The organism is Streptomyces chlorus, assembly GCF_042655885.1.
Taxonomy (GTDB): Bacteria; Actinomycetota; Actinomycetes; order Streptomycetales; family Streptomycetaceae; genus Streptomyces; species Streptomyces chlorus.
Window position 1 is genome coordinate 108970 of record NZ_JBHSOA010000053.1, and the last position, 55337, is coordinate 164306.

The following is a 55337-nucleotide window of genomic DNA, read 5'->3' on the forward strand; positions in this document are numbered from 1 at the left end:
TCCTCATTCCGGGTGGTTCCACCCGTCGCGCCGGCGCCTTTCGTTGCCCGTTTCGCGAAGGAGCCCGCCATGTCGATGATCCGCGACCTGCGCGCCGTGGTCCGTCCCTCCCGTGTCGCGCTGCGCAAGGAGAGCAGCGCCCCGTACGACACCACCCGTGACTCGGCGACGACCACCGCGGTCGTCGACTGCGCCGTCTACCGCGACGGCCGCCGTGTGGAGACCGAGAGCCCGCTGACCCCTCAGGAGGCGATGCGCCTGGTGCGCCGGGACTCGGGCTTCGTGTGGATCGGCCTGCACGAGCCGACCGAGGACGAGTTCGCCGGTATCGCCCTCGAGTTCGGGCTGCACCCGCTGGCCGTGGAGGACGCCGTCCAGGCCCATCAGCGGCCCAAGCTGGAGCGCTACGACGACTCGCTCTTCACGGTCTTCAAGACCATCCACTATCTCGACCACGACCGGCTCAACTCCAGCAGCGAGGTCGTCGAGACCGGTGAGGTGATGTGCTTCACCGGCCGGGACTTCTTCATCACCGTCCGGCACGGCGGCCAGGGCTCCCTGCGGGGCCTGCGGCACCGCCTCGAGGAGGACCCCGAGCTGCTGTCCAAGGGGCCCTCGGCGGTCCTGCACGCCATCGCCGACCACGTCGTCGACGGTTACATCGCGGTCGCCGACGCGGTGCAGGACGACATCGACGAGGTGGAGACGGAGGTGTTCTCGCCGGACCGGGGGGGCACCCCGCGCGGCACCGACGCCGGGCGGATCTACCAGCTCAAGCGGGAGGTGCTGGAGTTCAAGCGGGCGGTGTCGCCGCTGCTGCGTCCCATGCAGTTGCTGAGCGAACGGCCGATGCGGCTGATCGACCCGGAGATCCAGAAGTACTTCCGTGACGTCGCCGACCACGTGGCCCGGGTGCACGAGCAGGTGATCGGCTTCGACGAGCTGCTCAACTCCATCCTCCAGGCCAATCTCGCGCAGGCGTCCGTGGCGCAGAACGAGGACATGCGCAAGATCACCTCGTGGGCCGCGATCATCGCCGTACCGACGATGGTCTGCGGGGTGTACGGCATGAACTTCGACTACATGCCGGAGACGGAATGGAAGTACGGCTACCCGGTGATCCTCAGCGTGATCGTGGCCCTCTGCCTGGGCATCCACCGCATGCTGAAGCGCAACGGCTGGCTCTGACACCGGCTCCGACACCGGCTCCGACATCGGCTCCGGGATCAGCGCCGGAATGGGCACCGGGATCCGGAATCCTGCTCGGAGGCCCTGGATAGGCTGGGCCCATGACAAGTGCGACCAGTGCGGCGCTGTTCGACCGGGCCCTCGTCGAGGAGGCCACCAAGAAGTCCGGCCTCGTCTGGGTCCGGGGGCCCGGTGGCCCGGCCCGGCCGCTGTGGCATGTGTGGCACGAGGGTGCGATGTGCCTGGTCGGCGACGGGCCCGGGGAGCAGCCGCTGCCGGGGCTGGCGGACGGCGGGCCGGCCGAGGTGACGGTGCGCAGCAAGGACAAGGGCGGCCGGCTGGTCTCCTGGGCCGCGACGGTCGTAGAGCTGCCGTCCGGGTCCGAACAGTGGGACGCGGCGGTCGCCGTACTCAAGGGCAAGCGGCTCAACGCGCCCGACGGCGAGGCGATGACGGAGCGCTGGGCGCGTGAGTGCCGGGTGCTGCGCCTGGAGCCGACCGGGGCGACGGCACCGCTGCCCGAGGGTTCCCTGGCCGAGCCCCCGCTGCCGACCCCGGTGACGACCCGGCACCCGGCCCCCGCGGGCCTGCCACGGCTGCTGGCGGGACGCAGGAAGCGCCGCTGACCGGTCGCTCCGCCCGCTCCTCCTACGACGTCGGGAGCTGACCCCCGTAGTCCAGCGTCTCGTCCTTGGCCGGTTTCTCCAGGGCGAAGTCGGCGCCCCAGGCCGAGAAGGAGAGGGTGCCCGCCTTGCCGGCGCGCACCAGGCGCAGCGGATACGGCTTGCCCGCGAGGGAGACGTCCAGGGTGCCGCCGGAGCCCTTGTCGCCGGTGATGCGGATGCTGCGGACGCCGCCCTGCTCGTGGTGGCCGTCCGTGGCGAGGGTGCCGTGCAGGGTCAGCAGACTGTTGAGGAGGACGTCCTTGTCCGCGAACCCGATGAACTTTTTGTACGACGGGTCGCCCTCCGGCACCTTCACGTACTTCTCGGCGAGCTTGCCGGCCGCCGCCGCGTCCGACGCACCGCCACCGTCATCCTCCCCCTCGCCTTCGCCCTTCGCGCCGTCCTTGCCGGCCCCGCCGTTCGCCTGGCCCCAGAACTTGGCGTCGGCCTTCAGAAAGAGCTCGTCGTCGACCTTCAGCAGCCGGAACGTCTGCCCCCCGGCGGTGACCGATCCGATGCCGCCCTCGGGCTTGAGCCGCATGTCGAGCGTGTACGTACGCCCGCTGGTGACGACGTTTCCGTGCAGCCGCACAGTGTCGACCGACTTGGCGGCCGTCCGCGTTCTGTTCTGGATCTCGGCGGCGGACAGCTTGCCGACGCCGTTGGTGCCTTCGTTCGGGTCTACTTCCTCGGAGCATCCCGTGAGCGTCATTCCGGTCACGAGCAGCACGCACACGGCACCCGCCAGCGTGGCTGCGCGGGAACGGCCCGGGGAGATCGGAGTCACAGGTTGCGCTGCCTCTCTGACGGGGACCTGAACGGCGTACCGCAGATTACCGGGGCTGTACCGGCCGGTCGGAGGCAGTCCGTCCGGACCGGCCGCGGGAGCACCGCTGATCGGGACGGGCTAGCCTGAAGCCGCCCGAACGGGCCATCCGGACAACCGACGCGGCAGCGGACAGGACAGCAGGACCTGCGCAAGCAGCAGCACACACGCACGGCAGCACCGCCCCGTACGAAAAGGAGCCGCCGCCATGGCAGCGGGCGCCCCCCGGTTCTTCGTCTCGCACATCTCCGGCGTCGCCGCCTTCGATCCGGCCGGTGACCAGGTGGGGCGTGTGCGCGATCTGGTCGTCATGCTGCGGGTGGGCGGGCGTCCGCCGAGGCTGCTCGGTCTGGTGATCGAACTCCCCAACCGGCGCCGCATCTTCCTGCCCATGAACCGGGTGACCGCCGTGCAGTCCGGCCAGGTCATCACCACCGGGGTGCTCAACGTCCGCCGCTTCGAGCAGCGGCCCACCGAGCGGCTCGTCTTCGGCGAGCTCCTGGACCGCAGGGTGACGCTCGTGGAGACCGGTGAGGAGGTCACCGTCCTCGACCTGTCGGTGCATCAGCTGCCGGCCCGCCGGGGATGGGTGATCGACCGGGTGTTCGTCCGCAAGGGCAAGAAGGGTGGAACGTTTCGGCGGGGCAAGGGGGAAGCGCTGACCGTGGAGTGGTCGGCGGTCACCGGGTTCTCGCTGGAGGAGCAGGGGCAGGGGGCCGAGAGTCTGCTCGCCACGTTCGAGCAGCTGCGTCCCGCCGACCTGGCCAACGTCCTGCACCACCTCTCCCCCAAGCGTCGCGCCGAGGTGGCCGCCGCGCTGGACGACGACCGCCTCGCGGACGTGCTGGAGGAGCTGCCCGAGGACGACCAGGTGGAGATCCTCGGCAAGCTGAAGGAGGAGCGCGCCGCCGACGTCCTGGAGGCGATGGACCCGGACGACGCCGCCGACCTGCTCTCCGAGCTGCCCGAGGAGGACAAGGAACGGCTGCTGAGCCTGATGCAGCCCGCTGACGCGGCCGACATGCGGCGCCTGATGGCGTACGAGGAGCACACCGCGGGCGGTCTGATGACGACCGAGCCGATCGTGCTCAGGCCCGACGCGACCGTCGCCGACGCCCTGGCCCGCATCCGCAACCCGGACCTGTCCCCGGCGCACGCGGCCCAGATCTACGTGTGCCGTCCGCCGGAGGAGACCCCGACCGGCAAGTACCTGGGTACGGTCCACTTCCAGCGGCTGCTGCGCGACCCTCCGTACACGCTGGTCGGCTCGATCCTCGACGACGATCTGCAGCCGCTGGAGCCGCAGGCGGCGCTGCCCGTGGTCGCCGGGTTCTTCGCCACGTACGACATGGTGGCGGCGCCCGTGGTCGACGAGGTGGGCGCGCTGCTGGGCGCGGTGACGGTGGACGACGTACTGGACCACATGCTGCCCGACGACTGGCGGGAGACCGAGTTCCATCTGAACGACGGCGCCCCGGACGACGCCGGGGGCACGACGGGCGCGGACGGTACCGGTGACGCGGACGGCGGGGACGGCCGGGACGTCGAGGACGACGACGAGGGGGTGGTGACCGATGGCACCTGAGCGCGACGGTGTGCGCGAGCAGCGGCATCCGGCGGGCGCCACGGCCGCCGGCCGCGTGCGTACGCCCCGGCTGGACCAGCCGCGCCCGCCCAGGCGCCGGCTGCTGCCCGAGTGGGACCCGGAGGCCTTCGGGCGCTTGTCGGAGCGGATCGCCCGTTTCCTGGGGACCGGCCGGTTCATCGTCTGGATGACGGTCGTCATCATCGTGTGGCTGGTGTGGAACGTCTCCGCGCCGCAGGAACTGCGGTTCGACGAGTATCCGTTCATCTTCCTGACCCTGATGCTGTCCCTCCAGGCCTCGTACGCCGCGCCGCTGATCCTGCTCGCGCAGAACAGGCAGGACGACCGCGACCGGGTCAACCTGGAGCAGGACCGCAAGCAGGACGAGCGGGTGATCGCGGACACCGAGTATCTGACCCGGGAGATCGCCGCCCTGCGGATCGGACTCGGGGAGGTCGCGACGCGCGACTGGATCCGTTCGGAGCTCCAGGACATGATGAAGGACCTCGAGGAACGGCAGAACGGACACCGGGACCACCACGGCCCCATCGCGGCAATGCGGACACAGCGGCCTGCGGAACGTGACGCAGACGACCGGTAGCGGGCTTACCGGGGGACGCACGGGGCGCCGTACCATCGACACCATGGCTACGGAAGACGCGGTGCGCGAGGCATTGGCGACAGTGAACGACCCCGAGATCAACCGGCCCATCACCGAGCTCGGGATGGTCAAATCGGTGGAGATCGGTGCGGACGGGGCGGTCGCGGTCACCGTGTACCTGACGGTCTCCGGCTGCCCGATGCGGGAGACGATCACGCAACGGGTGACGGACGCGGTCTCCCGGCTCGAGGGCGTCACCCGGGTCGACGTCACGCTGGACGTGATGAGCGACGAGCAGCGCAAGGAGCTGGCGAACGCCCTGCGCGGCGGCCAGGCCGAGCGCGAGGTGCCCTTCGCGAAGCCGGGCAGCCTGACCCGGGTGTACGCGGTCGCCTCCGGCAAGGGCGGTGTCGGCAAGTCGTCGGTGACGGTGAACCTGGCGGCGGCCATGGCGGCCGACGGCCTGAAGGTGGGCGTCGTGGACGCCGACATCTACGGTCACTCGGTGCCACGCATGCTGGGCGCCGACGGGCGTCCGACCCAGGTCGAGAACATGATCATGCCGCCGTCCGCGCACGGCGTGAAGGTCATCTCCATCGGCATGTTCACCCCGGGCAACGCGCCGGTGGTGTGGCGCGGCCCGATGCTGCACCGCGCGCTGCAGCAGTTCCTTGCGGACGTGTACTGGGGCGACCTGGACGTGCTGCTGCTCGACCTGCCGCCGGGCACCGGCGACATCGCGATCTCGGTCGCACAGCTCGTGCCGAACGCCGAGATCCTGGTCGTCACCACGCCTCAGCAGGCGGCGGCCGAGGTGGCCGAGCGGGCGGGCTCCATCGCCGTGCAGACCCACCAGAAGATCGTCGGTGTGGTCGAGAACATGTCCGGTCTGCCCTGCCCGCACTGCGACGAGATGGTCGATGTCTTCGGGACCGGTGGCGGCCAGTCGGTGGCCGACGGGCTGACCCGGACCACGGGCGCCAACGTCCCGGTGCTCGGCTCCATCCCCATCGACATGCGCCTGCGCGAGGGCGGCGACGAGGGCAAGCCGGTCGTGCTGTCCGACCCGGACTCCCCTGCGGGCTCGGCGCTCCGCTCGATCGCCGGCAAACTCGGCGGGCGCCAGCGGGGCCTGGCGGGCCTGGCACTGGGCATCACGCCCCGGAACAAGTTCTGAGCGCTCCCGGCACCCGTACGGGGCCCTGAGAGCCGTTGTGCCGTGTCCGGCCGGGGCGCCGTCCTTCGGGGCGGCGCCCTTCTCCGTACGGGGACGGCGGTGCGCTCCGCGGCTCGGGTCGAGCCTCATGCTCCCCCCGCGCCGTACGCTCCCCGTTCAGGACGCGTAGGCGGTGATGTCCTCGACCACGGCGAAGCCCAGGCCGTACGCGCTCATGCCCCGGCCGTACGCGCCGACGTGCACGCCCGCCCGCGTCGATCCCGCGAGCACCCAGCCGAACTCGGACTCCCGGTAGTGGAACGGCGTCGGTACCCCGTCCACAGGGAGGGACAGCGTCGACCAGTCCGGTCCGTCGAGGTCGTCCGCCAGCACCCAGGCCGTCTCCGTCTGCTGCTCCAGCCAGTCGTCGCGCAGCGAGTGGTCCATCTGGCCCGGCCAGGTGAACGACAGCAGCCCCACTCCGGCGAGCCAGGCCGCGGAGGACACGGAGGTGGCCTCCAGCAGGCCGGTGCCGTCCGCGCTGCGGCGCACCGGGTTGGCGGCCACCGTCACGGCGACCGCGAACTTCTCCTTGGCCTCCTGGCCGTTGCCGGCCGTGTACTCGCTGCGTACCGAGGGCTCGTCACCGTGCCCGATCGATCCGTGCTCGACGGCTCCGTCCGCCGCGGTGCCGACCTGCATCAGCCAGCGCCGCCCCGTGAACGCCTCGTCGAGGCCGTACCACGGGAAGGGCGCGCTCAGGTAGCCGTCGACCGTACGCCGGGCGGAGGGGACTGGTCGTCCGTCCTCCGCGGCCGGCGCCTGCGCGACTGCCCGACTCGTCGTCTCCATGCCCGGATGCCTCCTCGCTCTCGTCGGACCGGGGGCGGCCCGCCCCCCTTCGGGCGTACTCGTCCGGACCGCACAACAACTGGGGCAGCATAGCCACCTCGTGGGCGCGCGCCCGGGAAACCGCCCGGCGCGTGGTCGCGTGGGCGTCCGGTTCGGGCCATGCGGGGCTCTGACGGAGTATGAAACGCGTCACGTGCACGGGGGCGTACACCCCCGTGCACCTGACTGCGGCTGCGCCGGGCGAGGCTCAGGTGGCGTCCGCGTCGAAGGGCGGACGGTCGTCGGCGGCCGCCTTCTCGGGCTTCTTCGTCATGTCGAGGCGACCGCCCGAGGGGGCCGCGGAGGAAGCCGAGGAGGAGGGGGAGGACGTGGAGGACTCAGGGTCGCGGCCCTGGACGGCGTCCGTGACCTCGGCCATCTCCTTCTTCAGGTCGAAGCCGCTGCGGATCTCCTTGAGCCCCAGGTCGTCGCTGTCCAGCCGCTTGCGGATGAACGTCTTGGGGTTGAGGTCCTCGAACTCGAAGTCCTTGAACTCCGGGCCCAGTTCCTCGCGGATGTCCTGCTTGGCACTGTCCGAGAAGTCACGGATCTTCCGGATCGTCCTGGTCACGTCCTGGATGACCTTGGGGAGCTTCTCCGGACCGAAGACGAGCACGGCGAGGATGACGAGCGTCACCAGCTCGAGCGGTCCTATGTCATTGAACACCTGAAGCTCCTTGCGATGTCCTCGGCCCTCGGCCCTCGGTGGTCAGTGCGTCGACGTGTCCGTGCGTGCGTCTGTGCGTCCGTGCGGTCCTCCGTGGTCCGGGCCGGGTCCACGGTACCCGGCCTCCCCGCACGACCGGTACTGTGCCGGGGCCTTTGACTGCGTGACGGGTGCGGTCTTCGCCGGCTGTTCGCCTTCCCCTGCCTGCCGCGCCTCCCGTGTCCCCCTCGCCTCCGTGCCTCCATGCCGTCCTGTGTCTAGTCGCCGCCGGAGGAGCCGAGGACCAACGAGACCTCCCGCTCCTTGCCATCCCGCTCCAGGGTGAGCTCCAGTCGGTCCCCGGGGCGGTGTGCGCGGGTCTTGACGATGAGTTCCTCACCTGAGTGGACGCGCTGCCCGTCGACCTTCGTGATGACATCGCCGGCCTTGATCCCGGCCTTGTCCCCGGGCCCGCCGGTGCTGACCGGGGGCCCGCCGTCGCTGCCCCCAGTGCCGACGCGGGCGCCGTCGCCGGCGTAGTCCATGTCCAGGGTGATGCCGATCACCGGGTGGGTCGCGCTGCCGGTGTTGATCAGTTCCTCGGCGACGCGCTTGCCCTGGTTGACCGGGATGGCGAAGCCGAGGCCTATGGAGCCGGCCTGGCCGCCCTCGGCCTCGCCGCCGCCGCCGCTGCCGGCGGAGCGGATGGCGGAGTTGATGCCGATCACGCGGCCCTTGGCGTCGAGCAGGGGGCCGCCGGAGTTGCCGGGGTTGATCGGCGCGTCGGTCTGCAGGGCGTCGACGTACGACACGTCGCTGCCGTCGCCCTGTCCACCGCCCGCCGTGATGGGGCGTTCGCGCGCGCTGATGATGCCGGCGGTGACCGTGCCGGCCAGGTCGAAGGGGGCGCCGATGGCGACGACGGGGTCGCCCACCTGCACGTTGTCCGAGTTGCCGAGGGGCAGGGGAACCAGCCCGCTGACGCCCTTGACCTTCACCACGGCGAGGTCGTAGCCGCTGTCCCGGCCGACGACCGTGGCCTCGGCGGTGTCGCCGCTGTGGAAGGTCACGGTGATCTCGCCGTCACGTCCGGCGGGCTGCACGACGTGGTCGTTGGTGAGGATGTGTCCGCGGCCGTCGAGCACGAATCCGGTACCGGTGCCCGCCGACGCCGCCCCGCTGACGTGCAGGGTGACGACGCTGGGCAGGGCCTGCGCGGCGATCCCGGCGATGCTTCCGGGTTCCCGCCCGGCGGGCTCCTCCTCGGCCTGCGGGAGTTCCACCACGGCACCCACACCGCCGTCGCGCTCCAGCTGGGTGCCGACGATTCCGCCGACGCTGCCCGAGAGGAGCGCGACCAGCAGCATGAGGCCGACGAGCTTCCTCCTGGCCCGCTTGCGCCGCCGGTCCTCCGTGGTGACCGCGCCCCCGGTCTGCTGCAACGGGGCACTCGCCGCGGCGACGGCCCAGGGGTCGTAACGCTGCCAGGGGTCGGCCGGCGCCTGGGCATCCACTGCCGGAGCCCCCGGGGCCTGGAGGACGGGTGCGGATGCGGGCGCGGGGTGGCTCGCGCCCGGGGCGCCGGGTCCGGGGACGCCGGGCGTGGGCACGGCCGGGACGGGGGCCGCGGCAGCGGGTTCCGGTGCGCCGTGAACAGGCGCGCCGGGCACGGGCATGCCGTGCGGCAGTGTGTCCGGCGCCGGGGGCGGTACCGGGGCGCCCTGCGCGGGAGTTGCCGCCGGATGCTGAACGGGGGGCGCGGGCGCCCAGGGTCCCGGCTCACCGTACGGCGGGGTGCTGTAGGGATCGGGGTCGTGCAGCGGCCGGGGCTGCTCGGACCGGTCTTTGAAGGAACCGGGGACTCTGCTGCGCAATTCGCCGGCCCCGTAGGAACAGCCGCTCGGAGCGCCGGGCATGGCCGCGTCGCCGCAGGTCGCGGAGTGCGGTCCCGCGGCCCCGCGGAATCGTGCAGCAGAGTCACCGGGTACGACGGACTCGGAGAACCCGGCAGGCTCGGCGGGCCTTGCGGGCTCCGTGGTCACGCCGGAATCGCGAGGCTCGGCGGCTCCCGCGGGTTCGACGCCGTCCGCGGGCACGCCGGTCCCCGTCCCCTCGGCGTTCGGGGGCCGGTGCAGTGCGTAGTCGCCCCCCGCCTCGGCCGGGGCCGCGGCGGGCCGGGCGAGTTCGAAGTCGGCGTCCTCGGGCACGTCCACCGGAGCGGGAGCCGGACCGGCACCGTCGGTGAGGTCCGCGCCGCCGGGGCCGTCGGAGCCGGCCGTGCCACCCGACGGCGCCGGGCGCTCCAGCTCGAAGTCCCCGTTCCCGTCCCGGCCCGGCTCGGCCGGCTGTTCCTGCTGCCCCGACGGGCTCGCCTTCGGGGGTTTCCCCTCGTTCATGCTCTCCCCACAGCTGGCCGCAGATCGTCGACTCCGTGGCTCCGTACGCCTCTGCGCCTCGGAGCTCCTGGTCCGGCACCCGGCTCCATGGGCCTGGACGCGCCACCTGGATTCAATCAGGTTCGCACGCCCGTGCGCAGCGGACGGGGTCGGTGCACAGGCCGGTGCACCGGTCAGCGGATCATGCGGGAGGAAGCGGCGGGAGCGGGAGCCGCGGTCGCGCCGGCGGAGGGCGCGGAGGAGGCGGGGGAGGACGAGACGGTGGCGGTGGGGAAGCCACCGGGGGTCCTGAGCCCCAGGGTCGTCTCCCACGCCGTCAAGGACAACGGCGATATCAGCGGGGCCATCGGGGCCGCGCCGGCCATGACAGGGGTGACCGCCAGAGGGCTGTGGCGCCGGGGGTCGGGCGGTGGAACCCCGGGGAACAGCGGCGCGGACGCCTGGGTCGGGGCCGCCATGGTGTCGCCCCGCGCGCTCTGGCCCTGCAACTGGTCCAGCAGGGGTGCGGAGCCCCGGCGGCGCTGGGAATCAGGCGTCGTCGCCGTGCTGCCCTGGGTGCGCAGCGGGGTCACATTGCTGCCGCTGCCCGAGCCGCGGACCTCCGTGTCGGTGGGTGTGACGGTGGCGACACCACCGAGGGCGATCGCCGCGAGGGACACCGCCCCCGCCGCCGCGGCGGCGAACCGCATCCCGCGCGAGGAGGACCGGTCCTGCTCGTGCCGCCTGACGTCATGGGTACGGAAGCCCCGGTCCGTCGTGGCCGCGCCCGACGGGGACGGGAACAGGGGGGAGGGTCGCCGGACGGGCGTATAGGCGAACGAGAACCACTCGCCGCGCCTGCCGGTCCCGAAGGCACCGGGCATCCCGCCGAGCTGCACGGGCGGGTCGCCCGGCAGCCCTCCGCCGTCCAGTGGCGAGCCGCCGCCGAGGTCACCGCCCGCCGGAAGACCCTGGAGGCGGGCCAGGAAGCTCTCGGACGGGGGCGGGGGCGCGGCTTTTGCGAAGACGTTCTTCAGGCGGCGCTGCGCGTCCAGCTCCGACTTGCACTTCGCGCAGGTGGCGATGTGCGCCAGTACGCGCTCGCGCGCGTCATGACCGAGCTCTCCGTCCACCAGGGCGGAAAGCCGGTCTCCCAGGTGCTGCTCCGCGAGGTGTCCCTCGGCAGGTTTCGGACGTGACCCACTCACGTGCTCGCGCCCCCTCCTCCCAGTGCGGGAACACGCGGCGCGAAGGAGCGGCGCTCCGTGCGCGCCTGGGGCGAGCGGTGAGCGAGGGCCTTGCGCAGCTGGGAGCGCCCGCGGTGGATCCGGGACCGGACCGTGCCGAGCTTGACGCCGAGGGTCGCGGCGATCTCCTCGTACGACAGTCCCTCGATGTCACAGAGGACGACCGCGGCACGGAATTCGGGCGCGAGCGTGTCGAGGGCCTGCTGGACGTCCGCGTCGAAGTGGGTGTCGTTGAAGACCTGCTGGGGGGTGGGCTCCTTGCTGGGGAGCCGCTCGGCCGCGTCGTCGCCCAGCGAGTCGAAACGGATGCGCTGCTTGCGGCGCACCATGTCCAGGAAGAGGTTGGTCGTAATGCGGTGCAGCCAGCCCTCGAAGGTGCCCGGCGTGTACGTCGACAGCGAGCGGAAGACGCGGACGAAGACCTCCTGGGTGAGGTCCTCCGCGTCGTGCTGGTTACCGGTGAGACGGTAGGCGAGCCGGTAGACCCGGCCGCTGTGCATGCTGACGATCTCCTCCCACGTGGGCGGAGTCCACGCCTGCCCGTCCGCGTCGGTGGAGAAGCTCGCGGTCTGGGCCGGCTCAGCGGCGTGGCGGTGGTCAGCAGCGGTGTCGTTCACAAATTTCGGCCTGCCCGCCGATCCGAGGAAGCGCCTCAGCACTCCTCCCCGATCCACAGGCGCAGCCGCACCTCCCCTATCGGCTCTGGTGGTGTCCAGTAGAGCCCCTACCATAGCCACCTCGCCCGTTAGCTCCGGATAAGCGGTTTTGCGAGAAAATGATGCGGACTGCCACGGCTCGTGGGCCTGCGTCAGCACTTGCTCGGTGTCCTCGCCCATACGCCCACCCCCTCCACGGCACACGCCGTTCGTTCTTCCCTGTAAACGACCGGTCCCATCAGTGGGTTCCCGGTGTCAACGGATAAAGTCACGCCGAGGCAACCACGGGGACAGGAGAGGGTCATTACCGCCAACCGGCAGACGAGCTGGGCGTTCGCGGACGCCTATGTCGCCGAGGACGAGGCGCTGCACTGGGCCCGGGACCGGGCCCAGGAGACAGGGCTGCGCTCGGTGTCGCCCGGTACGGGTGCGGCCCTGCGGTTGCTCGCGGCCACCGTGGACGCCAAGGCGGTCGCGGAGATCGGCACCGGCTGCGGCGTCTCCGGGATCCACCTGCTGCACGGCATGCGGCCGGACGGGGTGCTGACCACGGTCGACCAGGAGCCGGAGCACCAGCAGTCCGCCCGCCAGGCCTTCCGTACGGCGGGCTTCGCCGCCAACAGGGCCCGCTTCATCCCCGGGCGGGCGCTGGACGTCCTGCCCCGCCTCGCGGACTCCGGCTACGACCTCGTCTTCTGCGACGGGGACCGGCTCGAGTACCAGGACTATCTCGCGGAATCGTTGCGTCTGCTGCGCCCGGGAGGCCTGGTCGCCTTCGAAGGGGTCTTCGCGAACGGCCGGACGGTGGACTCCGGCCCGCAGCCCACCGAGGTGCTGCGGCTGCGGGAACTGGTGCGGGCCCTGCGCGAGAGCCAGGAGCTGGTGTCATCCCTGCTGCCCGTGGGTGACGGACTGCTCTGCGCGGTGAAGCGGTAGCGGACGCCCCCGGACGTGAAGCAGTGACGAACATCTCCCACGCCGCCCTGACCTGGACAAACAGTCGCCCCGGTGCCGCATGCGGCACCGGGGCGACTGAAAGGGTATGGTCGCTTGCGCGTCAGCCGACGACCTTCTTGAGGGCGTCGCCGAGCGCGTCGGCCTCATCCGGGGTCAGCTCGACGACGAGCCGACCGCCGCCTTCGAGCGGAACGCGCATGACGATGCCCCGCCCCTCCTTGGTCACCTCGAGCGGGCCATCACCCGTCCGCGGCTTCATGGCCGCCATGCTCGTTCCCCTTCCTGAAACCCAGCTCAACCGTCTAGCCGACGGCCCACTGAAGGGCACCTGCGGTCCTTGAAGCAGGACACACGCCACCGGCATCGAACACATTGCTTCCCAGCCATTATCCCGCATCCCAGGACCCGATGACCAACATCAGTCGGCATCGCTTGGGCAACGCGCGCGAGCAAAACCACTCAATTCGGCGATGTGGCTGCGATACTGCGCCCCCTTGCACCACTCCATCGGTGAAAAACGGACCGGAATTCTTTGACGCAGGTCACACGCAGGCTCCGCTCCAGCGCCGCCGATCTCCGTCATGCTGTCCTGCACAGGGACGTACTGACGGGTAGGTCCACGAGCCGCGACGCGGAGGGATACACCATGGCCGACACCGTGCTCTACGAGGTGAGCGACGGACTCGCGACGATCACGCTGAACCGCCCTGAGGCGATGAACGCGCTGAACGTGGCGGCGAAGGTCGCTCTCCGGGACGCGGTCCGGGACGCCGCGGACGACGAGGGCGTGCGGGCCGTACTGCTGACCGCCGCCGGTGACCGGGCGTTCTGCGTCGGGCAGGACCTCAAGGAGCACATCGGGCTGCTGGTCGCCGACCGGGAGGACGGTGGCGAGCGCACGATGAGCACGGTGCGCGAGCACTACAACCCGATCGTGAAGGCGCTCGCCGGGGCTGCGAAGCCGGTGGTCGCCGCGGTGAACGGGGTGGCGGCCGGGGCGGGCTTCGGCTTCGCGCTGGCGGCGGACTACCGGATCGTGGCCGACACGGCGGCGTTCAACACGTCCTTCGCCGGGGTCGCGCTGACCGCGGACTCCGGGATCTCCTGGACGCTGCCGCGGGTCGTCGGCCCGGGCCGCGCCACCGACCTGCTGCTCTTCCCCCGCAGCATCACGGCCCAGGAGGCATACGACCTCGGGATCGCAAACCGGCTGGTCCCGGCCGCCGAACTGCGCGCGGAGGCGGAGAAGACGGCGCGGGCGCTGGCCGCGGGGCCGACGGTGGCGTACGCGGCGCTGAAGGAGTCGGTGGCGTACGGGCTCACCCACTCCCTGGAGGAGGCCCTGGAGAAGGAGGACGAGCTCCAGACCCGGGCGGGTGCCTCCGAGGACCACACGATCGCCGTGCAGGCCTTCGTCAACAAGGAGAAGCCGAAGTACCAGGGCCGCTGACTCCAGGGCGGCAGGTCCGGGGCGGCCCGCGGCGCGGCCCGCTCGCCTTCGAGGGTTCAGGCCTGCCGGGCCGCGCAGTCCTTCAGGTGGTCGTCGACCAGGCCGCAGGCCTGCATCAGTGCGTAGGCCGTGGTCGGGCCGACGAAGCGCAGGCCCTGCTTCTTCAGGGCCTTGGACAGCGCCGTCGACTCGGGGGTGACCGCGGGGACGTCGGCGAGGGTCACCGGCGCCGGGCGGCCGGCCGGGTCGGGTGCGTGCGACCAGATCAGGGCGTCCAGGTCGCCGGGCGCCCACCCTGCCAGCACGCGCGCGTTGCCCAGGGTCGCGTCGATCTTGGCGCGATTGCGGATGATGCCGGCGTCGGCCAGCAGGCGCTCCCGGTCGGCGTCGGTGAACTCCGCGACGGCCGCGATCCGGAAGCCGGCGAAGGCGGTACGGAAGCCCGGACGGCGGCGCAGGATCGTGATCCACGACAGGCCGGACTGGAAGGCCTCCAGGCTGAGGCGCTCGAACAGGGCGTCGTCCCCGTGGACCGGGCGGCCCCACTCCTCGTCGTGGTACGCGATGTAGTCCTCGGTGGACAGGGCCCAGGGACAGCGCGGGGCGCCGTCCGGACCTGCGAGGGCGGCCGTGTCGGTCACAGCTGGTCGCCCTCCTGACGCGCGGCGGGCTTGTCCAGGGCGATGTGGGCCGCGACGGCACGGGCCCCGGCCAGCGCGGACTCCAGGTCGGCGATCCGGGCGTCGCGCTCGGCGAGCTCGGCGCCGAGGCGGCTCAGCGCGTCGTCCACATCGGCCATGCGGTAGCCGCGGGCGGCGAGGGGGAAGCGAAGGCTGTCCAGGTCCGCGCGGTGGACCGGGCGGTCCAGCGGCAGGGTGTCCCTCAGCCGGTCGGGGGCCGCGTCGGGCAGCGGGCCGCTCTCACCGCCGCCCACCACCGCGAGGGTCACCGCGGCGACCACGACGGCGAGCGCGACGACCAGGAACAAGAACATAACCATCGCTGAGGTCCCCAGGGTTGGATCGAGCCGGAGTCGGATGTGTGGCTCCGATCGTGCCATGCGAGTCTGACAGTCAGGGTCACAGGCGGCCGGGGACGGCCGGTGGACCGCACCGACGAGAAGAGGTCTTTGGGGATGCTCAGGCTGGGCAGGCGGGAATTCGCACCGCACGAGCCGGTGATCATGGCGATCGTGAACCGGACCCCGGACTCCTTCTACGACCAGGGCGCGACCTTCCGCGACGAACCGGCGCTCACGCGCGTGGAGCAGGCGGTGGCCGAGGGCGCCGCGATCATCGACATCGGCGGGGTGAAGGCCGGGCCGGGTGAGGAGGTGTCCGCCGAGGAGGAGGCGCGGCGCACGGTCGGTTTCGTCGCCGAGGTGCGGCGGCGCTTCCCGGACGTCGTGATCAGCGTGGACACCTGGCGGCACGAGGTCGGCGAGGCCGTGTGCGAGGCGGGGGCGGATGTACTGAACGATGCCTGGGGCGGGGTCGATCCGCGGCTCGCGGAGGTCGCCGCGCGGTACGGCGCCGGGCTGGTGTGCACCCACGCGGGAGGCACACTGCCACGGACCCGGCCGCACCGGGTGGAGTACGAGGACGTGATGGCCGACATCCTCGACCGGACGCTGGGGCTGGCGGAGCGTGCGGTGTCCCTGGGCGTGCCGCGGGAGTCGGTGATGATCGATCCCGGGCACGACTTCGGCAAGAACACCCGGCACAGTCTCGAGGCGACGCGGCGGCTGGACGAGATGGTCGCCACCGGGTGGCCGGTGCTGGTGTCGCTGTCCAACAAGGACTTCGTCGGGGAGACGTTGGACCGGCCGGTCAAGGAGCGGGTGCTGGGGACGCTCGCGACGACCGCGGTGTCGGCGTGGCTGGGGGCACGGGTGTACCGGGTGCACGAGGTGGCGGAGACGCGGCAGGTCCTGGACATGGTGGCGTCGATCGCGGGCCACCGTGCCCCTGCGGTGGCCCGGCGGGGGCTGGCGTAGGGCTCCGCCCCGGGGTGACGGTTCTGCCCCTACGCCGATGCATGGGCGCCGCCCCTGAGCCCCGGGCATGGGGCTCCGCCCCAGACCCCGCCAGGGGCTCCGCCCCTGGACCCCGGCCTTATGCCCACCCACCACCCGACTCGGTGCGTCAGATAGTGCCCCAGGGCCCGGACGGCCACTCGGTGCGACGGGAAGGCTCCCCAGCCCGCGCACCACTCGGTACGTCAAAAAGTGACCCCACAACCCAAATGGCCACTCGGTGCGACGGAAGGCCCCCCAACCCGCGCACCACTCGGTGGATCAGAGCTGCCCCCACGCCCCGGACCGCTCCTCGGTGGGCCAAGAAGCCCCCCGGCCCACACGCCCCTCGGTGGGCCAAGAAGGCCCCGGCCCACACGCCCCTCGTGGGGCCAGGAAGGGGCCGCCGATGAGGATCCCGGTCTGTGCGCCGCTCGGTGGGGTGCAGGAGTGGGGGCAGGGGGGCTCGTCGGGTCAGCGGCCCGCTTCCTTTGACACCAGGGCCACCGCTTCGTCCACGTCGTCCGTGACATGGATGAGGAGGAGGTCCTTCTCGGCTGCCTTGCCCTGGGCGATGACCGTGCTGCGCAGCCAGTCGACCAGGCCGCCCCAGTACTCGGTGCCGAACAGGACGATGGGGAACTGGGTGATCTTCTGCGTCTGGACCAGAGTCAGCGCCTCGAAGAGTTCGTCGAGGGTGCCGAGGCCGCCGGGCAGGACGACGAAGCCCTGCGAGTACTTGACGAACATCAGCTTGCGGACGAAGAAGTACCGGAAGTTCAGGCCGATGTCGACGTAGCTGTTGAGCCCCTGTTCGAAGGGCAGCTCGATGCCGAGGCCGACCGAGACGCCGTCGGCCTCGCAGGCGCCCTTGTTGGCCGCCTCCATGGCGCCGGGGCCGCCGCCGGTGATGACGGCGAAGTTCGCCTCGACCAGGCCCCGGCCCAGCCGGACTCCGACGTCGTACTCCGGTGAGTCCACCGGAGTGCGTGCCGAGCCGAAGACGCTGATGGCGGGCGGCAGCTCGGCGAGTGTGCCGAAGCCCTCGATGAATTCCGACTGGATGCGCAGCACCCGCCAGGGGTCGGTGTGCACCCAGTCCGAGGGGGCACGCCCGTCCAGCAGCCGCTGGTCCGTGGTGCTCGTCTGGACCTGGCCCCGCCTGCGGAGCACCGGGCCCAGCCGCTGCTCCTCCGGTGGGACCTGCTTGCCCTCGGGGTTGCCAGTAGCCATATGTGCGCCCTCCGTTCGCGGTCTCCCCTCCTCGGAAGATCGCCGAGACTCCGGGGAGAGGTCGTTCCACCTCAGCGTAGATCCACGCGGGTTACGTCTGGGGGACGTCAGCATGTCCGCGGGGAAGCGTTCCAAACCCCCATCACGGTGGCGCGCTCACGCGGTCAGCCAGGACCGCAGCCGCTCCTCCCCCGCGAGGATCTTCGCCGTCTCGACGCGTTCGTCCCGCTTGTGCGCCAGGTGCGGGTTGCCGGGGCCGTAGTTGACCGCCGGGATGCCGAGCGCGGAGAAGCGGGAGACGTCCGTCCAGCCGTACTTGGGCTGGGGGGTGCCGCCGACCGCCTCGATGAAGGCGGCCGCGGCCGGGTGGGACAGGCCGGGCAGGGCCGCGCCGCTGTGGTCGTCGACGACGAACTCGCTCACGCCGCAGTCCGCGAAGATCTCGCGGACATGGGCGAGGGCCTCGGCCTCGGAGCGGTCAGGGGCGTAGCGGAAGTTGACGGTGACGACGCACTCGTCGGGGATGACGTTGCCGGCGACGCCCCCGGAGATGCCCACCGCGTTCAGGCCCTCGCGGTACTCCAGGCCGTCGATCACCGGGTAGCGCGGCTCGTAGGAGGCGAGGCGGGCGAGGATGGGGGTTGCCGCGTGGATGGCGTTGGAGCCCATCCAGCTCCGCGCGGAGTGGGCGCGCTCGCCGGTGGTCTTCAGCAGCACCCGGAGCGTGCCCTGGCAGCCGCCCTCGACCTGGCCGTCGGAGGGCTCGAGAAGCACCGCGAAGTCGCCCTCCAGCCAGTCGGGGTGCTGCTCGGCGACGTGCTTGAGGCCGTTGAGGTCCGCGTCGACCTCCTCGTTGTCGTAGAAGACGAAGGTGAGGTCCCGGTTGGGGGCGGGGACGGTGGCCGCGAGGCGCAGCTGGACGGCCACGCCCGCCTTCATGTCGCAGGTGCCGCAGCCCCACAGCACGCCGTCCGCGTCGAGCCGGGAGGGGACGTTGTCCGCGATCGGGACCGTGTCGATGTGACCGGCGAGGATCACGCGCTCCTCGCGCCCCAGGTTCGTACGGGCCACGACGTTGTTGCCGTACCGGTCGACCGTGAGGTGCGGCAGGGTGCGCAGGACGGATTCGATCGCGTCCGCGAGCGGCTTCTCGGTGCCGCTGACGGAGGGGAAGTCGACGAGCCGCGCGGTCAGGCGTGCCGCGTCCGGAGTGAGGTCAAGCGGGGTGTCGGCCATGCCGACGACCCTAACGCGCTGGTCCGGGCCCACTGTCCACACCCGGCACACACGCCTCTTACTCTCCAGTACCTTGTTACGCGTGTCAGAGCCACCACTTCCTTCCAAACGTCGGGGCCGCTTCTTCCGTTTCGGAGCGGCCTCCGTGGTACTTCTCGGGGTCGCCGGCTACCTGGTGGTCCGATACGACACGGGCGGCGGGACGAGCGGGCCGGGCTGCCGGGTCGTGTCCGGCAAGAACGACGGGGCCACGTACGAGTTCACGCCCGAGCAGGCGGTGAACGCGGCGACGATCACCGCCGTCGGCACCGCGCGCGACCTGCCCGAGCGGGCCGTGACGATCGCACTGGCGACGGCCCTCCAGGAGTCGGCGCTGCGCAACATCGACTATGGGGACCGCGACTCGCTCGGCCTCTTCCAGCAGCGGCCCTCGCAGGGCTGGGGCACGCCGAAGGAGATCATGGACCCGGCGTACTCGGCGGGGAAGTTCTACGACGGCCTGAAGGAGGTGCCGGGGTACACCCGGCTTCCGCTCACCGTCGCCGCCCAGCGGGTGCAGCTCAGTGGCTTCCCGCAGGCGTACGCCAAGCACGAGCCGGACGCCACCCTGCTGGCCGCCGCTCTCACCGGCACCTCGGAGGCCACGCTGACCTGCGACGGTCGTCCGGCGGCGACCCGCGCGGCAGGGACGGAAGCGGTACGTGACGCGCTGGCCCGGGACTTCGGGCGGGACGCCCTGGAACCGGCCGGCGCCGAGGTCGGCGACGCGGCGAGCCCCGCACCCTCCGCTCCCGAGAACGGCGACCCCGGCTCCGGCTCTAACGCCGACTCCGACTCCGACGGGCGGACCATGACGCTGCCGGTGTCCACCGAGGCGGACCCGGGCCGGAAGGCCAGGGCCCAGGGCTGGCAGCTGGCGCACTGGGCCGTGGCCAACGCCTCCGAGCTGCACATGGAGCGGGTGTCGTACGCGGGGCAGGAGTGGACCGCCGGGGACGACGGCGGCCGGTGGACCCCGATCGACGGCGAGGACGGCAAGAACTCCGAAGGCGCGGACGGCGGTGCGGACGCGGTCCGGATCACGACCGCGCAGTAGACCGCACAGCCACCCGCGCAGCCACCCGCGCAGCCACCCGCACGGTTGCTCGATGACCCACCCCCAGGGGTTGCCCTGGGGGTGGGGGTGTTGACGGTGTGAGCGGGTTTACGCGTCCTCGCCCCCGATTCGGCGTACTCCTTGGGGCTGGGGCGCTGTAACCGTTCCGCAGCCCGTCGAACGGCGTACCGTTCGTCCGCTTTTCGGCGTAGCCGATAATGCGACGCATTGCCAACTCTTTACATCGTCCCACCGCAACCTTCCCGGCCTTCGAGCGGTAGTCACTGCGTCCGGGCCCGGAGACCGATCACCGGAGATCAACCAGATCGACGTGAGACAACCACCGGGTCCGGCTGGACGTTCACCGTTCTCTCCCGCCGAAGGAGCACCATGTCCCTCCCCCTGACCCGTCGGATCGCCCGTGCCGCGCTGCTCGTCGCCGCCGGAGCGGCCGCCGGGGTCGGTGCGGCCGGTTCCGCCACCGCGGCCCCCGAGCTGCCGGCCACCCCGAGCGTCGGCGGCCTGACCGTCCTGGACCAGGCCGGCGCGACCGGCACCGTGGACGACGCGACGCACACCGTCACCAAGACCGCGGGCGGCACCGGCGGCCAGGCACTCGGGCAGGCCGCGCCGGTGGCGGTCCAGGCCGCCGAGGGCACGTTGCCGACCGACGCCGTCCCCCTGGACGGCGTGCCGACCGCCCGGACCCTCCCCGCCACGGCGCTGCCGCTCGGCTGACCTCACCGGATCCGGATCCACGGGGATCCGGGGTCCACCCGGATCGGCCCGACCGTACGTACGCCGACGGGGCCCAGGAAGAACCTGGGCCCCGTCGGCGTACGTGCGGCTGCCCCGCGTCACGCCCTCAGGCGTTCCACCGCCGCCCGTACCCGCTCGTCCGTGGCGGTGAGGGCGACGCGTACGAACCGCTCGCCGGCCGGGCCGTAGAAGTCGCCCGGCGCGACCAGGATGCCGAGCTCGGCGAGGCGGGCGACGGTGTCCCAGCAGGACTCGTCGCGGGTGGCCCACAGGTAGAGCCCGCCCTCGCTGTGCTCGATGCGGAAACCGTGCCCCAGCAGTGCCATCCGCAGCGCGGTGCGGCGGGCCGTGTAGCGCTCGCGCTGGACGCGGACGTGCTCGTCGTCGCCCAGGGCCGCCACCACGGCCGCCTGGGTGGGCGCCGAGGTCATCATGCCGCCGTGCTTGCGGATCTGCAGCAGCGGGCCGAGGACGGCCGGGTCGCCGGCCAGGAAGGCGGCGCGGTAGCCCGCGAGGTTGGACCGCTTGGACAGCGAGTGCACGGCGACGATGCCGTCGTACGAGCCGCCGTTGACGTCCGGGTGCAGCACCGAGACCGGGTCGGCGTCCCAGCCCAGTTCGAGGTAGCACTCGTCGGAGAGGACCAGGACGCCGTGCTCGCGGGCCCAGGCGACGATGCGGGTCAGCTCCGCCTTGGGGATCACCCGGCCCGTGGGGTTGGACGGGGAGTTCAGCCAGAGGAGCTTCAGGCCCGTCGGGTCCAGCTCGGTCGGGTCGTCGTACGCCTCGTACTCCGCGCGGGCCAGGCGGGCGCCGACCTCGTACGTCGGATAGGCCAGGCGCGGGTACGCCACCCGGTCGCCGGGGCCGAGGCCCAGCTGGGTGGGCAGCCAGGCGACCAGTTCCTTGGAGCCGACGACCGGCAGCACATGGCGGTGGGTGACCTCGCGGGCGCCCAGACGGCGCTCCACCCAGCGGGTGAGTGCGTCACGCAGTTCCGGGGTGCCCCAGACCGTGGGATAGCCCGGGGAGTCCGCGGCGGCGATCAGGGCCTTCTGGATCGGCTGGGGGACCGGGTCGACGGGGGTGCCGACGGAGAGGTCGACGATGCCGTCGGGGTGCGCGGCGGCCGTCTTCTTGTACGGCTCCAGTTTGTCCCAGGGGAAGGTGGGAAGGCGGTCGGAGACTGCGGACACGGGTTCTCGCTCACTTTCTGGTACGGCAAACGCCTCGGCCCCGTGCGGCGCCGATCGGGAGTGATCAGGCCGTACGGGACCGAGGCGGCGCGGGCGCGGGCCGCTTCCGGGCCGCCCGGGTGCTCAGGACCTGTCGGATGACCTCTGATCGGGCGGCCACGCCTTGGCACGCACGCTTCCCGCGTCGCCGAAATGTCCCGGTAGCTCCGCTACGAGGATATCCCGGCGCCTTGGAATCGCACGCACCAGACCGCGTCCGCTCTCCGATCGAAGGTCACCCGACAGGCGCTTACGCCTGCGGCGGCAGCGCGGCGATGAACGGGTGGTCGCGCTCGATCAGCCCGAGCTTGCTGGCACCGCCGGGCGAGCCGAGGTCGTCGAAGAACTCGACGTTGGCCTTGTAGTAGTCCTTCCACTCCTCGGGAGTGTCGTCCTCGTAGAAGATGGCCTCGACCGGGCAGACCGGTTCACAGGCGCCGCAGTCGACGCATTCGTCCGGGTGGATGTACAAGGACCGCTGGCCCTCGTAGATGCAGTCGACCGGGCACTCCTCGATGCACGCCTTGTCCTTCACGTCGACACAAGGCTGCGCGATGACGTAGGTCACGCTGTCGTTCCTCCTCGATAGGGCGCCGGCGGGCCTCCTCAGGCTCCGCCGCCTGGCGCGCGGGAGCGCGGCGTCGTCGATGCCCGCCCCTAGTATCTCCGTTCTTGGGCATGATCCGAACAGGAGGGGTGTACCGACCTGTGGAAATCTTCGCCGCCGGGCGTCTCGAGGTCCGCATCACCACTGCTGACGTGGGCAAACGGGTCTCCGTACGGAGCTTGATCGAACATGGTCCCCCGGGTGAGAAGTTCACCGACGTGGTCGGAGTTCTCACATCATGGGACAGCGGTGTGCTGCGGATCACACGGAAGAACGGCGAGAGCGCCCTCGTCCCGGAGTCCGCGCTGGTCGCGGGCAAGGTGGTTCCGTCCGCACCGGCCCGCCGGCGCGGTCCGGCCGCCTCGTACGAGGAGCTGGCGCGGGTCGCCGCGCGGGCATGGCGGCCCGTGGAGAGCGAGCGGCTGGGCGGGTGGGAGCTGAGGGCGGCCGCCGGCTTCACCCGCCGGGCCAACTCGGTGCTGCCGCTCGGCGACCCGGGCGTGCCGCTGGACGAGGCGCTGACTGCCGTACGCCGCTGGTACGCCGGGCGCGGGCTGCCTGCCTACGTGCAGACGGCGACCGGCGCCGAGGGCACGCAGGAGGCGCTGGGCGCGGAGCTGGAGCGGCGGGGCTGGGTGCGGGAGGTGACCGCCGAGCTGTGGGTCGGCGGGCTCGCGCCGATCGCCGACGCGGGACCGGAGCCGTCCGGCGGCGAACCGGCCGGGGTGAACGTCCTGCTGTCCCGGGAGGCCGACGAGGCGTGGCTCGCGCGGTACCAGCGCCGAGGCGTGAGCGAGGTCGCCCTGAAGGTGCTGGAAGGGGGGTCACCCCGCTCATGGGGGTCCCCCCGCTCGAGCGAAGTCGAGAGTGGGGGAGAAGTCGAGAGTGGGGGAGGCCCGTCGGTGTGGTTCGCGACCGTGCCGGCGGGGGACGGTGGACCCGAGGGCAGTGCTCCGACCGACGCCGCTCCTGCCGCGATCGGGCGATGTGTCGTGGACGGCCGGTGGGCCGGTTTCGCCGCCGTCGAGGTGGATCCGGCGCTGCGGCGGCGCGGGCTCGCAACCGCCGTGATGGCCGCGCTGGCCCGGCGGGCGCTCGACGAGGGCGCGTCGGCCGCCTGGCTCCAGGTCGAGAACGACAACGCGGCGGCACGTGCCCTGTACGACAGGATGGGCTTCGCCGCGCACCACGCATACCACCACTACCGCGCGCCCCGGTCGTCGGCTCCGGCCGGTGACGGGTCGCCGTGAGAGGGCACGGACCGGTCATGCGCTCCCTCCATCCCCCGCCCCCGGAACGCTCCGCCGAGCTGCGGCGGCGGTTCACCGAGGAGGCCCGGTCCGAGCGGCCGGATCTGGCCACGCTGTGCCTGCTGATCGGTGCGGCGGCGGACGGCACGCTGGACGAGGCGGGCATCGACGCCGCGCAGATCGAGCTGGACGCGCTGGCCGGCCGCCTCCCCTACCGGCCCGGGACCCCGCGCGCGTGGGCGTCGGCGCTGCGGGAGCTGCTGGGCGAACGGTGCGGCTTCCACGGCACCCCGGGCGACTACCAGCGCCTGGAGTCGTCACTGCTGCACGAGGTGCTGCGGCGCCGACGCGGGCTGCCGATCCTGCTGTCGGTGGTGTGGCTGGAGGTCGCCCGGCGGGCGGGGGCACCGGTGTACGGGGTCGGACTGCCCGGCCACTTCGTGGTCGGGCTCGGGGAGACCGGCACGACGGCGGACGCGAGGCCGGCGGCGGCGAAGCCGGACACGCGGGACGACGTGACCCCGGAGCGGCAGGTGCTCGTCGATCCCTTCGACGGCGGCCGGGTGCTGACCGGGGACGATACGGAGCTGCTGGTCGCCGGGGCGACGGGGGCGCCGCTGGACCCGTCGATGCTGGCACCGGCCGATCCGCTGGACGTCGTGCTGCGGATCCTGAACAACGTCCGGGCGTGGGCCGAGGCCCGCCCGGAGCGGTCGGACGTGTCCCTGTGGGCGCTGGACCTGTCCCTGCTGCTCCCCTCCCGGCCGGCGAAGCTGCGGTACGAACGGGCCCGGTTGCTGGTGCGGCGCGGCGATTTCCTCGACGGCGCGGACGAGCTGGAGGCGTACGCCGAGGTGGTGGCCGCGGTGGACGAGCCGGCGGCGGACCGGATCCGCGGCGAGGCCCGAGCGGCACGGGCACTGCTCAACTGAGGCTCGCCCCCAAGCCCTGCCCGCCCTGCCGCGCCCCCGCGAGCCCCGCCGAAATCCCTGCCGTGCACTCTCGGCGAGATCCCTCTCATACCTCGCTTGACATAGGTATTTTTAAATACCTAATATCTACGGGTGACCATCAGCAGTGCCTTCGAACAGCGCGTCGCACACGTGAGCTCCGAGCTCGCGGCGTGCCTTCCCGTGCTGCACCGGGCCCTGGAGCGGCGGGTGGCGAGCGAGTACCCGCACCCGAAGCCGCCCGAGGGGCAGCTGGCACTGCTGCGGTTCGTCGCACAGCGCGAGGGCACCACGGTCCGTGAGGCGGCCGATGCGCTGCTGATGAAGCCGAACAACGTCAGCGCACTGGTCTCCCAGCTCACCGAGCGGGGAGAGCTGGAGCGCCGGCAGGACGGCGTCGACAAGCGGATCGCCCATCTCCACCTCACGGAGTCCTCACGGCAGCGGATCGCCGAGGTCACCGCTCTCGAGGAGAGTCACCTCGGCCAGGCGATGCTGTCCCTCACCGACGGCGAGCTGGACGCGCTCGGTTCCGCTGTCGGCGCGCTGAAACTGCTGACCCGACACCTTCACTCGGCAGCCCTCTGACGAGAGCGTCACGGGCCGGCGCATCGCGCGGGCTCCCGCGGTGAAGCGCTCGTTCGGCGTTCCGCGCATCCGCCTCCTCCCCCTTTCCGAAGGCAGTCCTTCCCGGACAGCCCTGTGCACGGCCCCGTGCGTCCCGCCCTGCCCTTGACCGGCCGGGCGGGGCGCTGCGGGCCGGCTGCCGAATCTCGGCCCCGCCGTGCAGTTCTTTCGTCCCCCTTTGAGAAAGAAGTGGCTCCTTTCATGGCGTCCACACCTGTGGATCACTCCGCTCCCGACACGGCCGCTCGGCCGAAGTTCGAGCGTTTCCGGGCCAATCCCTGGCTGGCGCTGGTCGCCGTGTCGTTCGGCCTGCTCATGGTGCAGCTCGACGGCTCCGTCGTCGCCATCGCCAACCCGGCGATCGGCAAGGACCTCGGTGCCAGCACCGCGGAACTGCAGTGGGTCACCAACTCCTACCTGATCGCGCTCGCCGCCTCGATGATCCTCGGCGGCAAGCTCGGTGACCGGTTCGGCCGACGCTTCTACTACCTCGCCGGCATCGGCGGGTTCATCGTCACCTCGGTCGCCATCGGCCTGGTCGGCAGCATCGAGGGCGTCATCGTCTTCCGTGCCCTGCAGGGTCTGGCGGGCGGCATCCTGATGCCCAACACCCTGGGCATCCTGCGCGCCGTTTTCCCGCCGAAGAGGTTCGCCCTCGCGGTGGGCATCTGGGGCATGGTCTCGGCCGTGTCGACGTCGCTGGGACCGATCATCGGCGGTCTGCTCGTCGAGCACGTCAACTGGGAGTCGGTCTTCTACCTGAACGTGCCGATCGGCCTCGTCGCGCTGGTGTTCAGCGCGGTGGTCCTCGCCGAGTCCAAGAACTCCACCGGCCACCACCGCTTCGACATCCCCGGCGTCGTCCTGCTGGCGGCGGGCATGGTCGCGCTCGTCTTCGGCATCGTCAAGGGCGAGACGTGGGGCTGGACCTCCGCCGGAACCCTCGGCGCCATCGTCCTGGGTCTGGCGCTGCTGGTCGTCTTCGGCTGGTACGAGACCCGGCAGGAGCACCCCCTGCTGCCGATGCGGCTGTTCCGCAACCGCTCGCTGACCACCGGTGCGGTCATGACCCTGCTGAACTTCTTCGTGATGCTCGGCGGCATCTTCTTCATCATGCTGTACCTGCAGAACGTGCGGGGCTACACGCCGGTCGAGGCCGGTATCAGCACGCTGCCGATGTCGATCGCGTCGCTGTTCGCCTCTCCGGCCGGTTCCCAGCTGACCGCCCGCTTCGGCGCGCGCGTCACGATTCCGCTGGGCCTGCTCCTGTCGGGTGCCGGCATGTTCGGCATGCTGTCGTGGAGCGTCGACTCGTCCTACGCGACGATGTGGCCGCCGTTCATCGCGATAGGCCTGGGCGTCGGCATCGTGCTGCCCGCCACCGCCGCCACGATCATCGGCAACGCGCCCGTCAAGGACGGCGGTGTGGCCTCCGGCCTGCAGTCCACCATGCTGCAGATCGGTGGCGCCCTCGGTACCTCGGTGCTGGTCACCGTGATCGCCGGCAAGGTCGGTTCCTCGCTGTTCGGTGAGCTGACCGGCGCGGGTGTCCCAACGGGCATGGCGCACGGTCTGGAGCAGGCCGAGGACGCCGTCACGATGGGTATCGCCCCGGTCTCCGGCGACATGTCGGCGGAGATCAAGGCCGCCGTCATCGAGGGCAGTGGCCAGGCGTTCGTCAACGGTCTGCACGCCGCCGTCACCGTCACCGGCATCCTGTGCGTCCTCGGTGCCGTGGCCTCCTTCATCTGCATCAAGAGCCGCGCCGAGGAAGCGAAGGAGATGCGCGCCCAGTCGGAGGACGCCGACGAGCCCGTAGTGGTCGTCGCCGCTCACTGAGCGAGCCGCGCACACACGCGTACACCTGCGCGGGAAGCGGCGCTGCCAGGACCTGGTCCGGTCCTGGCAGCGCCGCCTTCGTACGGCCGCGGACGCCCCGGGCCGGTACCGCCGCACCGTGCGGGACCGGAGGGAGGCTGGGATGCTGGTGGGGTGAAGCACTGCGCGTGAGGCGGCCGGCGGACACGGACGGTGGGTGGTGAGCGCGGTGACCATCGGCAACGTCCCGGAGCCGGAATCGGAATCGGAATCGGGCGACGGTCCCGGGCATTCCGGGGTCGATCCCCGAGGGGACCCGTTCCTGCCGACCCGGTACGCCATTCCCCCGAGGCCCGTCACCTTCCTGCGGCGGGAGCGCCTGACCCGGCATCTCGACAACGCCCTGACCACTCCCCTGACGATCGTCAACGGAGCGGCCGGCGCCGGGAAGACCCTGCTCGTCGCGGACTGGGCGGCCGGTCTCGGACGGCCCGTGGCCTGGTTCACCACCGACGCGGAGGAGCTGCGCCCCGGCGTGTTCTGGGCGTACGTCCTACAGGCCCTGCGCGCCGCCGGAGTGCCGATGCCCGGGTCGGTGGGCTCGCCCGCCGACCCGGGCCGGGTGGACGAGACGCTGCTGAACCGGCTGGCCGCGAAGCTGAACGGCCCGATGACGGCGCGACGGCCGGCGGTCCTCGTGCTCGACGAGTTCGACCGGGTCGCCGCGCCGGACACGGCCGCCCAGCTGGACTTCGTCCTGCGGCACGCGGGGCCGGGCCTGCGCCTGGTCGTGGCGTCCCGTACGGAACCGCTGCTGCCGCTGCACCGCTACCGGGCCGCCGGGGAGCTGACGGAGATCCGGGACGCGGAGCTGGCGTTCACCGCGCGGGAGGCCGGTGAACTCCTCGGCCGGCACGGTCTGTCCCTGCCCGCGACCGTCGCGGACGCCCTCGTGGACCGTACCCGGGGATGGGCCGCCGGACTGCGGCTGTGCGCGCTGGCCGCGCGGGAGAGCCCCGACCCGGAGACATATCTGAAGGAGTTCGAGGCCGGGCAGAGCACGGTGGCCGACTTCCTGCTGGCGGAGGTGCTGGACATCCAGCCGCCCGGTACGCAGGACCTGCTGCTGCGGGTCAGCGTCCTGGAGCGGTTCTGCCCCGGCCTGGCGAACGCGCTGACCGGGCGCTTCGACGCCGGGGCCGTGCTGGACTCGCTGCACCACCGCAACGCGTTCGTGCAGCATCTCGGGCACTCCTGGTACCGGCTGCACCCGCTCTTCGGGGAGATCCTGCGGGCGCATCTGGAGGTGCGGCGCCCCGGTCTGGCGCCGGAGCTCCACCGGCGGGCGGCTCGCTGGCTGAAGGCCGCGGGGTTCCTTCCGGAGACGCTCCTCCACGGCGCCGCCGCCGGTGACTGGGAGTTCGCCGCCGGCGCCCTGGTCGGCGATCTGGCCGTCGGCCAGCTGTTCGCCGGGTTGCGCTCGGCCGGTCTGGACGAGCTGTTCTCCCGCATGCCGCCCGGGACCACCGGCCCCGCACCGGAACTCGTACGGGCGGCCCGCGAACTCGCCCGCGGCGACCTGGCACGGGGCCCGGCCCGGCTGGAGCGGGCCGGAAAGCTGCTGGCCGGCGACATCCTGGGCCAGGAGGGCTACGAGAGCCCGGCGGACGACCGGGAGGCCGCGCGGCTGTGCTGGGCGCTGCTCGAGGCGTTCGCCGCCCGGCTGACAGGGGCGCCGGCACGCGCGGAACGGGCCGTCCGGCTGGCCGGGGAGCTGCGCGGTGCCGTGCCCGCCGAGTTGCTGGACCGGCATCCCGAGCTGACCGCGCTGCTGCTGGCCCATCTGGGCTCGACCCGGCTGTGGGCGGGCCGTTTCGAGGACGCCCGGACGGTTCTGACCGCGGCCGTGGCGGGTCCCGGCGGGGCGTCGACAGCACTGCCCAGGGAGGACGCCCTGGCCCAGCTCGCGCTGATCGACCAGCTCAACGGCTGGCCGGGCCGTGCGGAGCACAAGGCGTCCCAGGCGCTGGCCGAGATCGCGCGGTACAGCCTCCCCGGCCCGCCCGGAACCGGTCTGGAGCGGCTGGTGCTGGCGGCGGTGGCGGTCGACCGCGACGAGCTGGACCGGGCCCAGGAACTCCTCGACGAGGCGGCCGCGCCCGCGGAGTCCGGGCCGCGGTCGGCGATGCCCTCGGCGTCGCGCCCCGCACCGGCTTCCGCCTCGGCCGCCTCGGCCGCCCCGGCCGACCCGGTGGTCGTCGCGGTGCGGGCCGTCACCACGGCCCGACTGATGCTGGCGCGGGGCGACGCGCACGCCGCGCTCCGGGCGGTCGCCACCGCCCCGCGCCCCGGCGTTACCGCAGATGCGCCCTCCCCCTGGCTGCGGGGCCACATGGCGCTGGTGACAGCCTCCGCGCGCCTGGCCGAGGGGCAGCCGGAGGAGGCCGTCGCAGTGCTCCGCGAGGTGCCCCTCGACCAGCCGGCCTGTGCCGTGGAGGCCGCCAGGATGCAGCTCGCGGCGGGCAACCCCGGCGCGGCGGCCGACCTGCTCGACGCGCTGCACGGCGCGGGCCGCACCGGCCCCGGGGTGTCCGTGCGGGCCGCGCTCGTACGGGCCCAAAGCGGCCACCTGGCGGGAGACCCGGCCACCGCCCGCCGATGGCTCGGGGTGGCGCTGCGCGGCGCCCGGCACGCGCATCTGCGGCGCCCCTTCGTGGAGTCGGGGCCGTGGATCGGGCCGCTGCTGGACACGGGCCCGCTGCGGGGCCTGGCCGCGGGCTGGCTCGTCACCGGGTCCGTGGACGTGCCGCCGCCCGGCATGAAGGAGCCGGTGGAGGAGCTGAGCGGCCGGGAGCGGGACGTGCTGCGGCGGCTGGCCCGGATGATGACGACCGAGGAGATCGCCGCCGACCTGTACGTGTCGGTCAACACGGTGAAGACCCATCTCAAGAACGTCTACCGGAAGCTCGACGTCAACCGCCGCGCCGACGCCGTACGCCGGGCCCGTGCCCTGCGGCTGCTGTGAACCCCGCCGCACCTCGCCCGCACCTCGCCCGCCCCCGCCCTCCCTCACCTGCCCCGGGTGAGGGCATACGGCCGCCCGGGGTGGACGATCGCAGGGCAGGGGCAGTCTGCCGCCTGTGCCCGAGCCGTGGGAGGGGAGGAGGGCCGCATGCGCTACGAGATCCGCGTCGACGGACACATGTCGGAGGCGCTGACCAAGACCTTCCCCGAACTGGACCATGTCGTGATGTGGGGTCAGACCGTGCTGTTCGGTCATGTCGTCGACGAGGCGCATCTGTACGGGCTGCTGGCCCGCCTGCGCTCGCTGGGCCTGCGCGTGGTCGAGATGCGCCCGGCCCCCAGGTGAAGCCCTGCTCCCGGGGGTCGTGTCCCACCGAGTGGTGCAAGCGATCACGGGCTTCACGTTCCGGTCCGAGGCACCTGGCGATCTCTGCGGAGGCGGAAGCCCACGAAGCGCCCTGTCGAGGCGGGTTGAACACCCGGTCCGGCGGAGCCACCGTCCCCGCCCTGCGAATTCCGGCGCCTTGATCGGCTGCACCCGGGGGACGCCATCCTCCCGGGTGACATCCGACGCCCGTCACGCCGGTGAGCGGCCTGACGACGTCAGAGGCTCTCCGCGGTGAGCCGCCCCGAGCGTACGGCGGCCTTGAGTTTCTTGAAGTCCCGTTCGTTGCGGTCGGCGTAGGCCTGGGCGAAGCCGGGGAGGGCGCGGTCGAAACGGTCGCCGGTGCCCAGGTAGGCGGAGATCGCGACGGAATCGCCGGAGCGGGCGTGGGCGCGGGCGAGGCTGCCTCCGCACCAGCCCCCGAAGAGGGCGAGCATGCGGGGGTCCATGGTCTCCGGGCGGGCGATGCCCTTCCAGTCCCGGAGCTGGCGCACGTAGAAGTCCCGTTCCCTGCCGTCCAGGCCCAGGACGTGGGTCCAGCCGAGAAAGATGTCGCTGGATGTCTGGATCAGGCGCTGCCCGGTCACCACGCGGCGGCCCTGGTTGTCGAAGCGTTCGCCGTTCGTGTACGGCGCGAGCACCGACTCCTGCGCCTCCTTGGCCTGGAGCAGCAACGGATCGTCGTCGTCGCGGCCGAGCAGGAGCAGGATCCAGCAGCGGGTGCCGACGCTGCCGACGCCGACCACCTTGCGTGCCGTGTCCACGATCCGGTAGCGGCGGAGCAGGTGCCGGCGCTCGGAGGAGAGGGTGCCCGCGTAGCTCTCGACGATGGTGCGCAGTTCGGTCTCCTCGCCGCGGCCGGGCGCGTCGGCCACCATGTCCCGTAGGGGGGTGATCAGGGGCGGGTCCGGGGTGATCAGCCGACCCTCGGGGGTGACCCGGGTGAGCCGGTCGACGGCCTGGAGGTAGGTGTGGGCGCGGGCCCGCGCTTCGGCCCGTTCGGTGCGGCGCCGGACGGACGGGTCCAGGGAGGAGTCGAGGAGTTCGCGCATCCGGCCGACGTCGTCCTGGGCGTACCAGACGTCCAGGGTGCGCATGCCGGCGAAGCTCCGCATCCGTGCGCGGTACGCCTGGACGCAGGCGATGACCGCCTTGTTCTGCTCCCGGGTGGAGAAGCCGTTGGCGCGGCCCGCGATGACGAGGCTGGCGGCGAGCCGTTTGACGTCCCATTCGAAGGGGCCGGGGAAGGTCTCGTCGAAGTCGTTGATGTCGAAGACGAGGTGCCGTTCCGGCGAAGCCAGCAGCCGGAAGTTCAGCAGATGGGCGTCGCCGCACAGCTGCACCTCGAGTCCGGTGTGCGGCAGCGTCGCCAGGTCGGCGGCCATGATCGAGGCGGCGCCCCGGTAGAACCGGAACGGCGACTCCAGCATGCGCCCGTACCGGATCGGGACCAGTTCGGGCACCCGCGTGGCCGACTGGCGCGCGAGCACGTCGACCGGGTCGAAGCGGCCGGAGCCGGGGTCGAACAGTCCGTGCACCGAACGGGGGACGCGCTTGCGGGTCGTCCGGCCGTGGTCGATCCGCTCGGCCGGTGAGAGGGCCGCGGTGGCGGCGCTCGGTGCGGTCATGATCCACCCTCCTGGCTTCGGCGTACGTCCGCTCTCCAGCTCACCGCGGCCCGGCCCCTCCGGGATCACCCGTCAGGGGTGAGGCCACACGGACGCGGCCGGGGCAGCCTGGTACGGCACGCACCACCCGCGCCGGACGAAGGAGAACCATGAGCTCCGCGACCTACCTCGCATACGACTATCCCCTGCTCGGGGCCTTCTGGACGATGCTGCTGCTGTTCCTGTGGGTCATGTGGTTCGTGCTGTTGTTCCGGGTCGTCGCCGACCTCTTCCGCGACGACGAGCTGAGCGGCTGGGCCAAGACCGGGTGGCTGGTCTTCGTCATCGTGCTGCCGTTCGTCGGCGTGTTCGTCTACGTCGTGGCCCGTGGCCGGAACATGGGCCGGCGGGAGATCACGCAGGCTCGTGCGCAGCAGGAGGCGTTCGACAGCTACATCAGGGAGACCGCGACGGGCCACGGCGGCCAGGCCGGTACCGCCGACGAACTGCACCGGCTGTCCGAGATCCGCTCGCGCGGCGACCTCACCGACGAGGAGTTCAACCGGGCCAAGGAACTGGTGCTGAGCGGCCACGGCGCGGGACACACCCGCTGACCGCACGCACCGGTACGACGAACCTCTACGACGAACGAAAGGGGCGGCGCGATGGCTTCGGCTCACGCCCATCACACACAGGCACAGGCACATGCGCACACACCCTCCGCCAAGCGCGAGTGGGCCGGCGGACTGACCGTCTTCGGCGGCGTCATGCTGGTGCTCGCCGGAATCCTGAACATCGTCCGGGGCATCTCGGGGATCGCCAAGGACGACGTCTTCGTCACCACGCAGAACTACGTCTTCAAGTTCGACCTCACGTCCTGGGGCTGGATCCATCTGATCCTGGGCGCGGTGGCCGTGGTCATCGGCGTGGGGCTGTTCCAGGCCAGTACGTGGGCACGGGTGGCCGGTGTGGCGATCGGTGGGCTCATCATGATCGCCAACTTCCTCTCCCTGCCGTACTTCCCGGTCTGGTCGGTCGTGATGATCGCCCTCTCCGGCGTCATGATCTGGGCGCTGTGCACGGCGCGGCAGGGGGACATCTGAGCCGGACGCCTTGACATCCCGGGCGAACGAAGCACGACCGCGCCGACCCTGCCCGGGTCGGCGCGGTCGTGCCCCGGCCCCCGGCCCCCGGACTACAGCCGGCCCTTCTCACGGGCCACCCGGGCCGCCTCCGTGCGGTTGGGACGGCCAGTTCCTGGATGGCGGTGGAGAGGTGGTTGCGGACCGCGCCCTGGGAGAGGTGCGGGGAGAGGGCCGGTTCCGCGTGGGTGGAGCCGTCGGCGGCGGCGCGCGGGATCTCGCGTTCGCGGTCGGTGAGGGGGTGGGCGCCGTCGGCGAGGGCCGAGCGCGGCGAGCATGGGGTCGATGACCCGCTCCCCCGCCGGCACCGTGCGGACCGCGGCGGCGATTTGGGCGACGGGGGCCTCCTCGACCAGGAAGGCGTCGGCACCGGCTTCCATGGCGCCCCGCAGATGGCCGGGGCGGCCGAAGGCGGTGAGGACGACCGGCTTCACGCCGGGCGGTTCACGGTGCAGGGCGGCAGCCGCCTCGACGACGGGCGCGCTCGGACAGACCAGCCGGATGCCGGTCCACAGGACCTTGATCACCTGTTGCCCGATGTTCTCCGGGCGCTTCCCCAGGCCGACGCCTCCCCCGTCGTCGACCGGGGCGACGGGGTCATAGACGGCTTTCGTCGCTGTACTCAGTCGCTGTACTCATGGGGACCATCGCGACCCGTACGGCGCCCGAAGGGCAGTGCGGACCGTCCTGACCCCCGCATGACGGAGGCCATGCGGGGGTCAGGACTACAGGCCGGTCCGGTTCAGCTCGGGTCCGTCTCGATGACCGCGACCCGGTTGGTCGTGCTTGTCAGTGCCTGGCGGAGGGCGCCATAGACGTCCTGGGGAGTGACAGGTGTCTTCTCGCCGTTGCCCCGGGTGATGAGCACACCGTCGAATGCCTGGCCGTAAAGCTCCTCCAGGGCCTTCAGGTCAGGCTTGTCGACCAGCTTGCCGTTGACGGCCTCCACCCTGAGGAACTTCCACAGCGACTTCTGCGGACTCATCGGCACCGAGTGCTCCGCGTCGGTCTGCACGGTCACGTTGGCCGACATCGCCGGCTCGGCGAACTCCTTCAGCATCCGGTCGACCTCGGCCTTGGACACCGTGGGTTCCTGAGTGGACGTCGGCACCGTCACCGTGGACGAGGAGCCGGTCTCCACCTGGGTCCGGTACGCCGCCTCGACCGCCTCGGTCGACTTGTCGACGTCGATGCCCGCGCCGGGCTTGCCGTAGACGGCGACGGCCTTGCCGGACTCGAACGTGATCGTGCCGTCGTTGCCGGAGCCGCCGCCCGCGGCCTCCAGGGCGGCGTGCAGCTTCTCCTCGTCGACGGGGATGACGGGGTCGACGACACGGCTGTCGCCGAAGAGGGAGCCGATGACGGAGACCGGGTTGTAGTCGCTCCGGGCCGCCGCGCCGATGGTGGCGTCGGTGTCGAGCTGGAGTCCGGCCTTGTCCGGCTCCAGTTCGACGGTCTTGTCGCCGACGGCCAGCTTGAGCGGCTTGTTCAGCCGGTCGGCGAGGGCCTTGTCGAGCGTCTTCACGGCCTCGTCGCGGGTGCCGCCGCCGATGTCGACGCCGAGCACGGTGGTGCCCTTGGGCACGTCGGAGTGGTTCATCAGCAGGCCGGCGCCGTAGGCGACACCGACGAGCAGGATCACTGCGCCGCCGAGCAGGGGCAGCTTGCTGCGGCCCTTCTTCTTCGGCGCCTTCGAGGAGGCCGCCGGGGACGGGGTGACCGGGTCGGGCAGCCTGGGCGGCGTGTGCCTGCCGGGGCCGCCGGCCAGGACATCCGCGTCGAAGGAGGCGCTCGCCGGTACGACCGGGATGCCGCTGGTGGCGGTGTGCCTGGAGACGTTGTCGTGGCGGGCCCCGTAACCCGGGGCGCCGGGTTCGGGGGCGGGCAACTGCGGGGTGAGGCTCGCGGTGTCGTCGCTCAGCCCGCCGCCGGGGTGGGGTCCGCCGCGAGGACCGCGCGGGCCACCGCCGGGCGGCAGGCCCAGCGGGCCGGTCCGACCGGTGACCGGCCCGGTCGTGGGGCCACCGGGACCACTCTGATCGCCGTACGGCGACTGGCTGGGGGGGCCGGGCTGACCGGGGTGCCCCGCCTGGCCGTTCCGCGCTTCGAGGTCTTCGTCCGTGAAGAACGGCAGGTCGTCGAAGCGCGGCTCGCCGCCACCGCTCCCGCCCGCACCCGGGCCCGCGCCCGGACGCGTACCGCCACTGCCGAGCGGGCCGGCGGCCAGCGCCTCGGTCACGTCGAAGGAACCGGTGCCGCCGCCGTGTCCGGGCGCGACCGGCCCGCCGGTCGCGCCGGAGAGCCCGGAGCCGTTGCCGCCGCCGGGTGCGGAACCGTTCGTGCCACCGGGGCCACCAGGAGCACCGGAGCCGCCGGGCCGGGAGCCGCCGCCCGTCACGCTCATACCGCCGACCACACCGGCCGGACGTCCGCCCGGACGCGCACCACCACCGGAAGCACCGGGCGAGCCGGACGGGCCGGAAGCTCCCGAGGCGCCGCCCGCGGGACCCGAACCACCCGCCGCACCCACCCCGTTGCCGGAGCCGCCACCCGCAGCGCCCTTGCCCGCACCGGACTTGCGCGGCGCGAACCAGTCGCTGGCAGGCTTCTCCGCCGGGGCCGCCTGCTGCGGAACCGACTGCTGCGGGGCGGGCCGCGGGCCACCCGGAGCGGCCACGGCGGAAGGCTCGACGGCACCGGGGCCGGAACCTGGGCCGGAAGCGGTGCCGGCACCGGCACCCAGTGCCCTGGGGGCACCCGGCGCCGGCGCCGGCGCCTGGGCCTTGGCCCCACCCCGGGTGTCGTTGTCGCCCGTACCCTCGCCGTCCTTGACGGTCTTGCGCACGACGACCGGCGGAATGGGCCGGGAACCGGGGATGTTGATCCGGATTCTGGTCGTCAGCGTGGTCTCGGTCTTGCGTTCGTCCGACCGCGGGCCGCCCGAACGCTGATCGCCCGGGCGCTGTTCGTCCGGCCGCGCGGCAGGTCGGCCCGCGGCCGCCGCCTCGCCCGGAACCGCCGGAATTCCGTAGGGTGGGGTGCCCGACGGGTATGCGGCTCCGCCGCGCCCGTTGGGCCCGGTGGACGGAGTGTCAGTTTCACGACTCAAGGCAGGTTCTCCCGGTTGGCTCCGCCGCCCGTCACGACCTCACGGTGGGGGTCTCCCCCAACTCGACCGGAGCCGAGAGTTCGGGGAGGCTCAGCGGCGCGCGCACCACCATACTGGCCGCATCCGGCCCGTATCGCCGGACCGTGACGGAAACCCACATCGGAACCGCACGCGCGCACCGCGGCGAAGTAGTACGTCACTTCCCAAGTCGGACAGAATTGCCCTCTGGTTGCCGCCCCGGAGCGAGGGTGGCACACATCACAGCGACGGCGATGCCGCCGAGCAGGAAGAGGTACGAGCCGGCTCCCGCGGCGAACAGGAAGTCGCCTTCCGGACGGCTGACGGTGAGCAGGAGGACGACGAGCACCCAGCCGGCGGCGGCCGACGCGGCCCCGGCGCGGCTGCGCAGCGCGAGCGCCCCGCCCAGACAGAGCCCTGCCTCGGCGGCGAGGGCGAGCAGCAGCCCGCCCGGGAACCACGCGGGCTGCACCAGCGCCCCGGCCACACCCACCACGGCGCCGAGCAGGAACAGCCCCCCGCAGACGGCGATCCGCCTGCCGGAGGGCAGTCGCAGCGGCTGAGCCAGCGTCGGTGTCGGCGCACTCCCGGTCGTCCGCCTGCTCATGACGCCTCCCCCGCTCCACCCTCGGCCCCGATCTCGACCCCGGCGAAGAGGTCGTTCTCCCGGCTGCCGGGGGCCCGCGCACCGCGCACCAACTCGTAGTACTCGGTCGTGAACAGCGGCTGCGCGAGCTCGTTGGAGAGCACGAAGTACGGCGCGTACGGTTCGGCCACGGTGATCTGGGTGGCGTGGGCGCGCATCGCGGCGGCCTTGGCGGCGGCGTGGGCGGCGCCGTCGATCTCGGTGGTGACCAGGGCGTCGTCGACGACTCCGGGTACGTCACCGACCTCGCCCGCCTTGTCGAACGGCAGCCCGGACAGGTCGTCGTCCAGTCGCGCGAAGGCGGCCTCGGCGACGGAGCGGGGCACCCGGTTCCAGTAGACCTTGGGGATGTCCCACCGGTCCCGGGCAGCGAGTTCGACGGCACGCATGGCGACGCGGTGCGCCTGGATGTGGTCGGGGTGCCCGTAGCCGCCGCCGTCGTCGTACGTGACGAGCACCTGGGGCCGCACCTCGAGGATCACCTGGGCGAGCAGACCGGCGGCCTGGTCGACGTCGGCCTGCCAGAAGCAGCCGGGGTCGTCGTTGTCGGGCAGGCCCATCATCCCGGAGTCGCTGTAGCGCCCGGCGCCGCCGAGCAGCCGGAAGTCGTCGACACCGAGGGCGCGCATCGCCTCGGCCAGCTCACCCATCCGGTGCTGCCCGAGAGCGGCACCGCTCAGGTGGGCCGGCCCGGGCGGGATGACCTCGCCACGCTCACCGAGCGTGCAGGTGACGAGTGTCACATGAGCGCCCTCGGCGGCGTAGCGGGCCATGGTGGCGCCGTTGTTGATCGACTCGTCGTCCGGGTGGGCGTGCACCAGCAGCAGCCGCCGCCGTGCGGAGCGAGAGAGGGGTCCCCCCGGCCGAGGGCTGGGGGAGGGCAGTTCCGTCATGGTTCCACCCTATGAGGATGCCGTTGGTCAATTCCGCCTGACGGTTCCGGTCTCCGCGCGTCCACGGCGGTGGCCCGGGGATGTTCCTGCCGCAGAGTGTGTCACTTTCCGGGAAAATGACACACTCTGCGGATCCATGCCCCGGGCCCGCGCATTCGCCTCGGCGTCACCGGCAAGGCCAAGCAGAGCGGCGGCGGGTACTGACGCCGCGCTCCCGCCCGGCAGGGGGCGGGAGTACCGTGAAGACATCGAGAGAATCGTCGCCGTCGGCTCGTGTGTCGTGGCCGCTCCCGATGACGACAGGGCCGGAGGTGATCGACTGTGATCATGAAATGTATGCCCGGCGAGAGGCCCCATGCCCAGCGCTGACGAGTCCTCCCAGAGTCCGGTCGGAGCGATCGGAAGAATCACCGTGGGGATTCCTCCGGACGGACCGGGTGAGGTCTTGGTGGCTGTGCGCGGGGGCTCGGAGACCTACGCGGCGTGGTCGCGCACCAACACCCCCCTCGCACGAGACGCACGGGTCCTCGTCGTCGACTCCATTTCGGCGCGCTCGGTGATCGTCGAGCCGCTGCCGTCCTGAACGGTCCTGCAAAGGGCTGGAAAAGTGCGTTGCGTCCCGCTGTTCGACGGGAGTTCTCTCATGCTGTTCTGGCAGGTCCCCGCGCCCAATGAGGCCATGCTCATATCCGGTACGAAACGGCAGGCGCAGGCGACGCAGTTCCGTATCGTCACAGGTCACGGCAGTTTCGTACTGCCGGTGAAGCAGAAGGCCCGCATGCTGTCCCTGGCACTGCGGGAAGCGGAGATCGCGGAGGACTGCGTCACCCAGCAGGGCATCCGGCTGAGCGTGCGCGCGGTCTGCGTGTTCAAGGTCGGTGACGACGCGGTCTCGATCGCCAATGCGGCCCGCCGCTTCCTCTCCGAACAGGAACGGATGGAGGAGCTCGTCGGCCGGATCTTCGCCGGACACCTCAGGTCCATCGTCGGCGGACTGACCGTCGAACAGATCATCCGGGAACGCAACCGGGTCGCCCAGGAAGTGATGGCGGGCAGTCACAGCGAGATGGAGAAACTCGGCATCGTCGTCGACGCGCTCCAGATCCAGGAGATCGAGGACGCCACCGGATACATCAACAACCTCTCCGCTCCGCACGCCGCCGCGGTCGCCAGCCAGGCGCGCATCGCCCGGGCCAAGGCCGACCAGGAGGCGACCGAACGCGAACAGCAGGCGGCCGCCCTCAAGGCGGAGTACGAGCGGGACACCGCGATCAAGCGGGCCGGGTTCCTCGCCGAGACCGAGCAGTCCAACGCCCGCGCCGCACAGGCCGGCCCGCTCGCTCAGGCCAGGGCGTCCCACGAGGTCATCGAGGAGCAGACCGCGCTCGCCCAGCGCCAGGCCGAACTGGCGGCCCAGCGCCTCGAAGGGGAGGTCAGGCGCCCGGCGGACGCCGAGGCGTACCGACAGCGCACTCTGGCCGAAGCCGCCCGGGACAGTGCCAAGTTCGAGGCGGACGGCAACGCCTACACCGAGCGCACCATCGCGCAGGCCCAGGCCGACGCGAACACCGCCCGCGCCCTCTCGCTGCGCGACGGCAACCAGGAACTGATCGCCGCCAACCGTGTGGTGGAGAACCTGCCGGCCCTCGCCGACGCGGCCGCCCGCGGTATATCGGGCGCCAGCCTCACCGTCCTCAACGGCACCGAGGGCGTCAATCAGCTGGCCGCGGGCGTGGTGGGCCAGGGCCTGGCCATTCTTGACGCGCTCCAGAACACGAAGAATCCCGCCGTCAACGGAAAGAGCAGCCTGCGGGTTCCCGGCCGGACCCCGTAGCGGCAGTCCTGTGGCCGGACCCGTTCACGGGCCGCGACCGGGAGACTTCGATCACGCACGACACGTGCCCGCCCCGCCGCACACCGGCAGGGGCGGGCCGCCCTTGCGCCAGGGGCCGTCACGCCTCGTCGTCGAGCACGTGGACAATCGCCAGGGCGATCCGTTCGATCCAGTCGATGGCGTCCGTCACCGCCGCCTCGTCGATGGGGCGGCGCTGCTTCAGGTCGCCGTCGACCAGGTCGGCGGTAGGCCCGGGTTCTCCATTTCGTGATCATGTCACCGGTCTGTGACAGCGTTGTCCTGGAACGAAGACGCCGGGATCCCTTCGGCCCGCAGCCCCCTCTTAGAGATCGAGCAAGCACCGAGAAGCCGAAACCGCTTCGGCCTCGACCACCGATCGCCAAGGGGATCTCATGTCCGGCAACCGTCGCAAGGCCTTACTCGTCTCCGCAGCCCTCGTGGCCGGCACCATGCTGATGACGGCGTGCCAGGAATCGGACACGCCCACGGACACCGGCGCGGCGCAGGGTTCTTCGTCCGCCACTCCGGCCGGCGATGCGGCCACCCCGTCCGGCTCGTCGACCGCGGGCAGCGGTCAGGGCACCGACAAGGGCTCCGACGAGACGGGCCAGGGAACCGAGGACGGGGCCGGCTCCGGCGCCGACACCGGCAACGGCGAGCGGGAGCCGGTCGGGCAGAGCTGCGGCGCCAACGACATCTCCTGGAGCACCAGGTCCGAGAGCCAGGCCGGCGGATACATCCTGATCATCGCGAAGGCGAAGTCGGGGATCACCTGTGTCCTGCCGGCCGCGCTTCCGACCGTGGCGTTCGGTTCCGACGGCACCCAGGCGGGTCCCGCGGAGCAGGCCGTCGGCGAGCAGATCACGCTGAGTGGGAGTACCACCGCCTACGCCGGGGTGAACCCGAAAAGCACCAACGGAAACGGTGGCAAGGAACTGGACAGCATCATCGTCGGCGTCGGTGACGACGACCCCAACCCGGTGTCCCTGCCGGTCGGCACCATTACCGTCGAGGACCCGATCGTCACCAACTGGCACACCTCCCCCACGGACGCCGTTCCCTTCAACTGAACGGACCCGCAGCTCGTGATCCATGCCTGAACGGCCCGGCCCAGGCAGCGGCCGGGCCCGGGATCGGGCACCGTCCGTCGTCAGCCGCGCAGCCCACGGACAGCACGCCCTTGCCGAACAGTGCGTTCATCGGGTGAGGACCGCTCAGCGGACCCATACCTCCCAGTACGGGGCGTTCCAACGGCACTGGAACTCCCTGTACAGCCCCTCGTCGAGGAGGGCCTTCCCCTCCACCTGACATATGTGGTGATCCCTGAACCCACCGATCAGGTTGAAGCCGTCGGGGTCGGTGGCGGACGCCGAGCCCGCGGTCAGCGGAATGGTGACGGCTGCGGTGCCGACTACGACAGCGGCGGCGATACGGGAACGCCAGGACTTCATGTATGTCTCCTTACGGACTGAGCCGGGTCCTACGGGCCGGCCATCGGCCCTGGGCGGCTTGCAGCGGGTAAGACGGCTCCCCCACGGCGGGGGTTCCAGGCACGTGGGGAGATCCGGTGAGCGCGGAACCAGCAACGGCCCGGGACCTCAAGACTGCACTCGACAACTGGACCAAGGTCTGGCTCGATTTGGCCACCCGTGAGGTCATCGGCTACTCGATGGCCGATCACCACCGTGCCGGCCTCGTCGTCGACGCCCTGGACATGGCCGCGAAACTGGGCCGCCTGCAACCCGGTTGCGTGATCCACTCCGATCGCGGATCTGAATACACGTCTACTCAACTCCGCGACAAGATAAGGGAGTTGACTGGACGACAGAGCATGGGGCGGACCGGGATCTGCTATGACAATGCTGCGGCCGAAAGCTTCTGGGCCGTCCTCAAAGAGGAAATCGGCACCCGTTTCTGGCCCGACAGGGCCACCGCCCGCGCCTACATCTTCGGCTTCATCGAGACCTTCTACAACCGCCGCAGACACATCACCTGGGGCTACCTCACACCCCACGAGACCCGCATGCGGTGCCAGCAAGAACAGGCCCTCGCGGCATAACGGAAATGTGTCCATGATCACGGGGAAACTTCACTGCTCGACCTCGCCCTCCGGTACGTCCACCTCACTGCCCAGGGAACGAGCGAGGGCGGGGGTCCTTCAGCCACGTGATGTCGGGTTTTGACCGGGAGTTCTGAACACGGCCGTCGCCCCACCTGCCGGTTCCGGTATCCGTCGATAGGCCCCGACGTGTGCAGGCGTCGGCCCCGACCGCAGAATGATCGCCGAATCTCTGATCACTACGGCGAGGAGCACGGCTCATGACAGAACCCACCGCCCAGCAGGTCCCCGGGCAGACGACAGCCCCTGAGGCGGCGCCCCCGGGCACCGAAGGCCTTGGCCGACTGCGGGAGACCTTCCTGCCGAAGCGCATCGGTACGGTGCGGATGGTCGGCCTCCTGTTCATGGGAACCGTCTCCCTGGTCATTCCTCCCCTGGGCGCCTACTTCCTCTGGCTCGCCTTCAAAACGCCCAATCTCTCGCGCAAGCAGGCTGCCCGCCGGCTGCACCTTTTCGAGCACGGCCTGGCCGAGGTCGGAAAGAACGGCGAGGTCTCCGTCTTCCGCTGGGACTCGATGACGGTGCTCCAGGAGATCACCGAGCGGTACGCGAACGGCATCTACGTCGGCACCACCTACGTCTACACGCTCTACCGCGAGCACGGTACGACGCTCAAGGTGACCGACTTTTACGCCCAGCCCGAGCGCTGGGGCCCGGCGTTCCAGGAGGAGATCACCCGGACGCAGCTGCCCGGGCTGCTCGCCGGGCTGGAGCAGGGCCGGACCCTGGCCTACGGGGGCCTCTCGGTGAACCTGAACGGTGTGGCCACGACAAAGGGCAGCCTGACCTGGCCGGAGATCGAGAAGGTCGAGATCGCCCAGGGAACGCTGGTGCTGCGCAAGCACGGCAAGAAGCTGTTCTGGGCAAGGATGCCGGTCAAGGAGATCCCGAACTTCTTCCTCTTCCTCGCCCTCGTCGAGCGGCTCCGATACGGCGGCCCGCGCCAGGACGCCTGACCCGCCGGAGTACGGGCAGCGCCCGGGGGGCCGGGCAGGACAGAGCCGGCCACGCGGGGCGCGAGCCGCCCGGGGTACGGGCGAGTCCGTCAGCTCTCGTCGTCGAGGACGTGGGCGAGGGCCAGGGCGATCCGCTCGATCCAGTCGATGGCGTCCGTGACCTCGGCCTCGTCGATGGAGCGGCGCTGCTTCAGGTCGCCGTCGATGAGGTCGGCGTCGTGGGCGATCTTGTTGCGGCGCTGGGTGATCTCCAGGTAGCGGCTGCGGAGCGTCTTCTCGTTGAGCGACGTACGCCCTTGGAAGAACTCCTTGTTGATGCACCCCGCCGCCTCGTACCAGACCTTCTTCTCCGTGACGAGCTTGAGCACTTCGGCGATTTTCCCGGGGTGCTGGAGCGCCTGTGCGGCGAGCTTGTCGCGCAGGTGCTCCACTACGGCCTCGGAGAGGGTGACCTCGCCCCGCCGTACCGCTTCGACCCGGTGCAGCGGGAGTTCGTAGACCCTGAGCTGGTACGGCATCTCGGGGCTGTCCCTGGCGGCCAGTTCGGCGACCCGGCGCAGGACCTCCTCGTGCAGCCAGTGGTCGATGGCGGCGACGGCCTGGACCCAGGCGGCCCGGTAGAAGTCGTCGATGTCGATCGTGGGCGACCGGAAGGGCGTCAGCATCCCGCCCGCCTTGACCATGCGCCGGGCGTACGACAGATTCGTCATGAACGCCTCGAACTGACGCGTCTCCGGTCTGGACACAGCCATGTGCAACCTCACGATCACTCTTCGCCACGTTCTGTACGAGCACGATCGCGGAGACGCCGGGGGGCGGGTCAAGCCGGGAGGGGTGGACCGGACGAAGGTGGCCGAAAGCGATTCCTCCGCTTCCGGATCACGCCTCTGCGGACTCGGCGGCCCCAGCGGCTCCGGCGGCCTCAGCGGCCCCGGTTTCTTCCGCACCGTCGTCCCGGTAGCGCGGCAGGCCGCTCGTGGCGATGGTCCATTCGCCGATGGTGACGTCCTCGCCGTAGACGAAGTCCTTGCGCGTGGCGTAACGGGGGCCGTCCGGAGTGGGGTGGATGTCGGTGAGGACAGCGCCACTGCCGGTACGGGGGTCGAAGATCGCGTAGACGGGGATACCCAGCAGCGGGTAGTCGCGCATGGCCCGGTACGGGTGAGAGGTGCCCTGGTACGTGTCGTCAGGTGCGATGGTCATGGCGCTCGCTCCTCGTCGTCTGTGCCCAGGGGCAAGGATCGTCACGTTCATGCTAGGCGGCCTCCTGAGGATTGGTTCGGCAGTCGCGGCAGCGGGCTTCGGATTCGGGGGCGCGGAAGCCGCGCTCGCAGCCGTCGCAGTTGCGCATCCTGTAGTGGGCGGGCGGGTCCTCGACCGGGGCCCGGAAGGGGGGCGGGGGCGGCAGTTGGGCCGCGAGACGGTGGGCCAGGAGGGCGGCGGGGCGGCGGACGCCCTCGGGCGGCAGGTCGGTGGTCAGGGCGTGGCGTACGGCGGCGGGGGTGACGTCGCGCTCCAGCCAGGCGGCGACGCCGGGGGCCGGGTGGGCCGTGTCGACGGCGGAGAGCAGCAGGTGGGAGCCGTGGCGGCGCAGGTCCGCGAGGAGGTCGGTGGCGGCCCGGAGCAGCTCGGGGGCGGGGAAGGCGGGGCGCGGTACGTCCGGGAGCTGCTTGCGGGGCTCCCGCTTCCGGCGGGTCCCGTGCCGCGCGCCTTCCTCGCCCTCGCACGCCTCCTGTCCCTCCTGCCGCTCTCGCCGCTGCGGTTCCGGGGCTGTCGGACGGCCGGCGGCGGGGGCTGGGGCGGGTGTACCGGCGTGGCGGCGGCCCGCCGCCGGCTGGTTGCAGGAGACGGTGCGGGTGACGATCCGGCCCGCGGGGGTGCGGACGCGTTCGCGGCGCAGGTAGCCGTGGACCTCAAGCTCCCGCAGAGCGGCGGCGATACGGGTGGCGCCCTCGGGGAAGCGGGCGGTGAGGGTCTTGATGTCGGCCGGGGCGCCCTTCGGCAGCGACTGGAGGTGGGTGCCGAGCCCGATGGCCAGCAGCGAGAGCTGACCGTGCTGGGCGAGGTGGTTGCCGATCACCGTGAAGCGGGCGGTGTGGCGGGAGTTGTCGTGGAGCAGCCCGCCGGTGCGGTGGCCCCGGTTCGGGCGCTTGTTGCCCGCAATACGGGCCTGGGCGTGCGGGTGCACGTTAGGGTTCTGGGTACCCATCGGGAAGCCTCTATCTTCCTCGGTGGTCAGGCCCTCGCACTGGGATTGCAGTCCCGGCGGGGGCCGTCGCATGTCTGCTGTTGTCCTGTGCTGAGCGTCGGGCCTGGAGGGCCACGAAATCCAGCCGGACCGGGGATGTTCACCCGCCCGAGTGAGTGCGCGTCACGGGCGGGAGGAGTGGGGCTTGGTGGGGTTCTTTCCCCACAACGTTCTTTGTCTTTCAGTCGTCGACGGCACCGGAACCCGTGGGGACGGGTTCCGGTGGTACGAGGCGCAGTTCGGCCCATACGGTCTTGTGCGGGAACCGCCCCTCGATCACTCCCCAGCGGTCCGTCAGCGCCTCCACCAGCAGCAGCCCACGGCCCGACTCGGCCCCGCCGTCGGGCTCTTGCCGCGCGGGGAGCCGGTCGCCCCGTGTGTCGGTGACCTCGATGCGGAGCGCGGCGCCGACCACGTACAGCGTGAGGCGGAAGCTGCGGCCGGGCAGACGGCCGTGCGTGGCCGCGTTGGCCGCCAGCTCCGCCACGACCTGGCTCGCCGCCTCGTCCGGCAGGCCCCAGCTGCGCAATGCGTCCACCGCGAGCAGGCGGGCGAGACGGGCACCGCGCGGGGTGGACGACAACAGCATCGTGACGTTGCGGACTTCGCGGCCGGGTCGGGTGTCCGTCCCGGAGATTTCCTGAGTTTCCTGATTTACGTCACTCAGCGTGGCCGATCGGACGTACCGTGTTGAGTAATCGCGATGCTGCGTAGGGTGACCGTCCACGGCTTGTCCGGCCCTGTCCGAACTGTCGATACGGCTCCCACCGGCACCGCGCGACGGTACGGCGCGGCACAACGGAGGAGCGCGACATGTCGGTGAACGGCGAGGCGGTGCGGGTCACGACCGAGACGGACCAGACGGACGAGCCGGGGTGGGAGGTCGACCCGGACGACGACTGGGCACTCGCGGTAGTGGCCACCGTGGGACGGCAGTTGAGGCTCCGCCGGGAGGCGGCGGGCATGCGGGTCGGCGACTTCGCGGTAGCGGTCGGTTACGGAGACGACCTCGTCTACAAGATCGAGAGCGGCAAGCGCATCCCCCGGCCCGAGTACCTGGACACGGCGGACGCGCTGTTCAACGCCGAGGGCCTCATCTCGGCGATGAAGGAGGACGTGAAGAAGGTCCGGTACCCGAAGAAGGTGCGGGACCTGGCGCAGATGGAGGGGCGGGCGGTTGAGCTACAGCTGTATGACCCCTTGAACATCCATGGGTTGTTGCAGCACCCGGAGTACGCACGCACCCTTCTGTCCATGCGGCGCCCCGCCTATTCAGCGGGTGAGGTGGAGCAGTTCATTGCCGCACGCGTGGCACGCAAGGCGATCTTCGAACGGGACCCTGCGCCCGAACTGAGCTTCATCCTGGAAGAGTGGACACTTCGACGACCACTGGGCGGAAGGGCTGTCCTGCGTGCCCAGCTTGAGCACCTCCTTGAGGCAAGACGGCTGCGTAACATCGAGCTTCAAGTGATGCCGATGGAACGTGATGAACATGCCGGGGTGGACGGCAGCATCGAGGTGCTCAAGTTCGACGACGGTTCAGCGATCGGCCGTTCCCCAGCAGTGGCCAATGGACGGCCGGTTTACGACCTGAAGCAGCTCCGCATCTTGGAACTGCGGTATGGCATCATCCGGTCTCAGGCGCTCACACCACGTGAGTCGACGGCCTTCATCGAACAACTGCTGGGGGAAGCATGATCCGGAATACCTCAGCCAGGGATGGCTCCAACCTGGTGTGGTTCAAGAGCAGTTACAGCAGTGGCAGTGAGGGCGACTCGTGCGTGGAGATCGCCACCCAGCCCGGCACCGTCCACGTCCGTGACTCCAAGGACGTGGACGGCAGTCGGCTGGCCTTCGCCCCCGCCGCGTGGACCGACTTCGTGCCGTACGCGGTCGAGGGCTGACGGCCAACTCCTATTCGACCTCGGCCTCCGGTACGTCCACTTCGCCGCCCAGAGAACGGGCGATGGCGGTGAACTCGTTCAGGGCGGACTGGAGGTCGCGGACGATCTCCTCGGGCGGCAGGCCGCTGTCGGCATCTTCGAGGGCAGGGGCGAGAGTCGGTTCGGGGCCGGCAGCTTCGGCGGCTCGCTGGGCGGGGGCCTTACGCGTGCGCTTGGGTTTGGACTGCGCGGCGCGTTCGGTGGCGATGCGGGCCAAGAGCGGGGCAGCGGATTCTTCTTCGGGATGCTGGGCGACCAGCCTTCCCTCGAAGGCCCGCTTCAGGAGGGCCGCCCGCAAGGCGGCAGCGCGCCGCAAACCAGTGCCCCGCGTACACATCCCGTCAAAGTCGAAAGGATTCCCGGCTTCCACGAACCTTCCATTTCGAACCGTTCGAACGCACCTGCAAGTGGCCCATCCCCAGACGTTGCGGAGAAAAGGATCGTGTCGCCTGAGTAATCATCTTCGCCACGACGGGATCCCGATGCACCGCAGCTCTCTTCCGTCGGCTTGTCACATACACACGGGAACTACGCGTACGCAGTTTCTCGATGTCTGCCTCACTGGGAACAAACACACCTCGCTCGTACGGGGCCAGAACGCAGATCGCTTCATCATGGATCAATAGATCCCAGATCTCATCACTGTCTGCATTCCTGGATCCGTGATGAGGCACTTTATAGAGAGAACTCAGACTTGCCGGACGATTGGGGTCACGCACAATTGCTTTCCAACCCCTTGTCACGTCACCCCGGTTCTCAAGATCACCCCCTAACAGCACAGAGCCGGCAACCGTCTCCAACTGAAGAACAACACTCAGGTCGTTCTCCGCGGTTGGGGGGATCCTGGAGACACCTCCGTCATGCCGCTCAAGAGCTGCCGAAATTCCGTCGATGCCTCTGATCGTGTCAGTGTCCGAAGGACTGAGAGCCCAAATCTCCGACACCAGAGCACCCTGCTGACAGCGGATTCTCCTTCCTGCGCTCACCAGGCCAAGGTGCGCGCCGGCGCTGCCGTCGCGCGCCTCGACCAAGGCTCTTACCCGAGCCAACTCCGAGACCCCGGACGAAAATCTTGAGCGGATAGGAGTACGCATAGTCAGTGCTCTGAGAGTGCGGTAAGTGATGTTTCCTGCCGTTTCACACCGATGTGATGACATGCCATAACGGGGTGATTCCGGCGGTCGAATGATCAACATCGCCGCCCTGGCCGAGCGCACGGCTCCGGCTCCCCGGTTTGGCTCGACAGCCGAGGTCAGGGGCCTGCTACCCACTGGGACGAAGTGGTGCGAAATTAGCTAGACCATCACTTACCGCACTCTGAATTCATCGCCACTCAACGCTGACGCGGCGAAGAATTTTGCAGCCCTGGCGCGCTCAAAAATCTCAGATATCCCTTTGACGTGATCGTCATGCCAATGGGATGCCACCACCATGGAGACACGCGAGCCGACATCGACACCGAGCTTCTCAAGGTACTCAAGCGCAACCGGAGTACTCTCCTGCGGGCGCACACATGAGTCGACAATCATCCACTCGGAATTCCCGAGGTGTACGACAACACACTCCCCCAGGCCTGGACCGAACAGACTTAATTCTACTTCATCACTACCGGGATGCTCTTCGGATACATCCGCAAGAATCGCATGATTGGGCAACTCTAAACTCTATTCGCTGCGGTCCCAACTCGACGGAAGCGCAGTTCAGATGCGCGAACCCTCTGACCATTCTCACGCACCTCATAGCCGACGCTCCAGTAGAAGAGAGCACCGGGTTCACAGAGCGCCAGGTCTCCGGGCTTGACGTTTTCGAGCTGGAATTCTGCAGTCGCCCTTTCCCCGTTTTCCAGATCAATCAATTCCGCCACGAAGTACGTGGCGCATCGCTCAAGAACCGACCCTTCCCAGCGAGCCAGGGAGATGAATCCTCGGGCGCTCCTCGCCTTCCTGGCAACAGGCTTCTGCGCTACGCGAATCACTCTAGTCCTCCCCGCAACGCGCGTGTCGCCGCTGCGAGAAGTCACAACGCTTTCAACGTCAGTTGATTTGCCCGCGGAACCCGACATCGATTCAGGAAGAAACTTCGGCTCGGCGGACTTGAGTTCGAATTCCCCTATGGTGCTCGTCCCGGCTGAAGTCGACGCGAGCGTATCCATCACAACTCCCATGCCCGGTCGATGACGTTGCTCTGGATCTGCTGAACTCGCGTCCGGTGCGACTCCCAGCCGCTCGTCAGCAGCTTGACGAACCACTCCGCGGAAGAGGAACCCGACGGGCAGCGGAATTCGTCATTCACTTCCAGGTGAACACCATGAGTGATTTCCACAGAAGGCTCGACGCGGACTTTCAAGTGGCCTTCATGTCTATCGGAACGCTCGGACGAAACAGTAAGAGAAAGTGTTCGAGGGTCAGCCATGACCGGAGACCAGTAGGTCGCCTTTGGCGCCAATTCGTGACCAAGCTGCTCATACACGCGCTGGTTCGGCATCTCAAAGTGCGCGTTAGAATTCAGTCCGACCTTCTCGATCGGCGTATGGTGCAGCGCGGCGAACGTCCCCAAGGCCAGATCCCGCAGCATCTCAAAGACCGGCGTCGACAGGCTGGAAATTGAGCACCGATTTTCAAGAACCTCGATACGGAACCATTCGGTGGAAAATACGCAGACATCATTAGTGATGATCTGCACATCTGCTTCGCTGGCCTCATCAGCTGCAAGCAGCCCCTGGGCGGCGAACCAGGCGGGCTGAAAGATGCGCGGGTTGAAGGCTCCAATGCAGACGATGCCAACGCGCTCATGCGTGGGTGCGTGCAACACCTGATCCGTCCCTACGTCTCGCCGACGCTCCACCAGTGGTGGTGCCAAGCTACAGGAGGCGACACCCGCTGTCGCCGTGTCGGAGGTGTTGGGGTGCGGGGCTGCGGGGGTGCCCCAAGGACAGCCCGCGAAGCTCTCGACGTGACCATCAGCCGACCGGCCAAGTCCACACGGACGGAACGCTCACTGGGCGCCGACGGCGACAGCGGGTGCCGGTGCGCTCTTCTCGGGCTGACGGTTCGGACGTTGCGAGAGACGGCGTTCGAGCCACGTCGCAGCCCTGCTCAGGGAGATGGGGAGCGAGTACCGGCGGCGGGGAGGCGTCAGGTCCGGTCAGGGAGTGGGGGCAGGGCGACGGCCCGGAGGAAGTTCTGCGCGAAGGCCTCGATGGCCTCTTCGGTGGAGGGCAGGTCCGCGCCGGGCAGGTCCGCGGCGGCGGGGCGCAGCAGGAGGTGGGAGAGGACGGGGCCCGTCATCTGCACATGAAGAAAGGCCCCGCCTCGAACCGGTGCGGTGCTCACGGCTTTCGCCCGTACCTTCCCGGAGCCCCCGTCAGATGTCCTGGACGCGCAGGAAGGGCTGGTCGGCCTCCAACTCGAACGCGAGTTCCAGCAGCGTCCGTTCGGCGCCCGGGCGGCCGGAGAACATGACGCCGATGGGGAGTCCGTCCGACGTCGTGCTCGTGGCCGGTAGCGAGATCGACGGCGTCCCGACGACGTTGTTGACCGGGGTGAACGCGACGTAGGCGAGGATGCGTTCGATCAGGGTCTCGTAGGGGACGGCCGGGTTGAGGTGGCCGAGCTGCGGCGTGGTGTGGGCGAGGACCGGGGAGAGGACGAGGTCGAGGCCGCGGAAGGCCGCCGCGTACGGCTCCCGCGTACGCTTCAGCCTCCGCAGGACGCCCGGCGTGCCCTGCCAGTTGCTCACGTACGTCTCGCGCAGGCCCCGGCTGAGGCCGTCCATGCGGCGGCGGTCGAAGTCCGTGCCGAGGGTCCTGCCGGTGACGCCGATGAGGAACGACAGCAGGCCCCAGTAGGTGAGGAAGTCCTGGGTGAAGCGCGGGTCGATCGACAGTTCCACCGGTTCCACGGTGTGGCCGAGCCGCTCCAGCCGCCGGGCCGTCTCCGTGACGGCCGCGCGGGTGTCGGCGTCGGAGGGGACGCCGTTCGGCGAGTCGAGCAGGAGCCCGATGCGCAGCCTCCGCTCCGAGGGGCCTTCGACCAGGCCGACGGGCGGCAGCTTCGGGTTGCGCCAGTGCTGCTCGGCGGCGGCGAGGAACGCGGCACTGTCCCGTACCGAGCGGCTCACGACGCCGTCGGTGACGAGGTCGATCGGCAGCCGGCGGCCCTGGGCGTTGGCGACCATCCGGCCCCGGGTGGGCTTCAGCCCGACGAGTCCGCAGCAGGCGGCGGGAATCCGGATCGAGCCGCCGCCGTCGTTGGCGTGCGCGACCGGTACCGCTCCGGCGGCGACGAGGGCCGCGCTGCCGCCCGACGAACCGCCCGCCGAGTGGCCCGTGTGCCATGGGTTGCGGACGGGCTCGGCGTCCTCGTACTCCGTGGTCGGGCTGAACCCGAACTCGGGCAGCCGGGTCTTGCCGAGCACCGTGACGCCGGTGCTCAGGAACTGCCGGGCGAACGGGGCGTGGCGGCGTGCGGCCTTCGGCGCGAACGCGGCGCTGCCGTGCCCGGTGGGCAGCCCCTGGTAGTCGGTGTTGTCCTTGACGAAGGTCGGCACCCCGGCGAGGGCGCCGACCGGCCCGGAGCGGTATGCCGGGACCTCGATGTGCACCTGGACGGCGTGGAGGCGGTCCTCCACCGCCCCGACCCTGGCCGCCGCGTCACGGGCGGCCTCGGCGGCCCCGACCTCTCCCCGGCGGATCGCCTCGGCGAGGCCCACCGCGTCGTGGTCTCCGAGGGCGTCGTCGCGGAAGACGTGCACCCTGGTCTGTTCCCGTTCCTGTTCCTCGGAAGTCGTCACCGGTGGCACCGCCCCTGAACGCGTGGATGATTGCCCGCCATCATTCCTTACCGGCAAGTAACAGGCGAGAGGTCGACACCCCCGAGTCGCCGCACCGCGCTGCCCGACGCGCCACGGCCGGCGAGACGCGCGACGCCGAACCACAGCAGCACGGCCGTGGCGAGCAGGACGAAGGCGGCGCAGTTCACGACGGCCGGGTCGACCCGGGCCGGAACCAGGTCGCAGCGCGCGTTGCACTTGTCGTACAGCGGGAACCAGCCTCTGGAACTGAGCCTGCGCCACCTTGGATACGCAGGTCAAAGGGCTGGTGTGACCGGTTCTCGGGCTGCTCACGCTGGTCGCGGGCGGCAGTCTGCGGAGTAGAGCGCCTGTCAGCGCGGTCGCCTCGAAGCGAAAGGCGGCGGGTCGCGCCTGAGCGGCGGGGCGTCCGGCAGACACACGGAAATGCCGACGTCCCCCCCTCTGCCACCGCCCCGACCCCGTCCGGGACGGTTCTTCTGCGCCCGGACCTGTTCCGAACCCCGGCGACGCTCCGCCGGCCTACCAGGAAACGGTCCTGACACCCTGTCGGACGGGATATCGGCGCCCCGTGACAGGAACCGACGTGACGCGTTGGCACTCATGCTCCATGGGGATCCGGGACAGCGCGCAGTGTTCGCTCCTCCCAGGCCCCCACGGCACACCCCCACACGTGTGCCGCTTTTCCGATGAGTCGAGAACGAGGAAGTCACGTGCCCCTGTCAACGCACCGACGTCTGGCCATGAGCGCCACCCTGATCGCCGCCCTCGCCGGCGGTCTCGCCCCCGCCACCGCGGCCTCCGCGGCACCGGCAGCCCCCACGGCCCCTGCCGGCCCCGCGACCCCCGCCGCCCCCGCCGCCCCCGCCCCCGACATGGACGGCGTGACCGCGGCCCTGAACTCCGCCATGGCCAACGGCGCTCCGGGCGCGATGGCCCGCTTCACCGGTCCCGACGGCGTCCAAACGCTCACTGCCGGCGTCCGCGACCGCGTCTCCGGCGAGGCCATGGACACCCGGGCACGCTTCCGCATCGGCAGCGTCAGCAAGACCTTCTCCAGCGTTGTGCTGCTCCAACTGGTCGACGAGGGACGGCTGGAGCTCGACACACCGGTCAACCACCACCTTCCCGGACTGCTGCCCGACGACCGCATCACGGTCCGTCACCTGCTCACCCACCGCAGCGGCCTGGCCGACTACACCGAGGCCATGTTCGCCAAGACCGTGCCCGGCTTCGAAGCCGTGCGCAACCGCGTCTTCACCTACCAGGAGCTGGTCGACCTCTCGCTGGCCGAACCCCGCACCGCCGAGCCCGGCGTGGCCTACAAGTACTCCAACGCCAACTTCGTCGTCGTCGGCATGCTCATCGAGAACGCCACGGGGACCTCGGTCGCCAAGCAGTACGAGCGGCGCATCATCAACCCGCTGAAGCTGCGTCACACCTCTTACGTCCACCCGGAGACCCGGATCGAGGGAGCGCACGTGCGCGGCTACCTCCACCCCGACGAGGCGGGGGCGCCGCTCGTCGACTCCACGGAGCAGACCGCTTCCTGGGCCCAGTCGGCCGGCGCGGTCATCTCCGACCCGGCCGACCTGAACACCTTCACGACCGCGCTGATGCGGGGCAGGTTGCTCTCACCCCGGATGCTGGACGCCATGACCACGGTCACCCCGACGGACGCCACCCAGACCCGCTTCTACGGACTCGGGCTGCGCCGCTACGACCTGTCCTGCGGCACCCAGGTGTACGGGCACACCGGCACCGTGCAGGGCTTCTACACGTATGCCTTCGCCACCCGTGACGGCCGGCGCGCGCTCTCCGCCATGGCGAACACCTCGAACCGGGGCGCGGCGAACACGGCGCTCGGCGGGACGCTGGAGGCGGCCTTCTGCGGGAAGGAGACCGCGCCCGCGGCGTCGTCGACCAAGGCGCCGCGCACGCTCTCCACCCTGCCGGCGGAGGCCGACCTGCCCGAGCGCCGCTGAGGCCGGCCTCGGCCTGAAGCCGCGGCGGACGGAAGGCGGGGCCGACGGCGCGCATCGTGCACCGCAGCGGAAGACGTGCACCCTGGCCTGTTCCTCGGAAGTCGTCACCGGTGGCACCGCCCCTGAACGCGTGGATGATTGCCCGGCATCATTCCTTACCGCCGAGTAACAGGCGAGAGGTCGACACCCCCGAGTCGCCGCACCGCGCTGCCCGGCGCGCCACGGTCGGTGAAGCACCTGACACCGAACCACAGCAGCACCGCCGTGGCGAGCAGCACGAAGGCGGCGCAGTTGAGGATCGTCGGGTTGACCCAGGCCGGAACCAGGTCGTATGCACCGTTGCACTTGTTGTGCAACGGGAACAGCCGCCGGGACTCCTCGACATGGGCCGCCCGGTAGGCACTGTCGTACCTCTGCTGATGGGCGTACGCGCATGTCTCGCCCACGTCGAACCCGCCGCTGAGCGCTCCCCGGACCCAGGCCACGCAGCCGACGAACAGCGCGAGGGACCACAGGCGCGCCCACCACAGCGGGCGCTGCCACGATCCGTCGCGCAGGCCGACGGGAATGCGGTAGAGGTTCCAGAGGCTCCACAGCAGCCACGCGACAAGGAGCCCGGTGACGGCGAGCACGCCGATTGCTTCCACGCGCCGGTCCTTGAGGTTCGTCCGGGCCTGCCTGTCGCACCAGCGCCCCGGCGGAGGCTGGAGGCGGCCCGGACGAGGCCGGCGGGGTCAGAAGTTGATGCTGCCGATCATGCCCGCGATGTTGGTCGTCAGCTCACTGATCGTAGGCGCGATCGTCGACGACGCCATGTAGAAGCCGAGGAGCATGCAGATGACCGCATGCCCCGTCTTGAGGCCCGACTTCTTGATCAGCAGGAAGACGATGATCGCCAGCAGCACTACCGCCGAAATCGAGAGTGCCACGGCGGCTCACCTCCAAGGATCCCAGGACGACAGGGGGGTAGGAATATGGGGGCAGATAAATCCACACAGCAGCCAGCAGGTTCATACCCACTATGCGCTAACGATCATAACTATCCGTACGTGCGCATCGGTCGGCGCACGGCCGCACAAGGGGGCGCATGGCCAATATGGTCATGGCATGACGACCGACGCTGACTCCTTCCCCCGACGGCACGCCCGCACCCAGCGCTTCACGCTCGGCGCGCCGCGTTCGTTCACCGTGGCACCCGACGGTTCCCGGGTCGTGTTCCTGCGTTCCGGTTCCGGTACGGACCGGGCGAATTCGCTGTGGGTACTCGACCCCCAGGACGGCGGGGAGCGCGTGGCGGCCGACCCGCGCGCCCTGCTGGGCGGCGCCGCGGAGAGCCTGTCGGCCCAGGAGCGGGCGCGGCGCGAGCGCAGTCGCGAGGGAGGCGCCGGCATCGTCGGCTACGCGACCGACGCGGAGGTCGAGTTGGCCTCTTTCGCCTTGTCAGGGCGGCTTTTCACGGCCGGGCTGCGGGCCGGGGCGGCACGTGAACTGCCCACTCCCGGACCGGTGATCGACCCCCGGCCGTCGCCC

57 protein-coding genes and 2 pseudogenes (1 of these 59 running past the window's edge) are annotated in these 55337 nt (G+C 70.9%); 27 read left to right on the forward strand and 32 right to left on the reverse strand.

Going from position 1 to position 55337, the window contains the following annotated elements; translation table 11 throughout:
* Nucleotides 1–69 precede the first annotated feature (69 nt).
* Both ACFPZI_RS24310 and ACFPZI_RS24315 read left to right on the forward strand, forming a co-directional pair.
* Nucleotides 70–1188, forward strand: a complete 1119-nt coding sequence (locus tag ACFPZI_RS24310) for a magnesium and cobalt transport protein CorA (RefSeq protein WP_381366676.1) — start codon at nt 70–72, stop codon at nt 1186–1188.
* Nucleotides 1189–1289: 101 nt separating this feature from the next.
* Nucleotides 1290–1814 (forward strand): hypothetical protein, encoded by a 525-nt coding sequence (locus ACFPZI_RS24315; protein WP_381215397.1) that lies wholly within the window; start codon nt 1290–1292, stop codon nt 1812–1814.
* Nucleotides 1815–1836: 22 nt separating this feature from the next.
* Here ACFPZI_RS24315 and ACFPZI_RS24320 read toward each other — a convergent pair whose 3' ends face one another.
* On the reverse strand, nt 1837–2640 hold the full coding sequence (locus ACFPZI_RS24320; RefSeq protein WP_381366679.1) for a hypothetical protein: 804 nt from the start codon (nt 2638–2640) through the stop codon (nt 1837–1839).
* Nucleotides 2641–2887: 247 nt separating this feature from the next.
* Here ACFPZI_RS24320 and ACFPZI_RS24325 point away from each other — a divergent pair, with 247 nt between their 5' ends.
* The 3 genes from ACFPZI_RS24325 to ACFPZI_RS24335 are packed head-to-tail and all read left to right on the forward strand — an operon-like array spanning nt 2888 to nt 6042.
* Nucleotides 2888–4264, forward strand: a complete 1377-nt coding sequence (locus ACFPZI_RS24325) for a magnesium transporter MgtE N-terminal domain-containing protein (protein WP_381366682.1) — start codon at nt 2888–2890, stop codon at nt 4262–4264.
* Complete coding sequence (locus ACFPZI_RS24330) at nt 4254–4865, forward strand: DUF1003 domain-containing protein (protein WP_381366685.1); 612 nt, start codon at nt 4254–4256, stop codon at nt 4863–4865. Before ACFPZI_RS24325 ends, ACFPZI_RS24330 begins: the two co-directional genes overlap by 11 nt.
* Before the next feature lie 43 nt (nt 4866–4908).
* A complete protein-coding gene (locus tag ACFPZI_RS24335; protein ID WP_381366688.1) occupies nt 4909–6042 on the forward strand; it encodes an Mrp/NBP35 family ATP-binding protein in 1134 nt (377 codons plus the stop codon).
* A gap of 156 nt (nt 6043–6198) precedes the next feature.
* On the opposite strand, the gene ACFPZI_RS24340 is transcribed toward ACFPZI_RS24335, so the two are convergent.
* From ACFPZI_RS24340 to sigE, 5 genes are all read right to left on the reverse strand, one after another.
* A complete protein-coding gene (locus ACFPZI_RS24340) occupies nt 6199–6873 on the reverse strand; it encodes a hypothetical protein (protein WP_381366691.1) in 675 nt (224 codons plus the stop codon).
* 247 nt (nt 6874–7120) lie between these two features.
* A complete protein-coding gene (locus ACFPZI_RS24345; protein WP_381366694.1) occupies nt 7121–7579 on the reverse strand; it encodes a sec-independent translocase in 459 nt (152 codons plus the stop codon).
* Nucleotides 7580–7836: 257 nt separating this feature from the next.
* Nucleotides 7837–9954, reverse strand: coding sequence for a trypsin-like peptidase domain-containing protein (locus tag ACFPZI_RS24350; protein WP_381366697.1), 2118 nt, complete (start codon nt 9952–9954; stop codon nt 7837–7839).
* Nucleotides 9955–10127: 173 nt separating this feature from the next.
* Nucleotides 10128–11141, reverse strand: coding sequence for an anti-sigma factor family protein (locus tag ACFPZI_RS24355; RefSeq protein WP_381366700.1), 1014 nt, complete (start codon nt 11139–11141; stop codon nt 10128–10130).
* Nucleotides 11138–11911, reverse strand: coding sequence for an RNA polymerase sigma factor SigE (gene sigE / locus ACFPZI_RS24360; RefSeq protein ID WP_381366703.1), 774 nt, complete (start codon nt 11909–11911; stop codon nt 11138–11140). The genes ACFPZI_RS24355 and sigE overlap by 4 nt, the downstream gene beginning before the upstream one ends.
* 177 nt (nt 11912–12088) lie before the next feature.
* Here sigE and ACFPZI_RS24365 point away from each other — a divergent pair, with 177 nt between their 5' ends.
* Nucleotides 12089–12772 carry an O-methyltransferase gene (locus ACFPZI_RS24365; RefSeq protein ID WP_381366706.1) on the forward strand — a complete coding sequence of 228 codons (684 nt, stop codon included), beginning with the start codon at nt 12089–12091 and terminating at the stop codon, nt 12770–12772.
* A gap of 121 nt (nt 12773–12893) precedes the next feature.
* On the opposite strand, the gene ACFPZI_RS24370 is transcribed toward ACFPZI_RS24365, so the two are convergent.
* Nucleotides 12894–13061 (reverse strand): DUF3117 domain-containing protein, encoded by a 168-nt coding sequence (locus ACFPZI_RS24370; protein WP_003966491.1) that lies wholly within the window; start codon nt 13059–13061, stop codon nt 12894–12896.
* A 378-nt stretch (nt 13062–13439) separates the two neighbouring features.
* On the opposite strand from ACFPZI_RS24370, the gene chcB reads away from it, so the two are divergent.
* Complete coding sequence (gene chcB, locus ACFPZI_RS24375; protein WP_381366709.1) at nt 13440–14243, forward strand: 2-cyclohexenylcarbonyl CoA isomerase; 804 nt, start codon at nt 13440–13442, stop codon at nt 14241–14243.
* A gap of 56 nt (nt 14244–14299) precedes the next feature.
* On the opposite strand, the gene ACFPZI_RS24380 is transcribed toward chcB, so the two are convergent.
* Entirely contained in the window at nt 14300–14884 is a 585-nt protein-coding gene (locus ACFPZI_RS24380) for a DNA-3-methyladenine glycosylase I (RefSeq protein WP_381366712.1), read from the reverse strand.
* The gene (locus tag ACFPZI_RS24385; protein ID WP_381366931.1) at nt 14881–15237 is read right to left on the reverse strand and encodes a DivIVA domain-containing protein; all 357 of its coding nucleotides are present in this window, start codon (nt 15235–15237) and stop codon (nt 14881–14883) included. The genes ACFPZI_RS24380 and ACFPZI_RS24385 overlap by 4 nt, the downstream gene beginning before the upstream one ends.
* A 141-nt stretch (nt 15238–15378) precedes the next feature.
* On the opposite strand from ACFPZI_RS24385, the gene folP reads away from it, so the two are divergent.
* Complete coding sequence (folP, locus tag ACFPZI_RS24390; protein WP_381366934.1) at nt 15379–16239, forward strand: dihydropteroate synthase; 861 nt, start codon at nt 15379–15381, stop codon at nt 16237–16239.
* Nucleotides 16240–16731: 492 nt separating this feature from the next.
* Here folP and ACFPZI_RS24395 read toward each other — a convergent pair whose 3' ends face one another.
* Both ACFPZI_RS24395 and dapE read right to left on the reverse strand, forming a co-directional pair.
* Nucleotides 16732–17490 (reverse strand): LOG family protein, encoded by a 759-nt coding sequence (locus ACFPZI_RS24395; RefSeq protein WP_381366714.1) that lies wholly within the window; start codon nt 17488–17490, stop codon nt 16732–16734.
* Nucleotides 17491–17646: 156 nt separating this feature from the next.
* On the reverse strand, nt 17647–18726 hold the full coding sequence (gene dapE / locus ACFPZI_RS24400) for a succinyl-diaminopimelate desuccinylase (protein ID WP_381366717.1): 1080 nt from the start codon (nt 18724–18726) through the stop codon (nt 17647–17649).
* An 82-nt stretch (nt 18727–18808) separates the two neighbouring features.
* Here dapE and ACFPZI_RS24405 point away from each other — a divergent pair, with 82 nt between their 5' ends.
* Both ACFPZI_RS24405 and ACFPZI_RS24410 read left to right on the forward strand, forming a co-directional pair.
* Nucleotides 18809–19822 carry a VldE C-terminal domain-containing protein gene (locus ACFPZI_RS24405; RefSeq protein WP_417801257.1) on the forward strand — a complete coding sequence of 338 codons (1014 nt, stop codon included), beginning with the start codon at nt 18809–18811 and terminating at the stop codon, nt 19820–19822.
* A 390-nt stretch (nt 19823–20212) separates the two neighbouring features.
* Nucleotides 20213–20560 carry an ATP-binding protein gene (locus tag ACFPZI_RS24410; protein WP_381366722.1) on the forward strand — a complete coding sequence of 116 codons (348 nt, stop codon included), beginning with the start codon at nt 20213–20215 and terminating at the stop codon, nt 20558–20560.
* A 119-nt stretch (nt 20561–20679) separates the two neighbouring features.
* On the opposite strand, the gene ACFPZI_RS24415 is transcribed toward ACFPZI_RS24410, so the two are convergent.
* Both ACFPZI_RS24415 and fdxA read right to left on the reverse strand, forming a co-directional pair.
* Complete coding sequence (locus tag ACFPZI_RS24415; protein ID WP_381366725.1) at nt 20680–21777, reverse strand: bifunctional succinyldiaminopimelate transaminase/glutamate-prephenate aminotransferase; 1098 nt, start codon at nt 21775–21777, stop codon at nt 20680–20682.
* 289 nt (nt 21778–22066) lie between these two features.
* Nucleotides 22067–22384 carry a ferredoxin gene (gene fdxA / locus ACFPZI_RS24420; protein ID WP_055572727.1) on the reverse strand — a complete coding sequence of 106 codons (318 nt, stop codon included), beginning with the start codon at nt 22382–22384 and terminating at the stop codon, nt 22067–22069.
* 140 nt (nt 22385–22524) lie between these two features.
* On the opposite strand from fdxA, the gene ACFPZI_RS24425 reads away from it, so the two are divergent.
* The 6 genes from ACFPZI_RS24425 to ACFPZI_RS24450 all read left to right on the forward strand — a co-directional run bounded on the left by ACFPZI_RS24425 (nt 22525) and on the right by ACFPZI_RS24450 (nt 30438).
* The gene (locus tag ACFPZI_RS24425; RefSeq protein ID WP_461112370.1) at nt 22525–23673 is read left to right on the forward strand and encodes a GNAT family N-acetyltransferase; all 1149 of its coding nucleotides are present in this window, start codon (nt 22525–22527) and stop codon (nt 23671–23673) included.
* A gap of 17 nt (nt 23674–23690) precedes the next feature.
* Nucleotides 23691–24605 carry a transglutaminase-like domain-containing protein gene (locus ACFPZI_RS24430; RefSeq protein WP_381366732.1) on the forward strand — a complete coding sequence of 305 codons (915 nt, stop codon included), beginning with the start codon at nt 23691–23693 and terminating at the stop codon, nt 24603–24605.
* A gap of 132 nt (nt 24606–24737) precedes the next feature.
* On the forward strand, nt 24738–25211 hold the full coding sequence (locus tag ACFPZI_RS24435) for a MarR family winged helix-turn-helix transcriptional regulator (protein ID WP_381366735.1): 474 nt from the start codon (nt 24738–24740) through the stop codon (nt 25209–25211).
* A 240-nt stretch (nt 25212–25451) separates the two neighbouring features.
* Nucleotides 25452–27089, forward strand: a complete 1638-nt coding sequence (locus ACFPZI_RS24440) for an MFS transporter (protein ID WP_381366738.1) — start codon at nt 25452–25454, stop codon at nt 27087–27089.
* A 208-nt stretch (nt 27090–27297) separates the two neighbouring features.
* On the forward strand, nt 27298–30093 hold the full coding sequence (locus ACFPZI_RS24445; protein WP_381366937.1) for a winged helix-turn-helix domain-containing protein: 2796 nt from the start codon (nt 27298–27300) through the stop codon (nt 30091–30093).
* Between the two features lie 147 nt (nt 30094–30240).
* Complete coding sequence (locus ACFPZI_RS24450; protein ID WP_381366741.1) at nt 30241–30438, forward strand: hypothetical protein; 198 nt, start codon at nt 30241–30243, stop codon at nt 30436–30438.
* Between the two features lie 257 nt (nt 30439–30695).
* On the opposite strand, the gene ACFPZI_RS24455 is transcribed toward ACFPZI_RS24450, so the two are convergent.
* Nucleotides 30696–32105 carry a DUF2252 domain-containing protein gene (locus ACFPZI_RS24455; RefSeq protein ID WP_381366744.1) on the reverse strand — a complete coding sequence of 470 codons (1410 nt, stop codon included), beginning with the start codon at nt 32103–32105 and terminating at the stop codon, nt 30696–30698.
* Nucleotides 32106–32254: 149 nt separating this feature from the next.
* Here ACFPZI_RS24455 and ACFPZI_RS24460 point away from each other — a divergent pair, with 149 nt between their 5' ends.
* Together ACFPZI_RS24460 and ACFPZI_RS24465 are read left to right on the forward strand one after the other, a co-directional pair.
* A complete protein-coding gene (locus tag ACFPZI_RS24460) occupies nt 32255–32698 on the forward strand; it encodes an SHOCT domain-containing protein (protein ID WP_381366747.1) in 444 nt (147 codons plus the stop codon).
* 51 nt (nt 32699–32749) lie between these two features.
* Entirely contained in the window at nt 32750–33187 is a 438-nt protein-coding gene (locus ACFPZI_RS24465; RefSeq protein ID WP_381366750.1) for a DUF7144 family membrane protein, read from the forward strand.
* Nucleotides 33188–33279: 92 nt separating this feature from the next.
* Here ACFPZI_RS24465 and ACFPZI_RS24470 read toward each other — a convergent pair.
* The 4 genes and pseudogenes from ACFPZI_RS24470 to mshB form a co-directional block, all read right to left on the reverse strand.
* A pseudogene (locus ACFPZI_RS24470) lies at nt 33280–33699 on the reverse strand (LuxR C-terminal-related transcriptional regulator); the annotation flags it as partial.
* 269 nt (nt 33700–33968) lie between these two features.
* The gene (locus tag ACFPZI_RS24475) at nt 33969–36335 is read right to left on the reverse strand and encodes a hypothetical protein (protein WP_381366753.1); all 2367 of its coding nucleotides are present in this window, start codon (nt 36333–36335) and stop codon (nt 33969–33971) included.
* Nucleotides 36336–36531: 196 nt separating this feature from the next.
* A complete protein-coding gene (locus tag ACFPZI_RS24480) occupies nt 36532–36960 on the reverse strand; it encodes a DUF6113 family protein (protein ID WP_381366756.1) in 429 nt (142 codons plus the stop codon).
* On the reverse strand, nt 36957–37892 hold the full coding sequence (gene mshB / locus ACFPZI_RS24485) for an N-acetyl-1-D-myo-inositol-2-amino-2-deoxy-alpha-D-glucopyranoside deacetylase (RefSeq protein ID WP_381366758.1): 936 nt from the start codon (nt 37890–37892) through the stop codon (nt 36957–36959). The genes ACFPZI_RS24480 and mshB overlap by 4 nt, the downstream gene beginning before the upstream one ends.
* Before the next feature lie 448 nt (nt 37893–38340).
* On the opposite strand from mshB, the gene ACFPZI_RS24490 reads away from it, so the two are divergent.
* From ACFPZI_RS24490 to ACFPZI_RS24500, 3 genes are all read left to right on the forward strand, one after another.
* Nucleotides 38341–38475, forward strand: coding sequence for a hypothetical protein (locus ACFPZI_RS24490; protein ID WP_381215489.1), 135 nt, complete (start codon nt 38341–38343; stop codon nt 38473–38475).
* A 60-nt stretch (nt 38476–38535) separates the two neighbouring features.
* Nucleotides 38536–39726, forward strand: coding sequence for an SPFH domain-containing protein (locus ACFPZI_RS24495; protein ID WP_381366761.1), 1191 nt, complete (start codon nt 38536–38538; stop codon nt 39724–39726).
* A 413-nt stretch (nt 39727–40139) separates the two neighbouring features.
* Nucleotides 40140–40817 carry a DUF4232 domain-containing protein gene (locus tag ACFPZI_RS24500; RefSeq protein WP_381366764.1) on the forward strand — a complete coding sequence of 226 codons (678 nt, stop codon included), beginning with the start codon at nt 40140–40142 and terminating at the stop codon, nt 40815–40817.
* 144 nt (nt 40818–40961) lie between these two features.
* Here the strand turns inward: ACFPZI_RS24500 and ACFPZI_RS24505 are convergent, their stop codons facing one another.
* A complete protein-coding gene (locus ACFPZI_RS24505) occupies nt 40962–41198 on the reverse strand; it encodes a hypothetical protein (protein WP_381366766.1) in 237 nt (78 codons plus the stop codon).
* 116 nt (nt 41199–41314) lie between these two features.
* Here ACFPZI_RS24505 and ACFPZI_RS24510 point away from each other — a divergent pair, with 116 nt between their 5' ends.
* Nucleotides 41315–41806, forward strand: a complete 492-nt coding sequence (locus ACFPZI_RS24510; protein WP_381366769.1) for a transposase — start codon at nt 41315–41317, stop codon at nt 41804–41806.
* A gap of 260 nt (nt 41807–42066) precedes the next feature.
* Nucleotides 42067–42822: a DUF6585 family protein gene (locus ACFPZI_RS24515; RefSeq protein WP_381366772.1), complete on the forward strand. Its 756-nt coding sequence runs from the start codon at nt 42067–42069 to the stop codon at nt 42820–42822.
* 89 nt (nt 42823–42911) lie between these two features.
* Here the strand turns inward: ACFPZI_RS24515 and ACFPZI_RS24520 are convergent, their stop codons facing one another.
* From ACFPZI_RS24520 to ACFPZI_RS24535, 4 genes and pseudogenes are all read right to left on the reverse strand, one after another.
* Entirely contained in the window at nt 42912–43574 is a 663-nt protein-coding gene (locus ACFPZI_RS24520; RefSeq protein ID WP_326754589.1) for a hypothetical protein, read from the reverse strand.
* 127 nt (nt 43575–43701) lie between these two features.
* A pseudogene (locus ACFPZI_RS24525) lies at nt 43702–43971 on the reverse strand (hypothetical protein); the annotation flags it as partial.
* Nucleotides 43972–44077: 106 nt separating this feature from the next.
* Nucleotides 44078–45031 (reverse strand): helix-turn-helix domain-containing protein, encoded by a 954-nt coding sequence (locus ACFPZI_RS24530; protein ID WP_381366775.1) that lies wholly within the window; start codon nt 45029–45031, stop codon nt 44078–44080.
* A gap of 220 nt (nt 45032–45251) precedes the next feature.
* Nucleotides 45252–45659, reverse strand: coding sequence for an ATP-binding protein (locus ACFPZI_RS24535; RefSeq protein WP_381366778.1), 408 nt, complete (start codon nt 45657–45659; stop codon nt 45252–45254).
* Nucleotides 45660–45883: 224 nt separating this feature from the next.
* On the opposite strand from ACFPZI_RS24535, the gene ACFPZI_RS24540 reads away from it, so the two are divergent.
* Nucleotides 45884–46768, forward strand: a complete 885-nt coding sequence (locus tag ACFPZI_RS24540; protein WP_381366781.1) for a helix-turn-helix domain-containing protein — start codon at nt 45884–45886, stop codon at nt 46766–46768.
* The gene (locus ACFPZI_RS24545; protein WP_381366784.1) at nt 46765–46974 is read left to right on the forward strand and encodes a DUF397 domain-containing protein; all 210 of its coding nucleotides are present in this window, start codon (nt 46765–46767) and stop codon (nt 46972–46974) included. The genes ACFPZI_RS24540 and ACFPZI_RS24545 overlap by 4 nt, the downstream gene beginning before the upstream one ends.
* A 10-nt stretch (nt 46975–46984) precedes the next feature.
* Here ACFPZI_RS24545 and ACFPZI_RS24550 read toward each other — a convergent pair whose 3' ends face one another.
* From ACFPZI_RS24550 to ACFPZI_RS24580, 7 genes are all read right to left on the reverse strand, one after another.
* Complete coding sequence (locus ACFPZI_RS24550) at nt 46985–47311, reverse strand: hypothetical protein (protein ID WP_381366787.1); 327 nt, start codon at nt 47309–47311, stop codon at nt 46985–46987.
* 1009 nt (nt 47312–48320) lie between these two features.
* Nucleotides 48321–48668: a ComEC/Rec2 family competence protein gene (locus ACFPZI_RS24555; RefSeq protein ID WP_381366790.1), complete on the reverse strand. Its 348-nt coding sequence runs from the start codon at nt 48666–48668 to the stop codon at nt 48321–48323.
* A 2-nt stretch (nt 48669–48670) separates the two neighbouring features.
* Complete coding sequence (locus ACFPZI_RS24560; protein WP_381366793.1) at nt 48671–49165, reverse strand: hypothetical protein; 495 nt, start codon at nt 49163–49165, stop codon at nt 48671–48673.
* Nucleotides 49165–49824 (reverse strand): hypothetical protein, encoded by a 660-nt coding sequence (locus ACFPZI_RS24565; RefSeq protein ID WP_381366796.1) that lies wholly within the window; start codon nt 49822–49824, stop codon nt 49165–49167. Before ACFPZI_RS24565 ends, ACFPZI_RS24560 begins: the two co-directional genes overlap by 1 nt.
* 323 nt (nt 49825–50147) lie before the next feature.
* Nucleotides 50148–50300, reverse strand: coding sequence for a hypothetical protein (locus ACFPZI_RS24570; protein WP_381366799.1), 153 nt, complete (start codon nt 50298–50300; stop codon nt 50148–50150).
* A gap of 76 nt (nt 50301–50376) precedes the next feature.
* Nucleotides 50377–51804, reverse strand: a complete 1428-nt coding sequence (locus ACFPZI_RS24575; protein ID WP_381366802.1) for an amidase — start codon at nt 51802–51804, stop codon at nt 50377–50379.
* A gap of 47 nt (nt 51805–51851) precedes the next feature.
* Nucleotides 51852–51992, reverse strand: a complete 141-nt coding sequence (locus ACFPZI_RS24580) for a hypothetical protein (RefSeq protein WP_381366805.1) — start codon at nt 51990–51992, stop codon at nt 51852–51854.
* A gap of 573 nt (nt 51993–52565) precedes the next feature.
* Here ACFPZI_RS24580 and ACFPZI_RS24585 point away from each other — a divergent pair.
* Entirely contained in the window at nt 52566–53807 is a 1242-nt protein-coding gene (locus ACFPZI_RS24585) for a serine hydrolase domain-containing protein (RefSeq protein ID WP_381366807.1), read from the forward strand.
* A gap of 155 nt (nt 53808–53962) precedes the next feature.
* Here ACFPZI_RS24585 and ACFPZI_RS24590 read toward each other — a convergent pair whose 3' ends face one another.
* Both ACFPZI_RS24590 and ACFPZI_RS24595 read right to left on the reverse strand, forming a co-directional pair.
* The gene (locus ACFPZI_RS24590) at nt 53963–54454 is read right to left on the reverse strand and encodes a hypothetical protein (RefSeq protein ID WP_381366810.1); all 492 of its coding nucleotides are present in this window, start codon (nt 54452–54454) and stop codon (nt 53963–53965) included.
* 87 nt (nt 54455–54541) lie between these two features.
* Nucleotides 54542–54736 carry a hypothetical protein gene (locus tag ACFPZI_RS24595; RefSeq protein WP_055570526.1) on the reverse strand — a complete coding sequence of 65 codons (195 nt, stop codon included), beginning with the start codon at nt 54734–54736 and terminating at the stop codon, nt 54542–54544.
* A 178-nt stretch (nt 54737–54914) separates the two neighbouring features.
* On the opposite strand from ACFPZI_RS24595, the gene ACFPZI_RS24600 reads away from it, so the two are divergent.
* Nucleotides 54915–55337, forward strand: partial view of a S9 family peptidase gene (locus ACFPZI_RS24600; RefSeq protein ID WP_381366813.1) — the start only. The gene runs 1728 nt beyond the window's last position; the window shows 423 of its 2151 coding nt (coding positions 1–423); its start codon is at nt 54915–54917; its stop codon lies beyond the right edge, outside the window.

Bases quoted from the DNA above. Each gene is read 5' to 3' on its own strand.
- ACFPZI_RS24310 (WP_381366676.1), top strand. From the start codon at position 70: ATGTCGATGATCCGCGACCTGCGCGCCGTGGTCCGTCCCTCCCGTGTC.
- ACFPZI_RS24315 (WP_381215397.1), top strand. From the start codon at position 1,290: ATGACAAGTGCGACCAGTGCGGCGCTGTTCGACCGGGCCCTCGTCGAG.
- ACFPZI_RS24325 (WP_381366682.1), top strand. From the start codon at position 2,888: ATGGCAGCGGGCGCCCCCCGGTTCTTCGTCTCGCACATCTCCGGCGTC.
- ACFPZI_RS24330 (WP_381366685.1), top strand. From the start codon at position 4,254: ATGGCACCTGAGCGCGACGGTGTGCGCGAGCAGCGGCATCCGGCGGGC.
- ACFPZI_RS24335 (WP_381366688.1), top strand. From the start codon at position 4,909: ATGGCTACGGAAGACGCGGTGCGCGAGGCATTGGCGACAGTGAACGAC.
- ACFPZI_RS24340 (WP_381366691.1), bottom strand. From the start codon at position 6,873: ATGGAGACGACGAGTCGGGCAGTCGCGCAGGCGCCGGCCGCGGAGGAC.
- ACFPZI_RS24350 (WP_381366697.1), bottom strand. From the start codon at position 9,954: ATGAACGAGGGGAAACCCCCGAAGGCGAGCCCGTCGGGGCAGCAGGAA.
- sigE (WP_381366703.1), bottom strand. From the start codon at position 11,911: ATGGTAGGGGCTCTACTGGACACCACCAGAGCCGATAGGGGAGGTGCG.
- ACFPZI_RS24370 (WP_003966491.1), bottom strand. From the start codon at position 13,061: ATGGCGGCCATGAAGCCGCGGACGGGTGATGGCCCGCTCGAGGTGACC.
- chcB (WP_381366709.1), top strand. From the start codon at position 13,440: ATGGCCGACACCGTGCTCTACGAGGTGAGCGACGGACTCGCGACGATC.
- ACFPZI_RS24385 (WP_381366931.1), bottom strand. From the start codon at position 15,237: ATGTTCTTGTTCCTGGTCGTCGCGCTCGCCGTCGTGGTCGCCGCGGTG.
- folP (WP_381366934.1), top strand. From the start codon at position 15,379: ATGCTCAGGCTGGGCAGGCGGGAATTCGCACCGCACGAGCCGGTGATC.
- ACFPZI_RS24395 (WP_381366714.1), bottom strand. From the start codon at position 17,490: ATGGCTACTGGCAACCCCGAGGGCAAGCAGGTCCCACCGGAGGAGCAG.
- dapE (WP_381366717.1), bottom strand. From the start codon at position 18,726: ATGGCCGACACCCCGCTTGACCTCACTCCGGACGCGGCACGCCTGACC.
- ACFPZI_RS24410 (WP_381366722.1), top strand. From the start codon at position 20,213: ATGTCCCTCCCCCTGACCCGTCGGATCGCCCGTGCCGCGCTGCTCGTC.
- ACFPZI_RS24430 (WP_381366732.1), top strand. From the start codon at position 23,691: ATGCGCTCCCTCCATCCCCCGCCCCCGGAACGCTCCGCCGAGCTGCGG.
- ACFPZI_RS24440 (WP_381366738.1), top strand. From the start codon at position 25,452: ATGGCGTCCACACCTGTGGATCACTCCGCTCCCGACACGGCCGCTCGG.
- ACFPZI_RS24450 (WP_381366741.1), top strand. From the start codon at position 30,241: ATGCGCTACGAGATCCGCGTCGACGGACACATGTCGGAGGCGCTGACC.
- ACFPZI_RS24455 (WP_381366744.1), bottom strand. From the start codon at position 32,105: ATGACCGCACCGAGCGCCGCCACCGCGGCCCTCTCACCGGCCGAGCGG.
- ACFPZI_RS24460 (WP_381366747.1), top strand. From the start codon at position 32,255: ATGAGCTCCGCGACCTACCTCGCATACGACTATCCCCTGCTCGGGGCC.
- ACFPZI_RS24465 (WP_381366750.1), top strand. From the start codon at position 32,750: ATGGCTTCGGCTCACGCCCATCACACACAGGCACAGGCACATGCGCAC.
- ACFPZI_RS24480 (WP_381366756.1), bottom strand. From the start codon at position 36,960: ATGAGCAGGCGGACGACCGGGAGTGCGCCGACACCGACGCTGGCTCAG.
- mshB (WP_381366758.1), bottom strand. From the start codon at position 37,892: ATGACGGAACTGCCCTCCCCCAGCCCTCGGCCGGGGGGACCCCTCTCT.
- ACFPZI_RS24495 (WP_381366761.1), top strand. From the start codon at position 38,536: ATGCTGTTCTGGCAGGTCCCCGCGCCCAATGAGGCCATGCTCATATCC.
- ACFPZI_RS24500 (WP_381366764.1), top strand. From the start codon at position 40,140: ATGTCCGGCAACCGTCGCAAGGCCTTACTCGTCTCCGCAGCCCTCGTG.
- ACFPZI_RS24505 (WP_381366766.1), bottom strand. From the start codon at position 41,198: ATGAAGTCCTGGCGTTCCCGTATCGCCGCCGCTGTCGTAGTCGGCACC.
- ACFPZI_RS24515 (WP_381366772.1), top strand. From the start codon at position 42,067: ATGACAGAACCCACCGCCCAGCAGGTCCCCGGGCAGACGACAGCCCCT.
- ACFPZI_RS24520 (WP_326754589.1), bottom strand. From the start codon at position 43,574: ATGGCTGTGTCCAGACCGGAGACGCGTCAGTTCGAGGCGTTCATGACG.
- ACFPZI_RS24530 (WP_381366775.1), bottom strand. From the start codon at position 45,031: ATGGGTACCCAGAACCCTAACGTGCACCCGCACGCCCAGGCCCGTATT.
- ACFPZI_RS24535 (WP_381366778.1), bottom strand. From the start codon at position 45,659: ATGCTGTTGTCGTCCACCCCGCGCGGTGCCCGTCTCGCCCGCCTGCTC.
- ACFPZI_RS24540 (WP_381366781.1), top strand. From the start codon at position 45,884: ATGTCGGTGAACGGCGAGGCGGTGCGGGTCACGACCGAGACGGACCAG.
- ACFPZI_RS24545 (WP_381366784.1), top strand. From the start codon at position 46,765: ATGATCCGGAATACCTCAGCCAGGGATGGCTCCAACCTGGTGTGGTTC.
- ACFPZI_RS24560 (WP_381366793.1), bottom strand. From the start codon at position 49,165: ATGGATACGCTCGCGTCGACTTCAGCCGGGACGAGCACCATAGGGGAA.
- ACFPZI_RS24570 (WP_381366799.1), bottom strand. From the start codon at position 50,300: ATGACGGGCCCCGTCCTCTCCCACCTCCTGCTGCGCCCCGCCGCCGCG.
- ACFPZI_RS24585 (WP_381366807.1), top strand. From the start codon at position 52,566: ATGAGCGCCACCCTGATCGCCGCCCTCGCCGGCGGTCTCGCCCCCGCC.